The 57,671-nt window shown below is 34.0% G+C and carries 53 protein-coding genes, 1 tRNA gene, 1 other RNA gene and 7 pseudogenes (2 of these 62 running past the window's edge); 47 read left to right on the forward strand and 15 right to left on the reverse strand.

Annotated features, from left to right (window positions below):
- The 7 genes and pseudogenes from NSS86_RS00615 to NSS86_RS00645 form a co-directional block, all read left to right on the forward strand.
- Positions 1 to 726, forward strand: partial view of a tandem-type lipoprotein gene (locus NSS86_RS00615; RefSeq protein ID WP_001557594.1) — the 3' portion only. It extends 60 nt beyond the left edge of the window; the window shows 726 of its 786 coding nt (coding positions 61–786); its start codon lies beyond the left edge, outside the window; its stop codon occupies positions 724 to 726.
- An 18-nt stretch (positions 727 to 744) separates the two neighbouring features.
- Positions 745 to 1,527 (forward strand): tandem-type lipoprotein, encoded by a 783-nt coding sequence (locus tag NSS86_RS00620; RefSeq protein ID WP_001557596.1) that lies wholly within the window; start codon positions 745 to 747, stop codon positions 1,525 to 1,527.
- Positions 1,528 to 1,586: 59 nt separating this feature from the next.
- Positions 1,587 to 2,378, forward strand: coding sequence for a tandem-type lipoprotein (locus NSS86_RS00625; RefSeq protein ID WP_001802015.1), 792 nt, complete (start codon positions 1,587 to 1,589; stop codon positions 2,376 to 2,378).
- Positions 2,379 to 2,429: 51 nt separating this feature from the next.
- Entirely contained in the window at positions 2,430 to 3,230 is an 801-nt protein-coding gene (locus tag NSS86_RS00630) for a tandem-type lipoprotein (protein WP_000540323.1), read from the forward strand.
- A gap of 18 nt (positions 3,231 to 3,248) precedes the next feature.
- Positions 3,249 to 4,032: pseudogene (locus NSS86_RS00635) on the forward strand (tandem-type lipoprotein).
- Between the two features lie 178 nt (positions 4,033 to 4,210).
- Positions 4,211 to 5,026, forward strand: coding sequence for a tandem-type lipoprotein (locus tag NSS86_RS00640; RefSeq protein WP_001557597.1), 816 nt, complete (start codon positions 4,211 to 4,213; stop codon positions 5,024 to 5,026).
- Positions 5,016 to 5,408: pseudogene (locus NSS86_RS00645) on the forward strand (hypothetical protein); the annotation flags it as partial. The gene NSS86_RS00640 and the pseudogene NSS86_RS00645, both read left to right, overlap by 11 nt.
- Positions 5,409 to 5,466: 58 nt before the next feature.
- On the opposite strand, the gene NSS86_RS00650 reads toward NSS86_RS00645, so the two are convergent.
- Positions 5,467 to 6,141, reverse strand: a complete 675-nt coding sequence (locus tag NSS86_RS00650; protein WP_001105987.1) for an IS6-like element IS257 family transposase — start codon at positions 6,139 to 6,141, stop codon at positions 5,467 to 5,469.
- Positions 6,142 to 6,206: 65 nt separating this feature from the next.
- Between NSS86_RS00650 and NSS86_RS00655 the strand changes: the two genes are divergently transcribed.
- Both NSS86_RS00655 and NSS86_RS00660 read left to right on the forward strand, forming a co-directional pair.
- On the forward strand, positions 6,207 to 6,803 hold the full coding sequence (locus NSS86_RS00655; protein ID WP_000275959.1) for a gamma-glutamyltransferase: 597 nt from the start codon (positions 6,207 to 6,209) through the stop codon (positions 6,801 to 6,803).
- 259 nt (positions 6,804 to 7,062) lie between these two features.
- Positions 7,063 to 7,908, forward strand: a complete 846-nt coding sequence (locus tag NSS86_RS00660; protein ID WP_001818589.1) for a YitT family protein — start codon at positions 7,063 to 7,065, stop codon at positions 7,906 to 7,908.
- 149 nt (positions 7,909 to 8,057) lie between these two features.
- Here NSS86_RS00660 and NSS86_RS00665 read toward each other — a convergent pair whose 3' ends face one another.
- From NSS86_RS00665 to msr(A), 3 genes are all read right to left on the reverse strand, one after another.
- The gene (locus NSS86_RS00665) at positions 8,058 to 8,669 is read right to left on the reverse strand and encodes a recombinase family protein (RefSeq protein WP_000635275.1); all 612 of its coding nucleotides are present in this window, start codon (positions 8,667 to 8,669) and stop codon (positions 8,058 to 8,060) included.
- Positions 8,670 to 9,154: 485 nt separating this feature from the next.
- Positions 9,155 to 10,054: an Mph(C) family macrolide 2'-phosphotransferase gene (locus tag NSS86_RS00670; RefSeq protein WP_000196697.1), complete on the reverse strand. Its 900-nt coding sequence runs from the start codon at positions 10,052 to 10,054 to the stop codon at positions 9,155 to 9,157.
- A gap of 98 nt (positions 10,055 to 10,152) precedes the next feature.
- Complete coding sequence (gene msr(A), locus NSS86_RS00675; RefSeq protein WP_000438874.1) at positions 10,153 to 11,619, reverse strand: ABC-F type ribosomal protection protein Msr(A); 1,467 nt, start codon at positions 11,617 to 11,619, stop codon at positions 10,153 to 10,155.
- Between the two features lie 473 nt (positions 11,620 to 12,092).
- On the opposite strand from msr(A), the gene NSS86_RS00680 reads away from it, so the two are divergent.
- From NSS86_RS00680 to aph(3')-IIIa, 10 genes and pseudogenes are all read left to right on the forward strand, one after another.
- Positions 12,093 to 12,767, forward strand: a complete 675-nt coding sequence (locus tag NSS86_RS00680) for an IS6 family transposase (protein WP_001105960.1) — start codon at positions 12,093 to 12,095, stop codon at positions 12,765 to 12,767.
- Between the two features lie 139 nt (positions 12,768 to 12,906).
- Positions 12,907 to 13,581 (forward strand): response regulator transcription factor, encoded by a 675-nt coding sequence (locus tag NSS86_RS00685; RefSeq protein ID WP_000866106.1) that lies wholly within the window; start codon positions 12,907 to 12,909, stop codon positions 13,579 to 13,581.
- Positions 13,578 to 14,459 (forward strand): annotated as a pseudogene (locus tag NSS86_RS00690) (sensor histidine kinase). Before NSS86_RS00685 ends, NSS86_RS00690 begins: the two are co-directional and overlap by 4 nt.
- Positions 14,460 to 14,574: 115 nt before the next feature.
- Complete coding sequence (locus tag NSS86_RS00695; protein ID WP_000793446.1) at positions 14,575 to 15,504, forward strand: ABC transporter ATP-binding protein; 930 nt, start codon at positions 14,575 to 14,577, stop codon at positions 15,502 to 15,504.
- Positions 15,497 to 16,234 carry an ABC transporter permease gene (locus tag NSS86_RS00700; RefSeq protein ID WP_000369394.1) on the forward strand — a complete coding sequence of 246 codons (738 nt, stop codon included), beginning with the start codon at positions 15,497 to 15,499 and terminating at the stop codon, positions 16,232 to 16,234. The genes NSS86_RS00695 and NSS86_RS00700 overlap by 8 nt, the downstream gene beginning before the upstream one ends.
- A 13-nt stretch (positions 16,235 to 16,247) precedes the next feature.
- Positions 16,248 to 16,424 (forward strand): annotated as a pseudogene (locus tag NSS86_RS00705) (undecaprenyl-diphosphate phosphatase); the annotation flags it as partial.
- Positions 16,425 to 16,480: 56 nt separating this feature from the next.
- Positions 16,481 to 17,155 carry an IS6 family transposase gene (locus NSS86_RS00710; RefSeq protein WP_001105960.1) on the forward strand — a complete coding sequence of 225 codons (675 nt, stop codon included), beginning with the start codon at positions 16,481 to 16,483 and terminating at the stop codon, positions 17,153 to 17,155.
- 140 nt (positions 17,156 to 17,295) lie between these two features.
- Positions 17,296 to 17,931 (forward strand): annotated as a pseudogene (locus NSS86_RS00715) (aminoglycoside 6-adenylyltransferase); the annotation flags it as partial.
- Positions 17,928 to 18,463 (forward strand): annotated as a pseudogene (gene sat4, locus NSS86_RS00720) (streptothricin N-acetyltransferase Sat4). The pseudogenes NSS86_RS00715 and sat4, both read left to right, overlap by 4 nt.
- A 92-nt stretch (positions 18,464 to 18,555) precedes the next feature.
- On the forward strand, positions 18,556 to 19,350 hold the full coding sequence (gene aph(3')-IIIa / locus NSS86_RS00725; RefSeq protein ID WP_001096887.1) for an aminoglycoside O-phosphotransferase APH(3')-IIIa: 795 nt from the start codon (positions 18,556 to 18,558) through the stop codon (positions 19,348 to 19,350).
- 304 nt (positions 19,351 to 19,654) lie between these two features.
- On the opposite strand, the gene NSS86_RS00730 is transcribed toward aph(3')-IIIa, so the two are convergent.
- Positions 19,655 to 20,329 carry an IS6-like element IS257 family transposase gene (locus NSS86_RS00730; RefSeq protein WP_001105987.1) on the reverse strand — a complete coding sequence of 225 codons (675 nt, stop codon included), beginning with the start codon at positions 20,327 to 20,329 and terminating at the stop codon, positions 19,655 to 19,657.
- A gap of 56 nt (positions 20,330 to 20,385) precedes the next feature.
- Here NSS86_RS00730 and NSS86_RS00735 point away from each other — a divergent pair.
- The 3 genes and pseudogenes from NSS86_RS00735 to NSS86_RS00745 form a co-directional block, all read left to right on the forward strand.
- Positions 20,386 to 21,327: pseudogene (locus NSS86_RS00735) on the forward strand (hypothetical protein); the annotation flags it as partial.
- On the forward strand, positions 21,324 to 21,647 hold the full coding sequence (locus tag NSS86_RS00740; RefSeq protein ID WP_000971497.1) for a hypothetical protein: 324 nt from the start codon (positions 21,324 to 21,326) through the stop codon (positions 21,645 to 21,647). The pseudogene NSS86_RS00735 and the gene NSS86_RS00740, both read left to right, overlap by 4 nt.
- Positions 21,648 to 21,665: 18 nt before the next feature.
- On the forward strand, positions 21,666 to 21,980 hold the full coding sequence (locus tag NSS86_RS00745) for a hypothetical protein (RefSeq protein WP_000172535.1): 315 nt from the start codon (positions 21,666 to 21,668) through the stop codon (positions 21,978 to 21,980).
- Between the two features lie 288 nt (positions 21,981 to 22,268).
- On the opposite strand, the gene NSS86_RS00750 is transcribed toward NSS86_RS00745, so the two are convergent.
- Positions 22,269 to 22,469 (reverse strand): hypothetical protein, encoded by a 201-nt coding sequence (locus tag NSS86_RS00750; RefSeq protein ID WP_001797248.1) that lies wholly within the window; start codon positions 22,467 to 22,469, stop codon positions 22,269 to 22,271.
- A gap of 178 nt (positions 22,470 to 22,647) precedes the next feature.
- Here NSS86_RS00750 and NSS86_RS00755 point away from each other — a divergent pair, with 178 nt between their 5' ends.
- The gene (locus NSS86_RS00755) at positions 22,648 to 23,850 is read left to right on the forward strand and encodes a GTP-binding protein (RefSeq protein ID WP_001062984.1); all 1,203 of its coding nucleotides are present in this window, start codon (positions 22,648 to 22,650) and stop codon (positions 23,848 to 23,850) included.
- A gap of 658 nt (positions 23,851 to 24,508) precedes the next feature.
- Here the strand turns inward: NSS86_RS00755 and NSS86_RS00760 are convergent.
- The 4 genes from NSS86_RS00760 to NSS86_RS00775 form a co-directional block, all read right to left on the reverse strand.
- The gene (locus NSS86_RS00760; protein ID WP_014532416.1) at positions 24,509 to 24,571 is read right to left on the reverse strand and encodes a phenol-soluble modulin PSM-alpha-4; all 63 of its coding nucleotides are present in this window, start codon (positions 24,569 to 24,571) and stop codon (positions 24,509 to 24,511) included.
- A 63-nt stretch (positions 24,572 to 24,634) separates the two neighbouring features.
- Positions 24,635 to 24,703 (reverse strand): phenol-soluble modulin PSM-alpha-3, encoded by a 69-nt coding sequence (locus NSS86_RS00765; protein WP_014373779.1) that lies wholly within the window; start codon positions 24,701 to 24,703, stop codon positions 24,635 to 24,637.
- 51 nt (positions 24,704 to 24,754) lie between these two features.
- Positions 24,755 to 24,820 carry a phenol-soluble modulin PSM-alpha-2 gene (locus tag NSS86_RS00770; RefSeq protein WP_014373780.1) on the reverse strand — a complete coding sequence of 22 codons (66 nt, stop codon included), beginning with the start codon at positions 24,818 to 24,820 and terminating at the stop codon, positions 24,755 to 24,757.
- A 31-nt stretch (positions 24,821 to 24,851) separates the two neighbouring features.
- On the reverse strand, positions 24,852 to 24,917 hold the full coding sequence (locus NSS86_RS00775; protein WP_014373781.1) for a phenol-soluble modulin PSM-alpha-1: 66 nt from the start codon (positions 24,915 to 24,917) through the stop codon (positions 24,852 to 24,854).
- Between the two features lie 520 nt (positions 24,918 to 25,437).
- Here NSS86_RS00775 and NSS86_RS00780 point away from each other — a divergent pair.
- From NSS86_RS00780 to NSS86_RS00790, 3 genes are all read left to right on the forward strand, one after another.
- Positions 25,438 to 26,922, forward strand: a complete 1,485-nt coding sequence (locus NSS86_RS00780) for an NADH dehydrogenase subunit 5 (protein ID WP_000948295.1) — start codon at positions 25,438 to 25,440, stop codon at positions 26,920 to 26,922.
- A gap of 12 nt (positions 26,923 to 26,934) precedes the next feature.
- Positions 26,935 to 29,640, forward strand: a complete 2,706-nt coding sequence (locus tag NSS86_RS00785; RefSeq protein ID WP_000211545.1) for a YbcC family protein — start codon at positions 26,935 to 26,937, stop codon at positions 29,638 to 29,640.
- A 161-nt stretch (positions 29,641 to 29,801) separates the two neighbouring features.
- Positions 29,802 to 30,164, forward strand: a complete 363-nt coding sequence (locus tag NSS86_RS00790; RefSeq protein ID WP_000831496.1) for a DUF2294 domain-containing protein — start codon at positions 29,802 to 29,804, stop codon at positions 30,162 to 30,164.
- Positions 30,165 to 30,392: 228 nt separating this feature from the next.
- Here the strand turns inward: NSS86_RS00790 and NSS86_RS00795 are convergent, their stop codons facing one another.
- A complete protein-coding gene (locus tag NSS86_RS00795; protein WP_001789536.1) occupies positions 30,393 to 30,809 on the reverse strand; it encodes a hypothetical protein in 417 nt (138 codons plus the stop codon).
- A gap of 37 nt (positions 30,810 to 30,846) precedes the next feature.
- Here NSS86_RS00795 and NSS86_RS00800 point away from each other — a divergent pair, with 37 nt between their 5' ends.
- The 9 genes from NSS86_RS00800 (at position 30,847) to aaa (ending at position 40,456) form a co-directional block, all read left to right on the forward strand.
- Positions 30,847 to 31,521, forward strand: coding sequence for a phosphatase PAP2 family protein (locus NSS86_RS00800; protein WP_000565813.1), 675 nt, complete (start codon positions 30,847 to 30,849; stop codon positions 31,519 to 31,521).
- 36 nt (positions 31,522 to 31,557) lie between these two features.
- Positions 31,558 to 32,292 carry a carboxylesterase gene (locus NSS86_RS00805; protein WP_001220818.1) on the forward strand — a complete coding sequence of 245 codons (735 nt, stop codon included), beginning with the start codon at positions 31,558 to 31,560 and terminating at the stop codon, positions 32,290 to 32,292.
- Between the two features lie 371 nt (positions 32,293 to 32,663).
- Positions 32,664 to 34,001, forward strand: coding sequence for a sodium-dependent transporter (locus NSS86_RS00810; protein WP_000828719.1), 1,338 nt, complete (start codon positions 32,664 to 32,666; stop codon positions 33,999 to 34,001).
- A gap of 216 nt (positions 34,002 to 34,217) precedes the next feature.
- Positions 34,218 to 35,123 carry a cysteine synthase family protein gene (locus NSS86_RS00815; protein WP_000634098.1) on the forward strand — a complete coding sequence of 302 codons (906 nt, stop codon included), beginning with the start codon at positions 34,218 to 34,220 and terminating at the stop codon, positions 35,121 to 35,123.
- Positions 35,116 to 36,258, forward strand: coding sequence for a bifunctional cystathionine gamma-lyase/homocysteine desulfhydrase (locus tag NSS86_RS00820; protein WP_001036648.1), 1,143 nt, complete (start codon positions 35,116 to 35,118; stop codon positions 36,256 to 36,258). Before NSS86_RS00815 ends, NSS86_RS00820 begins: the two co-directional genes overlap by 8 nt.
- Before the next feature lie 294 nt (positions 36,259 to 36,552).
- Positions 36,553 to 37,578 (forward strand): methionine ABC transporter ATP-binding protein, encoded by a 1,026-nt coding sequence (locus NSS86_RS00825; protein ID WP_000569281.1) that lies wholly within the window; start codon positions 36,553 to 36,555, stop codon positions 37,576 to 37,578.
- 3 nt (positions 37,579 to 37,581) lie between these two features.
- Complete coding sequence (locus NSS86_RS00830) at positions 37,582 to 38,241, forward strand: methionine ABC transporter permease (RefSeq protein WP_000467994.1); 660 nt, start codon at positions 37,582 to 37,584, stop codon at positions 38,239 to 38,241.
- A gap of 36 nt (positions 38,242 to 38,277) precedes the next feature.
- Positions 38,278 to 39,120 (forward strand): dipeptide ABC transporter glycylmethionine-binding lipoprotein, encoded by an 843-nt coding sequence (gmpC, locus tag NSS86_RS00835; protein ID WP_000825530.1) that lies wholly within the window; start codon positions 38,278 to 38,280, stop codon positions 39,118 to 39,120.
- Positions 39,121 to 39,451: 331 nt separating this feature from the next.
- A complete protein-coding gene (gene aaa / locus NSS86_RS00840) occupies positions 39,452 to 40,456 on the forward strand; it encodes an autolysin/adhesin Aaa (protein WP_001170264.1) in 1,005 nt (334 codons plus the stop codon).
- Between the two features lie 184 nt (positions 40,457 to 40,640).
- Here the strand turns inward: aaa and NSS86_RS00845 are convergent, their stop codons facing one another.
- Positions 40,641 to 40,910, reverse strand: a complete 270-nt coding sequence (locus NSS86_RS00845; RefSeq protein ID WP_001129473.1) for a hypothetical protein — start codon at positions 40,908 to 40,910, stop codon at positions 40,641 to 40,643.
- 148 nt (positions 40,911 to 41,058) lie between these two features.
- On the opposite strand from NSS86_RS00845, the gene NSS86_RS00850 reads away from it, so the two are divergent.
- Both NSS86_RS00850 and NSS86_RS00855 read left to right on the forward strand, forming a co-directional pair.
- Positions 41,059 to 41,454, forward strand: coding sequence for an NUDIX domain-containing protein (locus NSS86_RS00850; protein ID WP_000588522.1), 396 nt, complete (start codon positions 41,059 to 41,061; stop codon positions 41,452 to 41,454).
- Positions 41,444 to 41,929: a GNAT family N-acetyltransferase gene (locus tag NSS86_RS00855; protein ID WP_000183672.1), complete on the forward strand. Its 486-nt coding sequence runs from the start codon at positions 41,444 to 41,446 to the stop codon at positions 41,927 to 41,929. Before NSS86_RS00850 ends, NSS86_RS00855 begins: the two co-directional genes overlap by 11 nt.
- Before the next feature lie 168 nt (positions 41,930 to 42,097).
- On the opposite strand, the gene NSS86_RS00860 is transcribed toward NSS86_RS00855, so the two are convergent.
- The 3 genes from NSS86_RS00860 to NSS86_RS00870 form a co-directional block, all read right to left on the reverse strand.
- Positions 42,098 to 42,880: a YibE/F family protein gene (locus NSS86_RS00860; RefSeq protein ID WP_000994678.1), complete on the reverse strand. Its 783-nt coding sequence runs from the start codon at positions 42,878 to 42,880 to the stop codon at positions 42,098 to 42,100.
- A complete protein-coding gene (locus tag NSS86_RS00865) occupies positions 42,877 to 43,995 on the reverse strand; it encodes a YibE/F family protein (RefSeq protein ID WP_001794550.1) in 1,119 nt (372 codons plus the stop codon). The genes NSS86_RS00860 and NSS86_RS00865 overlap by 4 nt, the downstream gene beginning before the upstream one ends.
- Before the next feature lie 114 nt (positions 43,996 to 44,109).
- Positions 44,110 to 44,994, reverse strand: coding sequence for a LysR family transcriptional regulator (locus NSS86_RS00870; protein WP_000403915.1), 885 nt, complete (start codon positions 44,992 to 44,994; stop codon positions 44,110 to 44,112).
- Positions 44,995 to 45,174: 180 nt separating this feature from the next.
- Here NSS86_RS00870 and gltB point away from each other — a divergent pair, with 180 nt between their 5' ends.
- From gltB to dnaX, 10 genes are all read left to right on the forward strand, one after another.
- Entirely contained in the window at positions 45,175 to 49,674 is a 4,500-nt protein-coding gene (gene gltB, locus NSS86_RS00875; RefSeq protein ID WP_000551341.1) for a glutamate synthase large subunit, read from the forward strand.
- 17 nt (positions 49,675 to 49,691) lie between these two features.
- On the forward strand, positions 49,692 to 51,155 hold the full coding sequence (locus tag NSS86_RS00880; protein WP_000503590.1) for a glutamate synthase subunit beta: 1,464 nt from the start codon (positions 49,692 to 49,694) through the stop codon (positions 51,153 to 51,155).
- A 268-nt stretch (positions 51,156 to 51,423) separates the two neighbouring features.
- Positions 51,424 to 51,516 (forward strand) — tRNA-Ser (locus tag NSS86_RS00885).
- A gap of 468 nt (positions 51,517 to 51,984) precedes the next feature.
- A complete protein-coding gene (treP, locus tag NSS86_RS00890) occupies positions 51,985 to 53,412 on the forward strand; it encodes a PTS system trehalose-specific EIIBC component (RefSeq protein WP_000279363.1) in 1,428 nt (475 codons plus the stop codon).
- A gap of 63 nt (positions 53,413 to 53,475) precedes the next feature.
- Positions 53,476 to 55,116, forward strand: coding sequence for an alpha,alpha-phosphotrehalase (gene treC / locus NSS86_RS00895; RefSeq protein WP_000031490.1), 1,641 nt, complete (start codon positions 53,476 to 53,478; stop codon positions 55,114 to 55,116).
- Positions 55,117 to 55,140: 24 nt separating this feature from the next.
- Positions 55,141 to 55,869, forward strand: coding sequence for a trehalose operon repressor (gene treR / locus NSS86_RS00900; protein WP_001118675.1), 729 nt, complete (start codon positions 55,141 to 55,143; stop codon positions 55,867 to 55,869).
- Positions 55,870 to 55,930: 61 nt separating this feature from the next.
- Positions 55,931 to 56,200, forward strand: an RNA gene (gene ffs / locus NSS86_RS00905) — signal recognition particle sRNA large type.
- Between the two features lie 72 nt (positions 56,201 to 56,272).
- Positions 56,273 to 56,374 carry a hypothetical protein gene (locus NSS86_RS00910; protein ID WP_001790661.1) on the forward strand — a complete coding sequence of 34 codons (102 nt, stop codon included), beginning with the start codon at positions 56,273 to 56,275 and terminating at the stop codon, positions 56,372 to 56,374.
- 137 nt (positions 56,375 to 56,511) lie between these two features.
- The gene (locus tag NSS86_RS00915; protein ID WP_001167828.1) at positions 56,512 to 57,036 is read left to right on the forward strand and encodes an N-acetyltransferase; all 525 of its coding nucleotides are present in this window, start codon (positions 56,512 to 56,514) and stop codon (positions 57,034 to 57,036) included.
- 68 nt (positions 57,037 to 57,104) lie between these two features.
- On the forward strand, positions 57,105 to 57,671 hold the start of the coding sequence (dnaX, locus tag NSS86_RS00920; RefSeq protein WP_001109040.1) for a DNA polymerase III subunit gamma/tau. 1,131 nt of this gene lie beyond the right edge of the window; only the first 567 of its 1,698 coding nucleotides appear in the window; its start codon is at positions 57,105 to 57,107; its stop codon lies off the right edge, out of view.

A 57,671-nucleotide genomic window follows, 5' to 3' on the forward strand; every position in this document is an offset into this window, starting at 1 on the left:
ATTGGTTGTGGCAAAGGTAATGAAATAAAAGAAGACGCAAAGGAAGAACAAATCAAAAAGAGCTTTGCGAAAACGTTAGATATGTATCCAATCAAAAATCTCGAGGACCTATATGATAAAGAAGGATATCGAGATGGCGAATTTAAAAAAGGTGACAAAGGGATGTGGACGATTTACACAGATTTCGCCAAAAGTAATAGACCAGGTGTATTAGATAATGAAGGTATGGTTTTAAATTTGGATAGAAATACACGAACGGCCAAGGGATATTATTTTGTAGATACTATATATGACAATCATGAAAACTCTTATAGTAAAAATTATAGAGTTGAGATGAAAAACAATAAAATTATTTTATTAGACAAGGTGGAAGATCAAAAACTTAAAGAAAGAATAGAAAACTTTAAATTTTTCGGACAATATGCCGATTTCAAGAGTTTGAAAAGTTACAACCATGGCGACGTTTCAATTAATAGTAATGTTCCAAGTTATGACGCGAAATTTAAAATGAGTAATAAAGATGAAAATGTTAAGCAATTAAGAAGCCGTTATAACATTCCTACTGATAAAGCTCCAATATTAAAAATGCATATTGATGGGGACTTAAAAGGCAGTTCCGTTGGATATAAAAAGTTAGAAATAGACTTTTCAAAAGAAGAAAATAGCGAATTATCAATAGTCGATTCATTAAATTTTCAACCTGCCAAAAATAAAGATGATGAATGATAGGGAGGATGTGAAGCGATGGGATATTCAAAAAGGTTTGCATTGTACATAAGTATCTTGATTTTAATAGTTATGGTAGCAGGTTGTGGTAAAAGTGATGAAACAAAAGAAGATTCCAAAGAAGAACAAATTAAAAAGAGCTTTGCGAAAACGTTAGATATGTACCCTATTAAGAATCTCGAGGATTTATACGATAAAGAAGGATACCGTGATGGCGAATTTAAAAAGGGTGATAAGGGGACGTGGGTTCTGTATTCAGCTATAGTATCACAACCAAAAGGCGAGAGTTTAAAATCACGAGGAATGATATTAAAGTTAGATAGAAATAAGAGAACTGCTAAAGGAAGTTATATTATTAGAGAATTGAAAGAAGATAAAAATCATGATGTTCAAAAAAATGAAAAGAAATATCCAGTGAAATTGGTGAATAATAGGATAGTTTTGGTAAAAGATGTTAAAGACAAAAAGTTAAAAAATGAAATAGAGTCGTTTGAATTATTTTCACAATATGGAAACTTTAATCATTTTGATCGGAATGAGATTACTAATATTTCATATAATCCTAATGCTCCCAATTACTCTGCAGAATATAAAATGAAGAAAAATGACAGAAACATTCAACAGTTGAAAAAGAGATTTAATCTAAAAACTAGCAAGACACCAAAATTATTGTTTAAGGGATCTGGAGATATAAAGGGGTCTTCTGTAGGATATAAGGAAATAGAAATCATATTTAGTAGAAGTAAAGAAGAAGCATTTATTATGTTGACAGCGTTGAGTTCGTTCCAAGTAACAAAATGACAAAAAGTTGATATTAGTCAACAAAAGCAAATATTGAGAATAAAGAGAGTTATGAAATGATGGGTTATTTAAAAAGACTTGTATTGTACATAGTTATTATGGTTATGAGTGTTTTTATAATAGGTTGTGATAAATCAAGCGATACTGCAGAAAATCCAAAAGAAGGTTCAAAAGAAGCACAAATTAAAAAGAGTTTTTCGAAAACGTTAGATATGTATCCAATTAAGAATCTCGAGAATCTATATGACAAAGAAGGATATCGTGATGGCGAATTTAAAAAAGGTGATAAAGGGACTTGGACAATATCAACAGATTTTGCTAAAAGCAACAAGCAAGGTGAAATGAATAGCGAAGGTATGGTACTACATTTTAATAGAAATACGAGGACAGCAACAGGATATTATACTGTAAGAACAACTTATGATGAAGTGGATAAGTTGGCACGCGAAAAAAAATATCGTGTTGAATTTAAAAACAATAAGATAGTTCTATTGGACAAAGTAGAAGATGAAAATCTTAAACAAAAAATAGAAAATTTTAAATTTTTCGGGCAATATGCCGATTTTAAAGACTTGAAAAATTATAAAAATGGAAGAATATCTAGCAATGAAAATGTTCCTTATTATGAAGCAGAGTACAAAAGGAATAATAGTGATGGAAATGTAAAAAAACTTAGAGAAAAGTACCCAATTACAACCAAGCAGTCTCCAATATTAAAACTGCATATAGACGGCGATATTAAAGGTAGCTCAGTTGGATATAAACAGATAGAATACACATTTTCTAAGGAGAAAGATGATGAGACTTTTATGAGTGATTTTTTGAACTTCGGTCCATCACACAGTAAATAGTAAATAAAACCAAGGGCATAAACTAATTTAAAACAAGAGAGAAGTGAAAAGATGGGATATTTTAAAAGAGTTGTACTTTACATAATTGTTATGGTTGTGAGTGTTTTTATAATAGGTTGCAATAAATCAAGCGATACTTCAGAAAAGCCAAAAGAAGATTCAAAAGAAACACAAATCAAAAAGAGCTTTGCGAAAACGTTAGATATGTATCCAATTAAGAATCTCGAGGACTTATATGATAAAGAAGGATACCGTGATGGCGAATTTAAAAAGGGTGACAAAGGAATGTGGACTATATATACAGATTTTGCTAAAAGTAATAAACAAGGTGGATTGAGTAATGAAGGTATGGTCTTATACTTAGATAGAAATACACGGACTGCAAAGGGACATTATTTTGTTAAGACATTCTATAATAAGGGCAAATTCCCAGATAGAAAAAATTATAAAGTTGAAATGAAAAATAATAAAATTATCTTATTAGATAAAGTAGAAGATATAAATCTAAAAAAGAGAATAGAAAACTTTAAATTTTTTGGACAATATGCAAATCTTAAAGAATTGAAAAATTACAGCAATGGTGATGTCTCAATTAATGAGAATGTTCCAAGTTATGACGCAAAATTTAAAATGAGCAATAAAGATGAAAATGTTAAGCAATTAAGAAGTCGTTATAATATTCCTACTGATAAAGCACCGGTATTAAAAATGCATATTGATGGTGATTTGAAAGGAAGTTCTGTGGGTTATAAAAAGTTGGAAATTGACTTTTCAAAAGGTGAAAAAAGCGATTTGTCAGTAATAGATTCTTTAAATTTCCAGCCGGCGAAGGTGGATGAAGATGATGAATGATGAGGATGGTGTGTAACAATGAAGTCTATAAAAAGGATTGGATTGTGCATAAGTCTGTTGATTTTAATCATTTTTGCAACATCTTGTGGTAGTAATAAGATTACTGGAGACTCAAAAGAAGAACAAATCAAAAAGAGTTTTGCGAAATCTTTAGACAAGTATCCTACTGAAAATCTAGAAGAGTTTTATGATAAAGAAGGATATAGAGATGGAGAATTTGAAAAAGATGATAAAGGGACTTGGCTAATTAGATCTGAAATGAAAATCCAATTAAAAGGAGAAAATCTGGAATCTAGGGGAGCAGTTATAGAAATTAACAGAAATACTAGAACGGCTAAAGGGAATTATATTGTTAGAGAAGTTGTTGAAGATAGCGATGGAATGACACACAATCATACAAAAAGGTACTCCTGTGAAAATGGAAAATAATAAAATGATTCCATTAAAATCAATTGATGATGAAAAAGTAAAAAAAGAAATTGAAGAATTTAAATTCTTTGTACAATACGGGAATTTCAAAGAATTGGAAAACTATAAAGAGGACGAAGTGTCATATAACCCAGAAGTACCAATATACTCTGCACAATATCAATTGAAAAACAGTGATTATAATGTAGAGCAATTACGTAAGCGATATAATATCCCGACGCAAAAAGCGCCCAAATTATTATTGAAAGGCTCAGGTAATTTAAAAGGTTCATCAGTCGGATATAAAAATATTGAATTTACCTTTGTTGAAAATAAGGAAGAAAATATTTACTTCACAGATAGTGTCTACTTTAATCCAAGCGAGGATAAATAAGTATAATTATTATTATAAAAAATGACGTTAGAACATTTAATAATAAAGTTAAATGAATTACATGTATTAAATTGAATAAGTTAGTTTTGTTTGATAACATAAAAGTTGAATAATCACTATTTTAATAAGTTATATGAAATATTCAAATGTTTATAAAATTAAAGCAGAGAGATGTGAAATGATGGAGTATATAAAAAAAATTGCTTTGTACATGAGTGTATTACTTTTAATCATTTTTATTGGGGGATGTGGAAATATGAAAGAAGAACAGAAAAAAGAAGCAAATACAAATAAAACAGATTCAAAAGAAGAAAAAATCAAAAAGAGTTTTGCGAAAACGTTAGATATGTATCCAATTAAGAATCTCGAGGAACTATATGACAAAGAAGGCTATCGAGATGGCGAATTTGAAAAAGGTGACAAAGGGATGTGGACGATATATACAGATTTCGCCAAAAGTAATAAACCGGGTGAACTAAGTAATGAAGGCATGGTCTTGTACTTAGATAGAAACACACGCACAGCTAAGGGGTACTACTTTGTCAGGACGTTTTATCGCAAGGATAAATTACCTGATAGAAAAAATTATAAAGTTGAAATGAAAAATAATAAAATTATCTTATTAGACAAGGTAGAAGATCCAAATCTAAAAAAGAGAATAGAAAACTTTAAATTTTTCGGACAATATGCAAATCTTAAAGAATTGAAAAACTACAGCAATGGTGATGTCTCAATTAATGAGAATGTTCCAAGTTATGACGTGAAATATAAAATGAGTAATAAAGATGAAAATGTTAAGCAATTAAGAAGTCGTTATAATATTCCTACTGATAAATCACCGGTATTAAAAATGCATATTGATGGTAATTTGAAAGGAAGTTCCGTTGGAGATAGGAAGTTAGAAATTGATTTTTCGAAACGTGAAAATAGCCATTTATCAGTAATAGATTCTTTGGATTACCAGCCAGCGAAGGTGGATGAAGATGAAAGATAAATACAAAATAGATCCAGGGATTATTAAAAATAATACAGAGGAAACTACAGCTATTTCTAAAATCAGCTACGAAGTTGAAAATGCGAATTTATATGGAGCTGATAGTGAAGATATAACAAGACAAATAGAATATTTGAAAGCCAAAAAAAAATTCCCTTCTAATCTTGAATATGTTGATAGTTACACTGATTCTCTTAATGGAGTAACAACTTCTGCTTTTTTAAATAAAGATACAGGCAAAGTAACTCTTGGGATGACTGGGACTAATATACAAGGCGAAGCCTTTAAAAAGTTAAAAGAAGGTGAATTTTCAAGACAAAATGTTACCAATGCTTTGGAAACAGTTAAAGATGGATATGCAGATCTTAAAATATTATATTCGGTTCTGTTGCAAAGTAAAAAAATATAGCTAACCACTAATTTATCATGTCAGTGTTCGCTTAACTTGCTAGCATGATGCTAATTTCGTGGCATGGCGAAAATCCGTAGATCTGAAGAGACCTGCGGTTCTTTTTATATAGAGCGTAAATACATTCAATACCTTTTAAAGTATTCTTTGCTGTATTGATACTTTGATACCTTGTCTTTCTTACTTTAATATGACGGTGATCTTGCTCAATGAGGTTATTCAGATATTTCGATGTACAATGACAGTCAGGTTTAAGTTTAAAAGCTTTAATTACTTTAGCCATTGCTACCTTCGTTGAAGGTGCCTGATCTGTAATTACCTTTTGAGGTTTACCAAATTGTTTAATGAGACGTTTGATAAACGCATATGCTGAATGATTATCTCGTTGCTTACGCAACCAAATATCTAATGTATGTCCCTCTGCATCAATGGCACGATATAAATAGCTCCATTTTCCTTTTATTTTGATGTACGTCTCATCAATACGCCATTTGTAATAAGCTTTTTTATGCTTTTTCTTCCAAATTTGATACAAAATTGGGGCATATTCTTGAACCCAACGGTAGACCGTTGAATGATGAACGTTTACACCACGTTCCCTTAATATTTCAGATATATCACGATAACTCAATGCATATCTTAGATAGTAGCCAACGGCTACAGTGATAACATCCTTGTTAAATTGTTTATATCTGAAATAGTTCATACAGAAGACTCCTTTTTGTTAAAATTATACTATAAATTCAACTTTGCAACAGAACCCTTTCAAATATGTATATAAGTAATAAATATAACAATCAAAATACATCTGACTCTATTAGCGATAATAGTGTTAAGAAAACGAGTACTTTACACTTTGTAGTCGTTAACAAACAAGGTCAAATGACGAGTACGACAAATACACTATCAGGATACTTTGGGTCTGGTAAATATATGGATGAAGGATTCTATATGAATAATTCCATGACGAACTTCTCTGATAATAAAGATAGTAACAATTATCATGCTAAAAATACTGTGCCAAGGTCATATATATCTCCAACAATTATAGTTGGACCAGACTACTATATGGGAATTGGTAGCCCTGGTGGAAATAAAATACCAACTATTCTTAATGAAGTAATTATTGATTACCTTAGAGGTAATGGATCGTTGCAAGATAGTATATATAAACCTAGATTTTATAATGATGGTAATACAGTACATTTTGAAAAAGGGATGAATAAAAAGTATTTAGATATACTTCAAAATCAAGGTTACAATATTAAAGAAGAAAAAGATAATCCTAATTTTGGAAGTGTTCAAGCAGGTATTTATCATATTAAAAATAAAAAAACTGAAATTGCAAATGATGTAGGAACCAGATAAACTGATTTAAAATACACCAATCTTCAAAATTTTAGAGATTGGTGTATTTTAATATATTTGTAAATGCCTTGGGAAATTTTTCATTTATTTACTTTGAGTATTAGACGCTGATTAAACATTAAATTATCTTTTTTAGAATTTTGTTTAAAAAAATATGATATCAATCATTAACACCAATTTCATTAAATTGATAAAACAAGTTATAATATAGGTGAAGACTTTTTAATAATAAAAATAGGAGTTCAAAAATGACAAAAAAATGGTGATTATATCATTCGGCAGGATTTTACTTATTATAATTGGGGCACTTATTACAGCATATGGTTTGGAATCTATATTAATCCCAAATAACGTTTCTGACGGAGGAGTCACAGGGATTAGTATTGTAGGTTCCACTTTGTTTGGTTTACCTTTAGGAATATTAATAGGAATAATCAATTTACCATTTATATGGTTAGGTTATAAACAAATCGGACGTAAGTTTGCTATATTTTCAATAATAGGTATCTTATCATTATCTATATTCACTTCGATTATGCATCATGTACCAACAATTATTGAAGGTGATTCACTACTTATTACTGTAGTTGGTGGAGTTGTTATTGGATTAGGCATGGGTCTTGCCCTTAGAAATGGTGGGGCATTAGATGGTATAGATATGTTAGCCGTTTTATTATCTAGAAAGTTACCTTTCGGAACAAGTGATTTAATTTTATTTCTCAATACATTCGTATTTATACTTGTTTCTACTGTTTTTGGCTTTAAAGGTGCCATTTTATCAGCGCTCGCATATTTTATTGCTTCAAAAGTTATACATATTATTGAAGAAGGACTAAGTGGTTCGAAAACGTTTAAAATTATTACAAAAGATTATGACATTATGAATAAAGAAATTAAAGAAAGACTGGGAAGGTATTGCACATTTACAAAAGTGACTATTGATGAAGAAAATAATTCATTTGTAGAAATTTCTTGTGTTATTAATAAACTCGAAGAACAAAAACTTAAAGAAATTATAAATGATGTAGACCCAGACGCATTTATCGCAATATATGATACAGCAGAAGTTAAGGCTGGAAATATGAAAAAATCAGATATATATTAAAATTACGATAAATAAAAAGCTACCAGTTATTAGGTAGCTTTTTATTGGTTCTCTCTTTTCTTGTTTTAATATTAAAATCTCAGAATAATTGATCACCATAAGTTTTCAGACGCTGTGAGAAGCTCTCATTTGCATTGAAAAACCGTTTATTAAAACAAATCATCGTTATCGTGTTTAATTCTATAAACAGTTTGTCTTGTAATATTCACTTCTTTCGCAATTTTACTAATCGCTTTGCCTTCCTCTAACATTTCTACAACACGATGATAGATAACACGTTTTTGAGGATCTTTCGCATTGGGAGAATATAATAAAGGTCGTCCTTTATATACGCCTTTCTCTTTCGCAACTTGAATCCCTTGAGCTTGTCGACGTTTACTTTCATTTCTTTCTTGTTCTGAAACCATTGCTAATATCTGTATAATTAAATCTTTCATAAATTTATCTAATAATGGATTACCAATGACTTCATTCATCATTGGTAGACTGGTAATCATCAATTGTACTTCTTTCTCTTTAAGATAATTAACGGTATTAATGACTTCATCATAATTACGACCTAAACGATCAATTGATTCCACGACAAAACGATCTCCCATTCTCACAAAGTTCAATGCTTCTTGAAAGACGGGTCTGTTTTCTATAGATTGACCTGATTGTTTTTCTGTAAAAATTTTTTCAGCACCAAATGTTTTTAAATTTTCAAGTTGTCTTTCTAAATTTTGATCTACTGATGATACCCGCGCATAGCCCACAATCATTTAGTTTCACCTCATAATTAATATACACCCTAATCATACATTTTAATTGCTGTAATTTCAACAATTCATTTTGTATGATTAGGGTGTACTCAAAGTGTACATATCTATAATTAAAACTTACTAAAAATAAATATAGATTTTTTCTTTGTAACAGAACCGTTCATTTGAAGGTCATCTCTATCATAAATATTTAAATTAACTAAAAATTTTAATCATCTGTTTAATACTTATGAAATGTATTTACGGTAGGTATTAAAATTGATGAAATTTATATAAGTGCTTTCAATGAAAATGACCGTTTATTTATCCTCCTGATTTAAGGAGTTAGAAATTTCGAAAACGATTCTTTCCATTTGTTGCATTTGTTCCATGTCCAGATATTTAATACATTATAGAAAACCAAAGACCATCACTAATTAAACGCAGTTTTAAAATTTCATCAGGATTGCCTTCGTCTTTAAAATGGGCCTCTTTTAATATAAGTTCTACTCTTTCATACCTAACTCTTTCAATGCCATCGTTTCATACGCCGATTCTCCTGATTCCATAGCAAACTCAGCGATAAACATTGGGAATACTGCATTGAGTTCTATTATATGCTCTTTCATTCGTGGCCATATTTCACCTCCAGCTTTACCGTATGCTGTTATAAGTTGCTCTAATCCTTCGTCGTCGAATACACGATGGTGTCCTATAAAGTCCATTGATGGGTCGGAGTGGGTTGCTTCAGTCCAGTCTATGAGACCTGTGACGTTTGCTTGGTTATCTACCATTATATGTCCTGGATGTAAGTCCCCATGTATCATGGTCGCATGTCGAGGCCATAGTTCGTCGTTTTCTAACCATTGTTTCCATCTGTTCCATAATTCATCTGATACGCCATAAGTTTCTTTAACTTTATTCATTCTTCTTTGAAAGTCATTTTTTATTTCTTGTATGGTTTTGATATTTATATGCTGAACGTTAATGTTTTCTTCTGGTATGTTGTGTAAATCTACGAGTGTTTCAGCTAATGTGTTAATAAAGTTTTCTGGTAATGGTTTGTGTTCAATTTCCCATACATAATTTTGTATTTCTGGATCTATTGTGGCTGCGGGTTTACCTGTAAGTTTTGGGTAAGCAATAAGGTCTTTTGCATGTACTTTCCACTTCGGTATTTCAAATGAAACATTCTTCTGTAAGAAGTCTACCGTTTGTTTTTCGGGTTTTGTTCGTTTATAAACGTCAGGTCTTCTTGGTAGTCTCAAAACCCATTCTACTCCATGTTTATCTTTTCCAAATGCAACTTGAAAATCAAGTCCCGATTCATTCAATGAGATTGTTTGAGGTTGGATGTGTAATTGATATTTTTCTGCACATTTAATAATTTCATTATGTCGAGTCATTTTATTGGATCCTTATTTCTATTATATTTTTCTTGTGAACGTATTTTTTATATTGATATAAATGAACCTAATATTCAATATAAATTAGTGTATAGTTTTTAAGTTATATCATGAAGAGATTGTCCTGTTAATTCCCATTTTTTATCTGATACATGTTTAACAAACCTTGTATCATGTGATGTAAACAAAATGATTCCAGGATATTTATTCATAAACATTTCTAATGCTTCTAATGTTTTAATATCTAAAAAATTAGTTGGTTCATCCAAAATTAACATATTCGCTTTCGTTGAAAATAATACTGCTAACGATAATTTCGTTCTTTCCCCACCACTCAAAACATTACAAGAACGATCAAGTGCTTCATTTAAACCCAAGTTATTTAAAATAGCTCTACTGAATGATTCTGATGAATCCGTTTCATCCATTAAATATTGCAATAATGAAACGTCACGCATGTCTTCATAAGCAAGTTGACGATAGTATGCCATTTGCACTTTAGGAGAACAATCAATTCCCTCTATTTGGTGGTAAATAGCTTCAAGTAAAGTTGTCTTACCTACACCATTTGCACCTACGAGCGCTATATTTTTGCCATATGGTATTTGGAATCGTACTTGTGTTAGCAGTTTTTGACTTCCTTTAACCAATGTTAGATTTTGTGCAATGATTGGATAATTATTATGGATATCATAAATTTTATTTTGTGGGAAATTGAATTCATGATAACTTTGTGGTTTTTCAACTTCTTCCAAATGTTCCATTCTTTTTTCAATATGCTTAGCTTGTTTTTGAGCAGCCTTCTCAACCGTGCCTTTTTGTTTTGATGCACTTAAACGATCTGGTGCTATACTTTTGTTTTTTTGTTTTGATGATGCTTGTGCCATTTGTTGCGCTTGATTTCGTTTAGCTTTACTGGCTTGGGACAATCTTTGTTTTTCACTTATATACTGTTCATATTGACGTTGTTGTTCTAACTGTTCTTGTTCATATTGATTTTGATACTGTGTGTAATTACCTTTAAACACTCTTATTGTGCCATCTTCTTGTATATCCCAAATTGTGTCAGCAATTTGGTCTATAAGTGCTCTATCATGACTTACTATAATTAAAGTACCATAGTAATATTTTAAAATATTTTTCAGATAATCTTTACCAATTTTATCCAAGTGATTTGTAGGTTCATCTAAAAGTAATATCGGACTATAATTTGATATGACATTAGCTAATTTATATTTTGCTTTTTCACCACCACTCATACTGTCGGTTGTATGCATAGGTATATGGAGTTCACTCATTAAACTACCGTCTAACGTGTTAAAATCATTTTCCACATCCATGTTAAGCTGTTCAAAATATTGAATTTCGCCAACCGTTTCAACTGTTCCAGATTCTGGTTTTGTTTTTTGAGCAATCATATTTAGTAATGTGGTTTTGCCAGTACCATTACCCCCAATAAGTGCTATTTTTTCAAATTGGTAAGCGTAAAGATGACCGATGTTAAGTGATCGTAAATCTGTCAATTTATGATTGATTTGGTTAAATTTAATTGTATATTGTTCCATATTTATACACTCCTTGTATATTTAAAGGACGTGTACGCAAAAAAATGAGACAGGCTACTCCCGTCTCATTCACATTACACTTTCAAACACTTAAAAATTTATTATGATGTTTTAGTATTTGAAAGCGTTTATTATTCCTATCGAAGGATAAAAAATGACATAAGTCATCCTATGAGTGTGTATTGCGGACAAGCCTTTTTGAATTAATTTAGTTTTGTATTCAAAAAGGTTTATTTGAGTCTCATAGAAGCTGTCATTTTAATCCTCCTTCATCGATAAAATAGTAATGTTAATATAACATTTTGTTGGTTTTTTTACAATATATCTCTAAGTAGAAAGATTATATAACAAAAGTATAAAAATACAATTTTAGATTGATTATACATCTCCTTAATTTAGAGTGTACTCATAAAATACGGTTCTGTTGCAAAGTTGAATTTATAATATAATTTTAACAAAAAGGAGTCTTCTGTATGAACTATTTCAGATATAAACAATTTAACAAGGATGTTATCACTGTAGCCGTTGGCTACTATCTAAGATATGCATTGAGCTATCGTGATATATCTGAAATATTAAGAGAACGTGGTGTAAACGTTCATCATTCAACGATCTACCGTTGGGTTCAAGAATATGCCCCAATTTTATATCAAATTTGGAAGAAAAAGCATAAAAAAGCTTATTACAAATGGCGTATTGATGAGACGTATATCAAAATAAAAGGAAAATGGAGCTATTTATATCGTGCCATTGATACAGAGGGACATACATTAGATATTTGGTTGCGTAAGCAACGAGATAATCATTCAGCATATGCGTTTATCAAACGTCTCATTAAACAATTTGGTAAGCCTCAAAAGGTAGTTACAGATCAGGCACCTTCAACGAAGGCAGCAATGGCTAAAATAATTAAAGCTTTTAAACTTAAACCTGACTGTCATTGTACATCGAAATATCTGAATAACCTCATTGAGCAAGATCACCGTCATATTAAAGTAAGAAAGACAAGATATCAAAGTATCAATACGGCAAAGAATACTTTAAAAGGTATTGAATGTATTTACGCTCTATATAAAAAGAACCGTAGGTCTCTTCAGATCTACGGATTTTCCCCATGCCACGAAATTAGCATCATGCTAGCAAGTTAAACGAACACTGACATGATATATTAGTGATTAGCTATATTTTTTACTTTGCAACAGAACCAACAAAAACCGTGCCAGAATTATTTCTTATCTTCCCCTCATTTATGTCATAATAATAAAAAACGACTGTGGTGGTGAGATGATGAAAGTATTAATCGTAGAGGATGACTTAGTTATCGGGAAGATGCTTGCTGAAGAGCTCAAGAAGTGGCAGCTAGAACCGATCTTAATAGAAGGTTTCAATCATGTAATGGATGCCTTCAACACGAATGCACCGGAACTTGTGTTACTCGATATTAATTTACCTGCCTTCAATGGTTATCACTGGTGTCAGGAGATTCGTAAAGTTTCTACTGTACCGATTATATTTATTAGTTCGCGTAACGACAGTATGGATCAAGTAATGGCGATGCAGATGGGTGCGGATGATTTCATTGAGAAGCCATTTAATATGACTGTTACAATTACTAAGATTCAAGCACTATTACGCCGCACGTATGATTTCACCACTCAAGTTAATAATTTAACAGTAGATGATTGCGAGTTACTACTTGATGCAGCAAAGCTTAAATTTAATGAAGAAACCATAGACCTGACACACACTGAATTGCAAATCATGCATAGCTTATTCCAGAACAAGGGCAAATTCGTCAGTCGTAATGCGTTAATCGAAAAATGCTGGGAATCAGAACACTTCATTGATGACAATACGCTTGCTGTCAACATTACACGTTTACGCAAAAAGCTACAAAAACTAGGACTTACAGATTTTATCGAAACGAAGAAAAATGTCGGATATCGTGTAGGTGACGTATGAATTTCTTGAAATCAATCCAACGTGAAATTTATATTGTCATCCTTACTTGTGCTTTATTCTACTTTATATTATTCATGTATAATGTGCCGATGCAAGCATATATGATTGGTCTAGGTATTGTATTGTTTGTTTCAATGATTTACTGGGGTATCCATTACATGAACTTTAAAAAAGAATAAACACTACAGGAACAGAACGAAGATTTAAGAATCGAAAACCATAAACTTCGTAATGACTTTATTAACTACCAAAGTGAGTTAGAGTCATATTTTTTAATGTGGGTGCATCAAATCAAGACACCGATTACAGCATCAAAGTTACTGCTTGAAGATCCTGATGAACACGTGATTTCTAACGTGCGTAATGAAGTCTTACAAATTGATAATTACACGAATCTTGCACTGAACTATTTGAAACTCATGAACCAAAAGACATACATGGTCTTTATGGAAGTGAGTGTAGATGAATTAATTCGACCACTGATTAAACGTTATGCGATACAGTTTATTCATCATCAAACAAAGTTGCATTATGAGAAAAGTGAAGCGGTTATATTAACAGATGCCAAATGGGCATCAATTATGATTGAGCAAATATTAAACAATGCATTAAAATATGCACGTGGCAAAGATGTGTGGATTACGTTTGACGAAAATACAAAGAAATTATCAATCCGAGATAACGGTATCGGCATTAATGCGAGTGATTTACCGAAAATCTTTGATAAAGGTTTCTCGGGCTATAACGGTAGAATAAGTGAGAAATCAAGCGGTATTGGTTTATATATTGTCAGCACAATCTCAAAGCGCTTAGGCCATAAAGTAAGTGCTACATCTACATTAAACGATGGTTCAATATTCACCATTCAATTTAAATAACTCCAATCTTTCATTTTTGTAAGATTAGCGGCTGTTTTTGTAAGAATAGATAAAGGCAGCCTTTTCTAATCGCGCGTAAGATAAAGGTAACAACAAACTAAGAAAGGTGCCAGAGGTGAAAAATTTGAATAATATAATTGAAATAAATAACTTAACAAAGCAATATGGAAGTCAGATAGCAGTTAATAATTTGAGTATAACTGTTGAAAGTGGACAAATTTATGGTTTTTTAGGAAGAAATGGTGCAGGCAAAACAACTACTATAAGAATGCTTTTAGGCTTAATTAAACCTACGAAAGGTAATATTAAAATATTTGAAAAAGAGTTCGAAAGTAATAAAACTGAAATTTTAAAAAATATTGGTGCTATGGTTGAAACGCCAGGTTTTTATAGTAATTTGACAGCTAAAGAGAACTTAACTATAAATGCTAAAATATTAGGTATACAAAAAGAAAATGCAATTGAAGAAGTGTTAGAAATAGTAGGACTAGCTTCTGAAAAAGTAAAATTGTTTAAAAATTATTCTTTAGGTATGAAGCAACGTTTAGGGATTGCGAGAGCTTTATTGCACAATCCCGAATTATTGATACTTGATGAGCCGACGAATGGATTAGATCCTATTGGCATAAAAGAAATTAGAAAGTTGATTAAGGATCTGGCTCAATCTAGAAATATAACCATTTTAATTTCAAGTCATATATTGTCAGAAATAGAGCAGTTAGTAGACAAGGTGGGTATTATTCATAACGGAGTTTTGTTAGAAGAAATTATGTATGAAGATTTAAAAAAAAAGAACAGACAATTTATAAGTATATCAGTATCAGATGAAGAAAAAGTTGCATGTTTGTTGGAAACTAACTTCGGAATTTATGACTATAAAATTAAAGAAAATGGCGAATTTAAAATTTATTCACATATTGATAGACAACAAGAAATTAATAGATTATTAGTATTAAACAATATTGATGTTTTCCAGATGAGAGTGATAGAAGATAATCTAGAAACTTATTTCGAAGACTTAGTAGGAGGTGGCACAATTGGATAATCTACTCCGTACAGAATTTATTAAGTTAAAAAGATCATATATGTTTCTAATAAGTATTTTAGGTACATGCGTAGCACCTTTTATGGTGGTTGTAGCTTCTTTTATTAGTATGCGGACGAAAGTACCGACTCCTAATATTGTATTTAAACAGTTATTTGAAGAAGTCAGTTTATATCATATGCTAATTATTGGACCTCCTCTATATGGGGTTATAATAGCCTATTTGTTTGGAAGAGAATATATAGAAGATACTTTAAAAAACTTATTAATTATACCTATATCTAGAGAAAGTTTTTTAGTAAGTAAAATAATATTATTATTCTTGTGGATTCAAACACTATCTGTTATTGCATGGTTGCTAACTTTAATGCTAGGTATGCTATTGCATTTTCAAGGGTTAAGCCAGAGTTTAATAATTGATTCATTCTTTACATTTGTTATTGGCGGAGTGTTATTATGGATATTATCTCCACCAATAATTATTTTGTCGATATATTTTAAAAATTATGTTCCCACAATTGTTTTAACCATAATAATTACTTTGATAAATTTAATGACTGCTAATTCTGAACATAGAGGATTATTTCCTTGGGCTGCAGTTGGAGACATATCTAGAGGAACATTACCTAATACTTATCCATTTCTATTATCTTTAATTATCATAATTGTTACATCTATATTCAGTGTAATTATATTATTCTCATACTTTAAAAAAACTGATATAAGTTAAAAGGAGGAGAAAAATGGGTTTTATAGAGCAGATTAAAGCATTTATTTTAGGTGTAGTTGAAGGGTTGACAGAATTTGCTCCAGTATCATCAACAGGTCATATGATTATTGTTGATGATATGTGGTTAAACACTGCTGACGATTTAGGAAGTGCGTCTGCAACTACTTTTAAGGTGGTAATACAGTTAGGAGGTTCTGTTGCAAAGTTGAATTTATAATATAATTTTAACAAAAAGGAGTCTTCTGTATGAACTATTTCAGATATAAACAATTTAACAAGGATGTTATCACTGTAGCCGTTGGCTACTATCTAAGATATGCATTGAGCTATCGTGATATATCTGAAATATTAAGAGAACGTGGTGTAAACGTTCATCATTCAACGATCTACCGTTGGGTTCAAGAATATGCCCCAATTTTATATCAAATTTGGAAGAAAAAGCATAAAAAAGCTTATTACAAATGGCGTATTGATGAGACGTATATCAAAATAAAAGGAAAATGGAGCTATTTATATCGTGCCATTGATACAGAGGGACATACATTAGATATTTGGTTGCGTAAGCAACGAGATAATCATTCAGCATATGCGTTTATCAAACGTCTCATTAAACAATTTGGTAAGCCTCAAAAGGTAGTTACAGATCAGGCACCTTCAACGAAGGCAGCAATGGCTAAAATAATTAAAGCTTTTAAACTTAAACCTGACTGTCATTGTACATCGAAATATCTGAATAACCTCATTGAGCAAGATCACCGTCATATTAAAGTAAGAAAGACAAGATATCAAAGTATCAATACGGCAAAGAATACTTTAAAAGGTATTGAATGTATTTACGCTCTATATAAAAAGAACCGTAGGTCTCTTCAGATCTACGGATTTTCCCCATGCCACGAAATTAGCATCATGCTAGCAAGTTAAACGAACACTGACATGATATATTAGTGATTAGCTATATTTTTTACTTTGCAACAGAACCATCATTTTTATTAAAATACTCTTTTGTAAAATCTTTCTGCTCTTCAATGTATTTAATTTCTTTACCTCTAAATCTATTATAGCTATTTGATGATTACAATAAAATTGATCTTACCTTATTGCCCTTGGAAGAGTTAGATAATTACCTAAAGGGCGATAAATTAATAAAGGTTCTAATTGATAAAGATTGTAGAATTAAAAGGGACATAGTTCCGACTGATATAGATTATCATGTAAGAAAGCCAAGCGCAAGGGAGTATGATGATTGCTGCAATGAATTTTGGAATGTAACACCTTATGTTATTAAAGGATTGTGCCGTAAGGAAATTTTATTTGCTATTGATCATTTTAATCAGATTGTTCGCCATGAGCTGCTGAGAATGATATCATGGAAGGTCGGCATCGAAACAGGCTTTAAATTAAGTGTAGGCAAGAACTATAAGTTTATTGAAAGGTATATATCCGAGGATTTGTGGGAGAAACTTTTGTCCACCTACCGGATGGATTCCTATGAAAACATATGGGAAGCATTATTTCTATGCCATCAATTGTTCAGGGCGGTATCCGGTGAGGTGGCGGAAAGGCTTCATTATGCCTATCCGGAGTATGATAGGAATATAACAAAATATACCAGGGACATGTATAAAAAATACACTGGTAAAACCGGCTGCCTGGATAGCACATATGCCGCTGATATAGAAGAGAGGCGGGAACAGTGATTACAGAAATGAAAGCAGGGCACCTGAAAGATATCGATAAACCCAGCGAACCATTTGAGGTGATAGGTAAGATTATACCGAGGTATGAAAACGAGAATTGGACCTTTACAGAATTACTCTATGAAGCGCCATATTTAAAAAGCTACCAAGACGAAGAGGATGAAGAGGATGAGGAGGCAGATTGCCTTGAATATATTGACAATACTGATAAGATAATATAATATATCTTTACTACCAAGACGATAAATGCGTCGGAAAAGTTAAACTGCGAAAAAATTGGAACCGGTACGCTTATATAGAAGATATCGCCGTATGTAAGGATTTCAGGGGGCAAGGCATAGGCAGCGCGCTTATCAATATATCTATAGAATGGGCAAAGCATAAAAACTTGCATGGACTAATGCTTGAAACCCAGGACAATAACCTTATAGCTTGTAAATTCTATCATAATTGTGGTTTCAAAATCGGCTCCGTCGATACTATGTTATACGCCAACTTTGAAAAAGCTGTTTTCTGGTATTTAAGGTTTTAGAATGCAAGGAACAGTGAATTGGAGTTCGTCTTGTTATAATTAGCTTCTTGGGGTATCTTTAAATACTGTAGAAAAGAGGAAGGAAATAATAAATGGCTAAAATGAGAATATCACCGGAATTGAAAAAACTGATCGAAAAATACCGCTGCGTAAAAGATACGGAAGGAATGTCTCCTGCTAAGGTATATAAGCTGGTGGGAGAAAATGAAAACCTATATTTAAAAATGACGGACAGCCGGTATAAAGGGACCACCTATGATGTGGAACGGGAAAAGGACATGATGCTATGGCTGGAAGGAAAGCTGCCTGTTCCAAAGGTCCTGCACTTTGAACGGCATGATGGCTGGAGCAATCTGCTCATGAGTGAGGCCGATGGCGTCCTTTGCTCGGAAGAGTATGAAGATGAACAAAGCCCTGAAAAGATTATCGAGCTGTATGCGGAGTGCATCAGGCTCTTTCACTCCATCGACATATCGGATTGTCCCTATACGAATAGCTTAGACAGCCGCTTAGCCGAATTGGATTACTTACTGAATAACGATCTGGCCGATGTGGATTGCGAAAACTGGGAAGAAGACACTCCATTTAAAGATCCGCGCGAGCTGTATGATTTTTTAAAGACGGAAAAGCCCGAAGAGGAACTTGTCTTTTCCCACGGCGACCTGGGAGACAGCAACATCTTTGTGAAAGATGGCAAAGTAAGTGGCTTTATTGATCTTGGGAGAAGCGGCAGGGCGGACAAGTGGTATGACATTGCCTTCTGCGTCCGGTCGATCAGGGAGGATATCGGGGAAGAACAGTATGTCGAGCTATTTTTTGACTTACTGGGGATCAAGCCTGATTGGGAGAAAATAAAATATTATATTTTACTGGATGAATTGTTTTAGTACCTAGATTTAGATGTCTAAAAAGCTTTAACTACAAGCTTTTTAGACATCTAATCTTTTCTGAAGTACATCCGCAACTGTCCATACTCTGATGTTTTATATCTTTTCTAAAAGTTCGCTAGATAGAGTTCTATATTAGAGATGTAAAGAGTTTTGGTGAAGAGGTTTGTGAGTATGGCTTTTATAACCAGGGTGCAATGAGAAGCACTAACAGCAGCTAGCTTAAGAACGCATAGGATATACTTGGTTCTGTTGCAAAGTAAAAAAATATAGCTAACCACTAATTTATCATGTCAGTGTTCGCTTAACTTGCTAGCATGATGCTAATTTCGTGGCATGGCGAAAATCCGTAGATCTGAAGAGACCTGCGGTTCTTTTTATATAGAGCGTAAATACATTCAATACCTTTTAAAGTATTCTTTGCTGTATTGATACTTTGATACCTTGTCTTTCTTACTTTAATATGACGGTGATCTTGCTCAATGAGGTTATTCAGATATTTCGATGTACAATGACAGTCAGGTTTAAGTTTAAAAGCTTTAATTACTTTAGCCATTGCTACCTTCGTTGAAGGTGCCTGATCTGTAATTACCTTTTGAGGTTTACCAAATTGTTTAATGAGACGTTTGATAAACGCATATGCTGAATGATTATCTCGTTGCTTACGCAACCAAATATCTAATGTATGTCCCTCTGCATCAATGGCACGATATAAATAGCTCCATTTTCCTTTTATTTTGATGTACGTCTCATCAATACGCCATTTGTAATAAGCTTTTTTATGCTTTTTCTTCCAAATTTGATACAAAATTGGGGCATATTCTTGAACCCAACGGTAGACCGTTGAATGATGAACGTTTACACCACGTTCCCTTAATATTTCAGATATATCACGATAACTCAATGCATATCTTAGATAGTAGCCAACGGCTACAGTGATAACATCCTTGTTAAATTGTTTATATCTGAAATAGTTCATACAGAAGACTCCTTTTTGTTAAAATTATACTATAAATTCAACTTTGCAACAGAACCTTATATTCTCCTGCATCTGATCAAAACTATAGATATGCGAATACACAAGAATTTATAAATAAAATAAAAAGTAAGTATGACATTGATTTTATTACTGGTCATTCACTAGGTGGAAGAGATGCGGTAGTTCTTGGAATGAGTAATGGTATTCCGAACATTGTGGTTTATAATCCAGCTCCTATTTCTATAAATAGTTTGAATCCTAATTCCCCAGATGGAAAACGATTGTTAGAGTTATATAAAAATTATAAAGGTAATATTACTAGGTTTGTTGCAGAAAATGATGCATTGACAGAAAATCTGAAGAAATATAAGCATTATGTTTTTTTCGGTAATGATAAAGTCTTTAAAAATGGTAAAGGTCATGAAATGGAAGGCTTTCTGACCGAAGAAGAACAAAAAGCTATAAAAAAAGAACTTAAAAAACTACAAGGTTATGCAGAAGAAAATAATAAGTCATTTGTAAAGAATTCAAATAATGCTATCTCTAAATTAGCTAGTATAGAATTACTTAGAGCAAATATGATGACTACAAATGGAGGAGGATTATCTTCTTCGCAGCAAAAAGTTTTAGAAAGTTTAACAGCTTTAACAATTGCGCAGTCATTCAGTCAACTGATAGACGATGAAATTAATCAAATCAAAAAAATGTATAATGAAAAGAAAAAGGAATTTGGAAAAAATTGGGAAGACGCTCAAAAAGCTGGAAAAGCTGTAGGTGAAGATTTGAGTGTAAATGGAGTTCTCAATGCTTTAGATGAAGGTCAAGTGAATGAAAGTAGTATGGTAAGAGAACCTGAACAAATGATATCTGCAAAAGAAAGACAACTTTCAACGATAGGGTCTTCTGTATCAAATTATATTATGAGAGTTAGACTCAGTATTAATGAAATCGTTGATAAAGATCAAGTGCTTGCATCACAAATAGGTGGATTACTATGATGTTTAATCAAATTAATAATAAAAATGAATTAGAAGAATCATATGAATCTGAGAAAAAACGTATAGAGAATGAACTGCATAATTTAAATGAACTTAGGCATAGAACTCGAAAAGAAAATGAACGTAGTTATGATGTTTTTCAATATTTGAAGCACGAAATGAATTATAGTGAAGATGCCCAAAGGAAAATGACGAGAAATATAGAAGCGTATGAGCAAGAAATCAATGAGATAATTAGAAAGCAAGAATGGAAATTAGAAGAATATAAAGAAGACTTAAAAAAGTCTTATGAAAAGCAGTTAGATAAACTAAGTGACTGATAATTTGGAGGAGATTAAATGACTCTAATAGAACCAGATATGAACTTAAGAATGCCAGATATAAGTACTACAGTAGAAACACTTAATCTCATATCTAAAATGGAAGCGCAAAAAGAAAACATTCGTTCAGTTATTGCACCTGAACATAAGCATAAATATAAAGATATTGAAAACGGATTAAAAGGTGAAGAAAAAGTATTGATTGAACAAATGGCGCAGCATTGCGAAGCTTTTAAAGCTAATTTTAAAGGTGCAGCTCAAGGAGACTGGGTTAAAAGTGCAATGTCTGAGATAGACAGTATTAAAGATGATTTGAAAAAAATTAATAGCTAAACTACATATCATACTACTAAATAAAGCGACCAATGTTCAGTATATTCACAACTGACACTAGGCCGCTTCTTTTTAATTTATTTTATTTCCATGTAAAGTAACGCTCTCTTAATCGAAATACCACACTCACAATTGTAAAAACACAACTTAAATTACTGTCCCGCATTAAACATATCTACATTCCAAACAGCAACAACAAAATCCTCAAGTACCAAAAGCTATGACCACTTTATCAAAATCAACGCAAGTTAACCTCTCCCGAACTACCCGCTATAGATCATCATCACCTTACAAACCATAAAGCGCTGCAGTTAAGTATTGAATAGCATAGCCAATTGAAATGAAAATAGCAATCGTTATAATGGCACTACCAATTGTATATAAAGTATGTTTCGTAGATAAACCTTCCGTCTTAGAACCAAAAACACTTAGTAGAATAAATGCAATGCCAATGACATATAAAACTAAAATGACAAATAACATGTTTATACACCTCGATTCTCTTTAGTGAGATATATCTTTGTCTCCATTATAAAGTAAAGTGCTCAATAATTTAATTAAGTATACTATTTTTTTATTATCGAAGATTGCGAAAGAGGAAACGCTCCTATATAATGTAAAACGGAATTATTCCTATTTACAAATAAATTGAAGTGAGGGTATATATATGGCTAAAATTCCAGTTACGGTATTAAGTGGTTATTTAGGCTCGGGGAAAACAACATTGTTAAATCATATTTTACAAAATCGTGAAGGTCGACGTATCGCGGTAATTGTAAATGATATGAGTGAAGTTAATATCGATAAAGATCTTGTCGCAGATGGTGGGGGACTATCGCGTACAGATGAAAAATTAGTCGAACTCTCTAATGGTTGTATCTGTTGTACACTTAGAGATGATTTATTAAAAGAAGTTGAGCGTTTAGTGAAAAAAGGTGGCATCGATCAAATTGTTATTGAGTCAACAGGGATTTCAGAGCCAGTACCTGTTGCACAAACTTTCTCATATATTGATGATGAACTTGGCATTGATCTTACAGCGATTTGCCGTTTAGATACAATGGTTACAGTTGTTGATGCTAACCGCTTCGTACATGACATCAACTCAGAAGATTTATTGATGGATCGTGATCAAAGCGTTGATGAAACAGATGAACGTTCGATTGCTGATTTATTAATTGACCAAGTTGAATTTTGTGATGTATTGATTATTAATAAAATTGATTTAATTAGTGAAGAAGAACTTGCAAAGTTAGAAAAAGTGTTAAGCGCATTGCAACCTATTGCTAAAATTATTAAGACAACAAATTCTGAAGTAGATTTAAAAGAAGTCTTAAATACGCAGCGTTTTGATTTTGAAAAAGCGAGCGAGTCAGCAGGATGGATCAAAGAACTTGAGTCGGGTGGTCATGCATCGCATACGCCTGAAACAGAAGAATATGGCATATCATCATTTGTATATAAACGTCGTCTACCTTTCCATGCTAAAAGGTTCAATGATTGGTTAGAAAGCATGTCAAATAATGTCGTTCGATCAAAAGGTATCGTATGGTTAGCACAATACAATCATGTAGCATGTTTATTATCTCAAGCAGGGTCATCTTGCAATATTCACCCAGTTACATATTGGGTGGCTAGTATGTCTGAAGCGCAACAAACACAAATATTAGCAGAACGTCAAGATGTCGCAGCTGAATGGGATCCAGAATATGGCGATCGTCATACACAATTTGTCATTATTGGTACAGAATTAGATGAAGAAAAATTAACAAAAGAACTCGATGCATGCTTAGTCAATGCGCAAGAAATTGATGCAGATTGGCAACAATTTGAAGATCCATATCAATGGCAAATTAGACCAGCACGATAAGTTGAATGAAGTATAATCATTTTTGAATTGTGGCTTAATTGTTTGCAATTTATGACAATTAATAAAAAGTTAAGATGTTCTTAGGAACTTTTTGTTTTCAATCTATCTAAAGTGTGATAGTTTTGATAAAGCAGAAATTTGCATTTTATCCATAGGGCTAGGACATGTATGTGTCTTAGTCCTTTTTATATTTGCGTTGATGAAAAATGATAAAACCATCGTACCAACTGTTAATTGAAAGTACAATTATTGTTTAACGGTCATAAAAATGAGTGAAGTAATTGCAGCTATCAATGTACTATTACTGCTTACAGTCACACGAGTGTTTCAGACTAAACGTGCAACGAAATTCTGCACGCGGCCAATATATCTTGCGCCAGATCAAGAAGATCATTAAGATTTCGCACGCCAAATCATGAATGTCTTAGACTTCGAGTATCAAACATAAAACACGCCACAAAAATATAACGCGTCAGACTACAAAGATCACGAATATTCCTTACGTACCACCAAGAACATCCTATACAAAAAATACCAAGACCATTTATTTGCAACAAACAAACAAGACTCACCTCACATCAATAAATCAACACAAAGCAAAGCCACCATCCCTATTGGTATAGTGGCCTGAGAATTTTAAGTATTCAATTCGCTTAAATTATTTTGCGAAAATGTCGATAATTGCTTTGATGATTTTAATGATAGTACCTACAATAGCCATCGTTTTGTCCTCCTGTATGTTGATTTAACATAGTGATGAGTTGTTGATTGTTAATGTTTGAGATTAGTTGTTACCTAAAAATTTACCAAGTAAATCTTTAAAGAATTTGAATAATTTTGCTACGAATTCCATGTGAATGGCCCCCTTCAAATAAGATGTTCATATCTATGAGATTTTTATAACTTACTTACCAGTGAATTTCTCAATTAATCCTTTAATGAATTTAATGATTCCTGCAATGATACCCATGTGAAAGACCTCCTTTGTTTGTTATGAAATCTTATTTACCAGTGAATTGTTCGATTAAGCTTTTGATAACTTTAATGATGCCAGCGATGATACCCATTAAGATTACCTCCTTTGCTTATGAGTTAACTTCATTGTACATAGTTATCTTGTGCGTAATTGATTTTTTTCCTAACTTGAATTGTTATGATCATAACTGCGAATTTTTTATTTTAAAAGGACGGGAAATACTGCCTAACTGTACAGGTGCGTTTACAAAATCTTTACAATCATTGGTTTAATAGAGGTTAAGCTCATGAATTTGACATGAAGCAGAAATTTAATTATATTTTATGTTATAAGTTTAAAACGAATAACACGTTAGGTCTCGTCTAGGCAAAGCATATTTATGAAGATGAATTGAACAGACAGAAGTAACATTTTATATACATATGTGCATGGGAGCACGCTTAAAGAGAACACTGCAACAAGGTATATCAACGTACCGTGATGCAGTGTCTAGTTAAACTGAAACCTGCAATAGTAAATTTTCTGCCATTATGTACAGAATCTACTATTGTAGGTTTTTATTTTTATACATAAGCAATTATGCGAGAGATTAGAAATAAGGAGGTTATGCAGTGTTAAGTTTTCAATTGCTATTTTCACTGTTTGTTATTGCGCTTATCATTGCATTGATAAGTGGCTTGTTGTTTTTAGCACCAGTTATGCCAATGAGATATATTAAATTACATTTATACATACTAGTCATGCCAGTATTATTTGCAGTCATTGGCTTTTTCGGTATTCATGGTCAACATGTCTTAGGTCCATTTAAAATAGATCGTTTATCTTGGTTATTAGCTGGCTTTGTAATGGCGCTTGGTTTTATTATTCAAAAGTTTTCAATGCGATATTTACTAGGTGATCATCATTATAGACATTACTTTCCATTGTTCACTGCGATTACGTCGTTTGCATCTTTAGCATGGATGTCTGAAGACTTAAGACTGATGGCACTCTGCTGGGGTATGACATTATTATGTTTAACACTGCTGATGAACGTTAATCGTTTTTGGAAAGTGCCACGTGAGTCTGCGAAATTATCAAGCATGACATTTTTATGTGGTTGGCTTGCATTCGTTGGAGCAATTGTAACTATTTATATTGCGACTGGTGAGTGGCGGGTACCACAACATATAGTACATCCGACATGGTCATTGTTGACGAATGTACTACTTGTATTAGCTGTCATGATACCGGCAGCACAATTTCCTTTTCATCGATGGTTGATTGAATCTGTAACGGCACCAACGCCAGTATCGGCAATTATGCATGCAGGAATTGTGAATGCAGGTGGTGTTATTCTAACTCGTTTTGCGCCGATATTTGATAATGGATTTGCGTTATCATTATTACTTATCCTTTCTAGTATTTCTGTATTGTTAGGATCGGGTATTAGCTTGGTTCAAGTTGACTACAAAAGACAGTTAGTGGGCTCTACGATGAGTCAAATGGGCTTTATGTTAGTTCAATGTGCATTGGGTGTATATTCAGCAGCGATTATTCATTTAATATTGCACGGTATTTTTAAAGCAACATTATTTTTACAATCAGGTTCTATCGTGAAGCGATTCAATATTCCAAAACAAGCATCTGCTAAAGACGCTTATGGCTGGATTGTCATGGGACGTGTATTAGCTATTATCGTGGCATTTCTATTTTGGATGAGTAGTGACAGAAGTGCATATGAAGTGTTAAGTGCACTCATTCTAGCATGGTCATTACTTGTATCTTGGAATCAGATGGTAGCCTTTAGTAAAGGGCGCATGGCACGTCTGGTTGGCATGATTTTGATTGCAATTGTGACATTTATCTACGTCATCACACACAATTATTTTTACGATGTATTACAAAATATAACAACACATGCGACAACACCGCCTACAGTGAGTGTCATCATTAGTGTTGTCATTTTAATCTTTGGCAGTTTATTAAGTATTTGGGTGGCGCGTCATCGATACTCTAAGGGTTTTGCGGTATTGTACGTGTGGTTAGTTAATCTAGGTGAAGCACGCTCGAAAGCGATAGAAAGTCATCCGAATTATTTGAAGAAGTATTTATAGGAGGTGAAAGGTATGACAACACAGTTAAATATCAATTCAGTCATTGAAAATGCGAAACGTGTTATTACACCATTATCACCGATTTCGATTTTTGCAGCACGTAACCCCTGGGAAGGATTAGAAGCGGATACGTTTGAAGATGTCGCAAAATGGTTACGTGACGTTCGCGATGTGGATATTTTCCCAAATAAAGCATTAATAGAAAGCGCTGTGGCACGTGGTGAATTAGATGAAAGTGTCTTTAATCAACTTGTTACTGATATGTTACTTGAACATCACTACAATATCCCGCAACACTACATCAATCTTTATATTGATAACATTAAAACATTAAAAGACGTACCTGCATCATATATGAATCATTCAAATGTTGATGTTGTTGCTGATCTACTATTAGAAAAATCAAAACGTGATATGGCTGAATCATATCATCACTATGATGTACGTCCGATGAGTGATGCAATAATAGATGAACAAGGTGAGCCACTTAGCGAACAAGTGAATCGTCAAATGATTAAATGGACGAAACTTTATATCGATCAATTTCTATCGAGTTGGACAATGCCGAAGCGTGAGCAAAGTTTTTACCATGCATGGTTGCATTTAGCGCAACATGACCATAGTTTTACTAAAGCACAGCGCCAAGTGATTAAAGGCTTACCCAATGATCCTGAAATGACGATAGAGTCAGTATTAACTTATTTTTCAATAGATCAGGAAGACTACCAAGCTTATGTTGAAGGACATCTTTTGGCGTTACCGGGTTGGGCAGGTATGTTGTATTACCGTTCACAACAGCATCACTTTGAACAACATTTGTTAACGGATTATTTGGCAATTCGGTTAGTTGTCGAACAATTGCTAGTTGGTGATGAGTTTAAGTCAGTCACTAAAGATTGTGAAAGTAGATCGGAAAATTGGTTTAAGCAAACTGTTGCATCATTGTGTTACTACAGTGATATGCCTAGCGATGTATTACTACAACATGACGTCAATGAAATTCAAACGTTTATTCATTTTGCAGCAACTATGAATAAAAATGTATTTAAAAATTTATGGCTAATTGCCTGGGAAATGACATACGAATCTCAGTTAAAACAAAAAATTAAAGCAGGTCATGAAAGTGTGGCGGGCGCATTAGATGTAAACCAAGTAAATGTCTCAGAAAATGATAACGCTAATCAGCCACATTCAGTATTGTTAAATGACACACAAGCAGTTGATGAAAATAATAGCGAGCTAAATCAGGTGGGCACATCAACGAAAGCGCAAATTGCATTTTGTATAGATGTTCGTTCAGAACCATTTCGTAGACATATCGAAGCAGCAGGGCCCTTTGAAACGATTGGTATTGCAGGTTTCTTTGGATTACCTATTCAAAAAGATGCCGTAGACGAACAATTCAAACATGATTCATTACCTGTCATGGTACCGCCGGCATATCGCATTAAAGAATTTGCAGACCGCTACGATATGAATGTTTATCGACAACAGCAACAGACAATGTCATCGATGTTTTACACATTTAAATTGATGAAAAATAATGTTATGCCTAGTCTGTTATTGCCTGAATTAAGTGGGCCATTTTTAAGCTTGAGTACCATTGTCAATTCGATTATGCCTAGAAAAAGTCGCGCGTCTTTACAAAAAATAAAACAAAAATGGTTGAAAAAGCCTGAAACAAAGTTAACGATTGATCGTGAGTTTGACCGAACATCAGACTTACCTGTTGGATTTACTGAGCAAGAGCAAATTGATTTCGCGTTACAAGCGTTGAAATTGATGGATTTAACCGAAGCATTTGCGCCGTTCGTTGTGTTAGCAGGTCATGCTAGTCATTCTCACAATAATCCACATCATGCATCACTTGAATGTGGGGCTTGTGGTGGCGCATCAAGCGGTTTTAATGCTAAGTTATTAGCGATGATATGTAATCGTCCAAATGTCAGACAAGGATTAAAACAATCAGGTGTGTATATTCCAGAGACAACTGTTTTTGCGGCAGCAGAACATCATACGTCTACTGATACGTTGGCATGGGTATATGTGCCAGACACATTATCAGCTTTAGCTCTAGATGCATATGAATCATTGAATGACGCGATGCCGATGATTTCTGAACAAGCGAATCGCGAACGTTTGGACAAACTGCCAACGATTGGTCGTGTGAATCATCCAGTGGAAGAAGCACAGCGGTTTGCAAGTGATTGGAGTGAGGTACGTCCAGAATGGGGCTTGGCTAAAAATGCATCATTTATAATTGGACGACGCCAATTAACAAAAGGCATTGATTTAGAAGGGCGGACATTTTTACACAATTATGATTGGCGTAAAGATAAAGATGGCAAATTGTTAAATACCATCATTTCTGGTCCGGCGCTTGTGGCACAATGGATTAATTTACAATATTATGCGTCGACAGTTGCGCCGCATTTTTACGGAAGTGGGAATAAAGCGACACAAACCGTCACGTCAGGTGTTGGTGTCATGCAAGGTAATGCGAGTGATCTGATGTATGGCTTATCATGGCAATCTGTTATGGCTGCTGATCGGACGATGTATCATTCGCCAATTCGTTTACTTGTCGTTATTCAGGCACCCGACTATGTTGTAGCTAGACTATTCGCGAATAATGAGCATTTCGCTAGGAAGGTGTCTAATCATTGGCTGCGTTTAATGAGCGTTAATGAGGAAGGGCGTTTTAAAAGTTGGATTTAACGATGATATGTTGCGATGCTAAGTAATTAATATATCATCATATCTACAATGTTCTAGCTTCTTAAAATATACTAAAAATGATAAACTTAATGTAATAGTTGATGTCGTGATAACGATACAAAGATGAAGTAATCAATTTTAATATTATTGGAGTTAGTGATATGAAAAGAACGAAAGGTGAAATCGAAGCTGAAATCAGTAAAGCCATTACGCAATGGGAAAAAGATTTCCTTGGCAGAGGTTCCTTGTCAGTTAAATCAGACATTTTAAGAGATATGGTGATTATTAGTTTACAAGGTATCTTAACGCCAGCAGAATATCGTGTGTGTAGTACGAATGAAGGATTACTAAATATTAAACGAACACGTTCTGAATTAGTTGAATCCGGTGAGCAAGATTTGAATGATATCATTCTTAAAATTACAGGTATCAAAGTGATGAGCTTCCACAGTGATTTAAGTACAGTTACAGGTGAACGTATTATCGTATTCAAACTTGAGGATAATTTGGAAAAGCATATTTAAGAAGGTTAGGTATGCTTCTGCTGGCTTATTAAAGCTATAGAAGTATGCTTGGTTAAACAGCGCAACGCCATATATTTGGGTGTGCTGTTTTTCTATTACATGATGTGTTTATTACGTGGATGAATGCGTGGGTCTGAATATAGCCCGTGAAAGGCGTATGTCATAAAATTTGCGAATGGTGACAAGTCAACGCAAGCATATTTGTTGCGAGACATGCCCACTATCCTTTTACATAAAGAGTATATGTGTGACGTAGGCATATAATCGATAAAGTATACCTAAAAAATTAGGTATAATGACCATTGTTGCAATAAGTTTTTCGGCCTTGAAACCGATAACGCATAGTATAATAGGAATAAAATATAATACAAATATCCAGTAAATCAAATTTGAAAACGATGGATGAATAGGGGTAAAGAATCTAACTAATGTAATGATTAACGCTATATAGACAAAAATAACTCTATTGATACGCCTTACCCCCTCTGTATAATAAATATAGATCGTACTAAATTGAAAATAGCAAAATATTGTTATTTCAATTATACAATGTTTTATTTGCAATATACATAACAATATGAACTTTATAATTTTGATATTGTCGGTAAAGTGAAATTTGTGGCACATTGATATTATGGATAACATTTGTAAAATGAAAATGATGATACGAGGAGATTGTAAGATGATAGATAAAAAATTAACATCACCGAAAATGACAGTGCCTTTATTTTTAATCGCGCTGATTGTATTTATAGGTATGTTTTACGGTGTAGTGACAAATCAAGAATGGCTTAAAAATATAGATATGGGATCATTAACATGGTTTACAGATTATTTCGGTGAGCCACAACGTCAGTATGTTAACAATTTGTTTAATTATTATATGACGTTTAGTGCGGAAATTGGAGATGTCAAAGGTGTCGTGTTGATTTCAATTATCGTCACAATCATACTGTTTATTAAACAGAGGCATTTAGCGGTTTGGTTTGTGACATATTTGGTTTCAGGTGTCATCATGAACAAATTAATTAAAGATACTGTTTTACGTCCAAGACCATATAATCATTTAGCCGTTGATACAGGCTTTTCATTTCCAAGTGGACATTCCAACGCCAGCACATTATTATATTTCGCCTTAATGATCATTATTATTTCAGTTGCTGCTAAGACAATAACAAAAGTGTTGAGTGCGCTAGTTATGGGAATATTATGGCTTAGCATATTATTTTGTCGCCTTTATTTTCATGCACATTACTTTTCAGATGTCATTGGCGGCACGTCACTAGCAATCATTTGGGTAGCGTTATTCTTAATGGTATACCCATACTTTATTAATCATCGACGACAACGCGTTTAGCAAACATCTTTAGACATAGTGGAGGTATATAGAAAAATGAGAATTAAAACACCGAGTCCATCTTATTTAAAAGGCACAAATGGACATGCGATATTATTATTACATTCATTTACAAGTACAAATCGGGATGTGAAGCATCTTGCAGCTGAGTTAAATGACCAAGGATTTAGTTGTTATGCACCGAATTATCCAGGTCATGGTTTACTGTTGAAAGATTTCATGACATATAATGTAGATGATTGGTGGGAAGAAGTTGAGAAAGCTTACCAATTTTTAGTCAATGAAGGTTATGAATCTATCAGTGCAACGGGTGTGTCTTTAGGTGGATTAATGACATTAAAATTGGCGCAGCACTACCCGTTGAAACGTATCGCTGTCATGTCAGCACCAAAGGAAAAAAGTGATGATGGCTTAATAGAACATTTAGTTTATTATAGTCAACGCATGTCGAATATTTTAAATTTAGATCAGCAAGCATCGAGTGCGCAATTAGCAGCAATTGATGATTATGAAGGTGAAATTACGAAGTTTCAGCATTTTATTGATGATATCATGACAAATTTAAATGTTATTAAAATTCCAGCTAATATATTATTTGGTGGTAAAGATGAGCCATCCTATGAAACAAGTGCACATTTTATTTATGAACATTTAGGATCAGTAGACAAAGAATTAAATGGTCTGAAGGATTCGCATCATTTAATGACACATGGAGAAGGCAGAGATATTTTAGAAGAAAATGTTATTCGCTTTTTCAATGCTTTAACATAATTGAAGATTTTAAATATTAACACTTGAGTGACGATGTTATTATATTTGTCATTTGAGTGTTTTTTGTGGCGTGATAGTATAGGGAACTTAGACAAAGTTAATTTGTAGTGTGATGTCGTGGAAATATTATGGGCATTGTACCTGAAGTTGTTATGTGGCGAGATATTGGCGCACGTATACAGCGTTGAACCAGAAATTTTAATGTAGCGTAATGACAACACATTACAAGAGTTGACTATATTATGATAAATACAGGCGCTACCGTATTAATGAAACAATTTTGATGCAGGTGTATTGCATGTTATTTACATACATGTTAGAGTGTTACTTAAACACGTAGACGCTTTAACGCTTTAAAGGAGATGTGAATGATGAAAAGACAACAATCACAATGGAAGTCATCAACTGGATTTATTTTAGCTAGTGCGGGTTCTGCAATCGGTCTTGGTGCCATGTGGAAATTCCCATATATGGCAGGGATTTATGGCGGCGGTGCCTTTCTAGCTATGTTCTTAATATTCACCATTTTTGTTGGGTTGCCATTACTCATTATGGAATTCACTGTTGGGAAAATGGGACGGACATATACAACACAAATATATAGTAAATTAACTGGTAAAAAATGGCTCAATATCATTGGCTGGAACGGTAATTTGGCCGTGTTTATTTTATTTGGCTTCTATAGTGTTATCGGTGGTTGGATTGTCATTTACATCGGACAAGTATTATGGCAATTAGTTATATTTCAACGCATCAATCATCTCCAAGAAATGAATTTTGAAGCGGTAATATCAAATCCTTGGTTAACTGTTCTAGGGCAAGGTATATTCATATTCGCTACGATGATTATTGTCATGTTAGGTGTTGAAAAAGGATTAGAAAAGGCATCGAAAGTTATGATGCCATTGCTGTTTGTCTTTTTAATCATCATTGTGATTAAGTCTTTAACATTAGATGGTGCCTTAGAAGGTGTGAAATTTATTTTACAACCAAGAGTATCAGAGATTACTGCTGATGGCATCTTGTTTGCGCTAGGTCAATCATTCTTTACGTTATCATTAGGAACTACAGGTATGATTACTTATGCGAGTTATGCCTCTAAAGACATGACGATTAAGTCATCAGCTATTTCTATCGTTGTTATGAATATCTTTGTATCTGTATTGGCAGGCCTAGCTATATTTCCGGCGTTACATAGTTTTGGCTATGAACCACAAGAAGGGCCTGGATTATTATTTAAAGTACTGCCAATGGTCTTTAGTCAAATGCATCTAGGCACATTATTCTATTTGGGATTCTTAGTGCTGTTCTTATTTGCGGCTTTAACGTCATCTATTTCTTTATTAGAATTAAATGTTTCTAACTTCACGAAGAATGACAATACAAAACGTAAAAAAGTCGCAGTGATCGGTAGTATTTTAGTATTTATCATTAGTATTCCAGCAACCTTATCTTTTGGTATCTTAAAAGATGTAAGATTCGGTGCGGGAACGATTTTTGATAATATGGATTTCATCGTTTCGAATGTATTGATGCCATTAGGCGCATTAGGTACTACGCTTGTCATAGGACAATTATTAGATAAAAAATTATTACAACAATATTTTGGTAAAGATCGATTTAGATTATTCAATGGTTGGTATTACTTAATTAAGTATGCGATGCCTGTCGTTATTATTTTAGTCTTTATCGTGCAATTATTTAGTTAATATATAGAAGCATCTGACACACAAGTATTTGTGTTGCTCAGGTGTTTTTTTGTTTGGAATTGAAAAGTTAGTACTGGTTCTGAATTAATCGAAACTTAGATAATTGCAAAATAACAAAATGTCGTTTATAATTCTTATCTGAAAAGTAAGAATTAAAATTGAGACATGAAGAAAGGTTTCATTCATTTGATCGGCATGTCAGATGAGGGTGCATCTATGATTACTTATGATTTAATTGGCAATACACCATTAGTACTGTTAGAACATTATAGTGATGATAAAGTTAAAATTTATGCCAAGCTTGAACAATGGAATCCTGGAGGCAGTGTTAAAGACAGACTCGGGAAATATTTAGTAGAGAAGGCAATTCAAGAAGGGCGTGTGCGTGCAGGTCAAACTATTGTTGAAGCGACTGCTGGTAATACAGGCATAGGGTTAGCTATTGCAGCGAATAGACATCATTTGAAATGTAAGATCTTTGCGCCGTATGGTTTTTCAGAAGAAAAGATTAATATTATGATAGCGCTTGGTGCAGATGTTTCAAGGACGAGTCAGTCTGAAGGTATGCATGGGGCACAATTAGCTGCACGTTCCTATGCTGAAAAATATGGTGCCGTTTATATGAATCAATTTGAATCCGAACATAATCCGGATACATATTTTCATACATTGGGACCCGAATTGACTTCAGCATTACAGCAAATTGATTATTTTGTGGCTGGTATTGGCTCTGGCGGTACATTTACAGGTACCGCACGTTATTTAAAGCAACATCACGTGCAATGTTATGCCGTTGAGCCAGAAGGGTCCGTGTTAAATGGAGGGCCAGCTCATGCACATGACACTGAAGGTATCGGTTCTGAGAAATGGCCGATATTTTTAGAGAGACGTCTTGTAGATGGGATATTTACGATTAAAGATCAAGATGCCTTTCGAAATGTCAAAAGTTTGGCTATAAATGAAGGGTTGTTAGTAGGCAGTTCTTCAGGTGCAGCATTACAAGGTGCATTGAATTTAAAAGCGCAATTATCTGAAGGTACGATTGTTGTCGTATTTCCAGATGGTAGCGATCGATATATGTCTAAGCAAATATTTAATTATGAGGAGAATGATTATGAATAAGAAAACTAAATTAATTCACGGTGGACACACAACGGACGACTATACAGGTGCAGTTACTACACCAATTTATCAAACAAGTACATATTTACAAGATGATATTGGTGATTTACGTCAAGGATATGAATATTCTCGTACTGCGAATCCAACAAGAAGTTCTGTAGAAAGCGTTATTGCGGCATTAGAAAATGGCAAACATGGCTTTGCGTTTAGTTCAGGTGTTGCAGCTATCAGTGCAGTTGTTATGCTGTTGGACAAAGGTGATCATATTATTTTAAATTCAGATGTATACGGCGGTACTTATCGCGCATTGACAAAAGTATTTACACGATTTGGCATTGAAGTGGATTTTGTAGATACAACGCATACAGATTCAATTGTACAAGCGATACGCCCAACAACAAAGATGTTGTTTATTGAAACACCTTCTAATCCATTATTACGTGTTACTGACATTAAAAAGTCTGCTGAAATTGCGAAAGAACACGGTTTGATTTCAGTCGTTGATAACACATTTATGACACCTTATTATCAGAATCCATTAGATTTAGGCATCGATATTGTCTTGCATTCTGCAACGAAATATTTAGGTGGACATAGTGATGTCGTTGCTGGTTTAGTTGCAACATCGGATGACAAGCTTGCAGAACGTTTAGCATTTATTTCAAATTCAACAGGTGGCATTTTAGGACCTCAAGATAGCTATTTACTTGTGAGGGGTATTAAAACATTAGGTTTACGTATGGAACAAATTAATCGCAGTGTTATTGAAATTATTAAAATGTTACAAGCACATCCAGCTGTGCAACAAGTGTTCCATCCAAGTATTGAAAGTCATTTAAATCATGATGTCCATATGGCTCAAGCGGATGGCCATACAGGTGTGATTGCATTTGAAGTGAAAAATACAGAAAGTGCCAAACAATTGATTAAAGCAACATCGTATTACACATTAGCTGAAAGTTTAGGTGCAGTGGAAAGTTTAATTTCAGTACCTGCATTGATGACACATGCATCCATTCCAGCAGATATTCGAGCTAAAGAAGGTATTACAGACGGACTTGTAAGAATTTCTGTAGGTATTGAAGATACTGAAGATTTAGTCGATGATTTAAAACAAGCACTAGATACGCTATAAATAATAGCAGCACTAGCATATATTTTAAGATCAACTTAAATTGATTTTGAAAATGCTAGTGCTTTTTTGTGCGATGTTAATCATTCGTGATTGAGTTATGGAGGTTTGGTGGACATTTGTATGGATTTAATTTGATAAATGTCATAGTAGTCTCACAATTCATCATTGTCACATGAATTAATTATTTTTTTAATTTTTTAGAAAATTCGGCAAATTGTATTGACGATATATGCAATTTTACATATAATGCTCTTATTCCTAGTGGATTAATAAGAATTTGTAGGAGGGGCGATGATGATTGAGTTTCGACAAGTTAGTAAATCATTTCATAAGAAAAAGCAAACAATAGATGCTTTGAAGGACGTATCATTTACGGTCAATCGCAATGATATTTTTGGTGTGATTGGATATAGTGGTGCAGGAAAAAGTACGTTGGTAAGACTCGTGAATCATCTTGAAGCTGCCTCGAATGGACAAGTGATTGTAGATGGACATGATATTACGAATTATAGCGAAAAAGGCATGCGAGAAATTAAGAAAGATATCGGTATGATATTTCAGCATTTCAATTTATTAAATTCAGCTACGGTATTTAAAAATGTAGCAATGCCACTCATTTTAAGTAAGAAAAGCAAAACAGAAATTAAGCAACGAGTAACGGAAATGCTTGAATTTGTAGGATTGAGTGATAAAAAAGACCAATTTCCTGATGAATTATCTGGTGGGCAGAAGCAAAGGGTGGCTATTGCAAGAGCGCTTGTTACTAATCCGAAAATACTCCTATGCGATGAAGCAACAAGCGCATTGGATCCAGCAACGACTGCTTCGATATTGACGTTATTAAAGAATGTCAATCAAACCTTTGGCATTACAATTATGATGATTACACATGAAATGCGCGTTATTAAAGACATTTGTAATCGTGTTGCTGTAATGGAAAAGGGGCAAGTGGTTGAAACAGGAACTGTTAAAGAGGTGTTTAGTCATCCTAAAACGACGATTGCTCAAAATTTTGTGTCTACAGTTATACAGACTGAGCCAAGTACATCATTGATTCGTCGATTGAATGACGAACAAGTTGGCGGTTTTAAAGATTATAAAATCTTCGTCGAGGAAACTCAGGTGACACAACCGATTATAAATGACTTGATTCAAATTTGTGGCAGAGAGGTTAAAATTTTATTTTCATCTATGTCAGAAATACAAGGTAACACCGTATGTTATATGTGGCTTCGATTTAATATAGATCAACAATTTGATGACACGGCAATAAATCAATATTTCAAAGAGAAAAATATTCAATTTGAGGAGGTGCATTAACATATGTTTGGTTCTGATTTAGACAGTGCACAGTTATTACAAGCATTGTACGAAACGTTATATATGGTATCTATTGCTTTATTTTTAGGAGCAGTGATTGGTATTCCATTAGGTGTCTTATTGGTAATTACTCGAAAACAAGGCATATGGCCCAATATAGTGATACATCAAGTTTTAAATCCTTTAATCAATATTTTAAGGTCACTACCATTTATTATTTTGTTAATTGCGATTGTGCCATTCACAAAATTAGTAGTAGGTACTTCAATTGGTACGACTGCTGCCATCGTGCCTTTAACTGTATATGTGGCACCTTACATTGCAAGACTTGTTGAAAACTCATTATTGGAAGTAGACGAGGGGATTATTGAAGCGGCGAAAGCGATGGGCGCTTCACCACTACAAATCATTAGATATTTTTTAATTCCTGAAGCGTTAGGTTCATTAGTATTAGCAATTACCACTGCGATTATTGGACTTATTGGAAGTACGGCGATGGCAGGAGCTGTTGGCGGTGGTGGTATAGGAGACTTAGCTTTAGTGTATGGTTATCAAAGATTTGATACGACGGTCATTATTATTACCGTTATTGTATTAGTCATTATTGTCCAAGTGATTCAAACGCTAGGGAATGTCCTAGCTAGATTCATACGTAGACATTAATGATATATAGTGAAGATTTTGAAAGGAATTGATAGAATGAAAAGATTGATTGGGTTAGTTATCGTAGCACTTGTATTATTAGCAGCGTGTGGTAGTAACAATGATAAAAAAGTAACAATTGGTGTCGCATCAAATGACACTAAGGCTTGGGAGAAGGTTAAAGAATTAGCTAAAAAAGATGATATTGATGTGGAGATTAAGCACTTCTCCGATTACAATTTACCGAATAAAGCATTAAACGATGGTGATATTGATATGAATGCATTCCAACATTTTGCATTTTTAGATCAGTATAAGAAGGCACATAAAGGAACAAAGATTTCAGCATTGAGTACAACAGTTTTAGCACCGTTGGGCATTTACTCAGATAAAATTAAAGATGTCAAAAAGGTTAAAGATGGTGCTAAAGTTGTCATTCCAAATGATGTATCAAACCAAGCACGTGCACTTAAACTATTAGAAGCAGCTGGTTTAATAAAACTGAAAAAAGATTTCGGATTAGCAGGTACAGTGAAAGATATAACGTCAAATCCAAAACATTTAAAAATTACTGCAGTAGATGCACAACAAACTGCGCGTGCTTTATCTGATGTCGATATTGCAGTTATTAATAATGGTGTAGCAACTAAAGCGGGTAAAGATCCTAAAAATGATCCGATATTTTTAGAAAAATCAAATTCAGATGCTGTAAAGCCATATATTAATATTGTTGCAGTTAATGACAAAGACTTGGATAACAAAACATATGCTAAAATCGTAGAATTGTATCATTCAAAAGAAGCTCAAAAAGCGTTGCAGGAAGATGTCAAAGATGGAGAGAAACCTGTTAATTTATCTAAAGATGAGATTAAGGCAATAGAAACGTCATTAGCAAAATAAATTATATTGCGTCCTACAAGCAAAGTTCATGCTTACGTTTGTAGGGCGTTATTGTTTGACAATAAAATTATTTCCAATAGAGAAAGGGAATGTAATCATTTTATAGTGAAATATTATGAAATTGTAATAATTTAGATATTGTAAAATCTAATAAGTTGTAATAATTTTAAGGGGTAATTATAAAATTTGATGATACAGTATATGATTTTTTTGTAATCATAATGTCATCAAACATCAACCTATTATACATAATAAAATCGTATAATGATGTAGTATTCATAAATTCGGATAAAAGAATGTTAGGAAAGTTAAGCAAGAGGAGGATTTTAAAGTGCAAAAAAAAGTAATTGCAGCTATTATTGGGACAAGCGCGATTAGCGCTGTTGCGGCAACTCAAGCAAATGCGGCTACAACTCACACAGTAAAACCGGGTGAATCAGTGTGGGCAATTTCAAATAAGTATGGGATTTCGATTGCTAAATTAAAGTCATTAAACAATTTAACATCTAATCTAATTTTCCCAAACCAAGTACTAAAAGTATCTGGCTCAAGTAATTCTACGAGTAATAGTAGCCGTCCATCAACGAACTCAGGTGGCGGATCATACTACACAGTACAAGCAGGCGACTCATTATCATTAATCGCATCAAAATATGGTACAACTTACCAAAACATTATGCGACTTAATGGTTTAAATAATTTCTTTATTTATCCAGGTCAAAAATTAAAAGTATCAGGTACTGCTAGCTCAAGTAACGCTGCGAGCAATAGTAGCCGTCCATCAACGAACTCAGGCGGTGGATCATACTACACAGTACAAGCAGGTGACTCATTGTCATTAATCGCATCAAAATATGGTACAACTTATCAAAAAATTATGAGCTTAAATGGCTTAAATAATTTCTTTATTTATCCGGGTCAAAAATTGAAAGTAACTGGTAATGCATCTACGAACTCAGGATCTGCAACAACTACGAATAGAGGTTACAATACACCAGTATTCAGTCACCAAAACTTATATACATGGGGTCAATGTACATATCATGTATTTAATCGTCGTGCTGAAATTGGTAAAGGTATTAGTACTTATTGGTGGAATGCTAATAACTGGGATAACGCAGCGGCAGCAGATGGTTACACTATCGACAATAGACCTACTGTAGGTTCTATCGCTCAAACAGATGTAGGTTATTATGGTCATGTTATGTTTGTAGAACGTGTAAATAACGATGGTAGTATTTTAGTTTCAGAAATGAACTATTCAGCTGCACCAGGTATTTTAACTTACAGAACGGTACCAGCTTACCAAGTAAATAATTATAGATATATTCACTAAAGTCTTACGTATATAAATATATAATGAATTCCTATTACATTTCACAAGCTGAAAAGTTGGATTGAATCCTAAACTTTATGGCGGGGCTATCAAAGTCGTGATTGTTGTAATAGGAATTTTTGTATAAGAAAAAGGATTGGTCGAATGAACTTCATGTTCTATGTTCGACCAATCCTTTTCTGAATTAGTATTCATGCTTTACTTTGCGAATGCTTGTAAATAATCTAGCACCGTTTGTTATTAAAGTAACAACTGCCACTGCTTTTTTGAACTTACGTGGTGACTTAATTGAAATGTAAAAGTCTAACACGGTTCCTACAGTGCTTAAACCTAATGAAAGATATACTAATTTTTTATTTTTAGCATGATATTTATAGCCATTGTAGCCGTCGACTATGAAACCTGCGACATTTAGTAAACTTGATAAACGTTGTGATTTGGAACGTTTTGCCATAATAATAATTCCCCCTAGTATCTTCTGTTTATATGAAAAGTTGGGTGCGCTGAATTGCTAACGTTTTGCGCTATAACTACTCATATATGATAACATAATTGTACAGTATAATTTGAAAAATTGATTTCACAAAGTTGGGGTGTCAAAGATGATTAAATGTGTCTGTTTAGTTGAAGAAACAGCTGATAAAATATTGCTTGTTCAAGTAAGGAATCGCGAAAAGTATTATTTCCCAGGTGGTAAAATAGAAGAAGGAGAATCACAAGTACACGCGCTGTTAAGAGAAGTAAAAGAAGAATTAAATTTAACATTAACAATGGATGAAATTGAATATATCGGGACAATTGTAGGTCCTGCATATCCACAACAGGATATGTTAACTGAGTTAAATGGATTTCGCGCATTAACCAAAATCGATTGGGAAAACGTAACTATCAATAATGAAATTACGGATATACGCTGGATTGATAAAGATAATGATGCGTTGATTGCGCCTGCTGTCAAAGTTTGGATTGAAACGTATGGTGGTAAACATGACAAATAATGACACCATCATGTTACGACATTATGTCCCACAAGATTATTCGATGTTAGAAGCTTTTCAATTAAGTGAAAGTGATTTGAAGTTTGTTAAAACGCCAGAGGAAAATATTACAGCTGCAATGTCTGATAATGAAAGGTATCCCATCGTTGTAATGGATGGCAGGCAATGTGTGGCCTTTTTTACATTACATCGTGGAAAAGGGGTCGCACCATATAGCGATAACCAAGATGCAGTATTTTTCAGGTCATTTAGTGTTGATCAACGTTATCGTAATAGAGGAATAGGTAAAGTGGTAATGGAAAAATTGGCGTCATTTATCACTTCAACATTTCAGGATATTAATGAGATTGTGTTAACGGTTAATACTGACAATCCACATGCCATGGCACTTTATCGCCAACAAGGATATCAATATATGGGAGATAGTATGTTCATCGGAAGACCTGTTCATATTATGGCGTTAACTATAAAATAAATTAAATTTAAAAGCATCTTTACTCATCGTCGACCACAACAATTAATGATGAATAAAGGTGCTTTTTGTTATAGATCACCGGACAATTTAATATAGTAAAAAGCGACCTAGTGAACAATTGACATATATCCACAGGTCGCTTAACTTAAGTTATATTGCTAGTTGCGATTAATTGATAGACTCATCATTTTTGCGCTGTCGAGATGGTCTTTTTATTAAAAATGCCGTAATCCAAGCCGTAATCGGAATACTGATTGCAACGGCAATACCGCCTAAAATAATAGAAATAAATTCTTGGGCAAATATTTTCGAGTTTATAATATGACCAAATGAATATTTAAGTTTGAAAAACCAAATAAATAAAGCAAGTTGGCCACCAAAAAAGGCAAGGTAAATCGTGTTCGCAGATGTCGCTAAAATTTCTCTACCAACACGCATGCCAGATTGGAATAATTCGTATTGCGTAAGTGTTGGATTTACTTGATGCAATTCATAAATGGGTGAACTAATGGTAATCGTTAAATCTATCACAGCTGCAATAACAGCAAGAATAATAGTGAACACCATAAATTGAACCATATCAATGCCAATATTCATTGAATACACATATGTTTCATCTTGTTGTTCGGTTGAAAAGCCTTGTAGATGACCGAAGTAGACAGATAAATAAATGAGTGTAATCAACAATATTGTTGTAACGATAGTGCTGATAAATGCAGCTTGTGTTTTAACATTGTAACTATTGAGTACGAATAAATTACAAGCGCCAATAATAATGCAGAAAAAGAATGTGACGACATAAATCGGTACGCCAAAAATAATCAATACAATACTAATAATTAAAATAGCGAAATTTAAAAATAGGGTTAAATAAGAGATGAATCCCTTTTTACCTCCGAAAATTATCATCAGAAAGAGGAGCAATAACGCCAATATAAATACAGCATTCATTGTTTCGCCCTCCTTAATGTTTCAAATATTTCCATAAACAATATTGTGATAGGAATTGTAAGTACGATACCTATACCGCCTGTTAGTGCGCGCGCAATTTCTAACGACCAATTCATCGAAATAGTATAAGTCACAGTATTTGCATTTTTTAAAAAGATTAAAAACATAGGTAGTGCACCGGATAAATATGAGAATAATAAGATGTTAGTCATTGTTCCCATAATATCTTGGCCGATGTTTCGCCCAGCAAGCGCCCATCTCCTCATTGAAATGTGTGGCGTACGCTGTAAAATTTCATGCATACCACTAGCAATTGTAATTGCAACATCCATAATAGCGCCAAGTGAACCTATTAACACTGAGGCTAGGAAGATATCTTTCGGTGGTAATGATAAAAAGTTCATCGTTTCATATTTAATGCCTTTACCATCTGTCATATATATGATTAATTCTGTTAAACCTATACTCAAAAAAGTTCCGATAATTGTACTGGCTATGGTAATGAGTGTACGCATATGCCAGCCTGTAACGAGCAATAAAGTGAGTATTGTTGAACAGATCATGGCAATGGTCATGAGTAAGAATAAATTAATATTGCTATGTTGAATATGAATGTAAATTGCGATTAATATGGCAATAGAATTCAAGATTAACGATAAAATCGATTGCAGTCCGACTTTGCGACCAACCAATAATACAGTTAATAAGAACAAACCAGTGATGATAACCGTTAAGGTATCACGCTTCTTTTCTATAATATAAGCATCACTCGGCTTGTTAGAAATATGTAATAATACTTTTTCGTGTGTGCGAAATGCCTCAGAATCTGCTTGCGATTTGACGTACTGATGATTAATCGTCGTCGTTTCTCCAGCAAATTGACCATTTAATATTTTGACTTTTAATTGATTTTTATATTTAATATCACGATTATTTTGTGCATCTTTTGTAGGTGTCGAAGAAACATGTTTGACATCTATAATTTGACCAATTGGTTTGTTGTAAAAGTTCTCATTATTGAATGTAAATAAAATAGCACCAATGAATGCGATGCAGAACAAACCTAAAATTATATTAAATGGCTTTGTAAATAAATTTCTATATTTCAAAAACAAAACCCCAATTCTATGAATGAATTAATATGGTGATTATACGCCCTTAATTTTTTATTTTCAAAGATATTACTGCTAAGTGTAAAACGAAAATCATCATTGATAGCATCGAATTACTTAATGGAATGTAGACGTTTTAGTCATTAATTGCTGAATAAGTGTTAATAATATGCCAATATCACTCTTTGTATAAGGCTCCTTTGTAATAGCACATATCGTTCTTTTTAATTCAGTATGATCTAATTTTATATCTATCCATGATTTAGATTCTGGTAAATGTATATTTTGTGATGAAATGATGTAACCTTCTTTTTGACGAAGGAGATACTGCGCAAGTGGTTGGCTACTGATTGTGTATACATCTGATTTAGTAATCTTGCGCAATTGTTTTTTTACAGTTTCGGCAAATGGTGCCAAGCAATAAATATGACTATGCTCAAACTGAATTAATGGTGGGTGTGTCGCCATCGTAATTGGATCGTCTGAAGGCGCATATAAATGATAGTGCTCTTCGAATAAAGGTAGCATATGTAATTGTTTGTGTTTACGTATTTCTGGTGTAAGTTCCGTGAAACCAATGTCTATATTCCCATTTAATACGCTATTTATAATCGTGTCATGATCTAATAAGCTCGGTATGACATGTGTATCATTTTGTAAATGAAACGTTTGGATAAGTGGTAGTAACATGTGGGATACGTCACTCTCATCATAGCCAATGTAGATACTTTTATTTTTAGTTAATCCATGGCTTTGAAATTGTTCAATCGTGCTATCTAAATGTTCAATAATACGCAGAGCTTCATTAAATAATAATTTCCCTTCAGATGTGAGCGTAATATTGCGTCCTTGCTTTTTAAATAAAGACACATTAAGTTCTTGTTCTAATAATGTAATTTGACGGCTTATCGCTGATTGAGCAATGTTTAGTTCAAGTGCTGTTTCGGAGATATGTTCTCTTTTAGCGACCTCGATAAAATATCTTAATTGTTTAATTTCCATAGCGATATAGGCACCTCCGAAAATGAGTGTTTTGTAACTATTATAGCAATATTATTGATAAATGTTCTATTTTTTAGATGAATATCTTCTATTTTATATATTGAACAGATAAATTTTTTAGATTATAGTAATTATCATTAATAACTAATATCAGAATATTCTAAAAAAGGGGTGTGCATCATGCACAATGAGAAATTAATTAAAGGCTTATATGACTATCGTGAGGAACATGATGCGTGTGGTATTGGTTTTTATGCGAATATGGATAATAAAAGGTCTCACGACATCATTGATAAATCGCTTGAAATGTTGCGACGCTTAGATCACAGGGGCGGGGTCGGCGCAGATGGCATCACTGGTGATGGCGCAGGTATTATGACTGAAATACCTTTTGCATTTTTCAAACAACATGTAACGGACTTTGATATCCCAGGTGAAGGTGAATATGCCGTGGGGTTATTTTTTTCCAAAGAACGCATTTTAGGTTCTGAACATGAAGCAGTTTTTAAAAAATATTTTGAAGGCGAAGGGTTATCAATTCTTGGTTATCGTAATGTACCAGTTAATAAAGATGCCATTGCTAAACATGTAGCAGATACGATGCCAGTCATTCAACAAGTGTTTATTGATATTAGGGGCATTGAAGATGTTGAAAAGCGTTTGTTTTTAGCGAGAAAACAATTAGAGTTCTATTCGACTCAGTGCGATTTAGAATTGTATTTTACGAGCTTATCACGCAAAACAATTGTATATAAAGGTTGGTTACGATCAGACCAAATTAAAAAACTATATACAGATTTATCGGATGATTTATATCAATCAAAGCTAGGGTTAGTGCATTCGAGATTTAGTACGAATACATTCCCGAGTTGGAAAAGGGCACATCCTAACCGTATGTTAATGCATAATGGTGAGATTAACACGATTAAAGGTAATGTAAACTGGATGCGAGCACGCCAACATAAATTAATCGAAACATTATTTGGCGAGGATCAACATAAAGTGTTTCAAATTGTCGATGAGGATGGTAGTGACTCTGCTATTGTAGATAATGCGCTAGAGTTCTTATCGTTAGCCATGGAGCCAGAAAAGGCAGCGATGCTACTCATACCTGAACCTTGGTTATACAATGAAGCGAATGATGCAAATGTACGTGCGTTTTATGAATTTTATAGTTATTTAATGGAACCGTGGGATGGTCCTACAATGATTTCGTTCTGTAACGGTGACAAACTTGGCGCGCTTACAGATAGAAATGGATTACGTCCAGGTCGTTATACGATTACTAAAGATAACTTTATTGTCTTTTCATCTGAAGTGGGTGTTGTGGACGTACCTGAAAGTAATGTTGCTTTTAAAGGTCAATTGAATCCTGGAAAGTTATTGCTTGTTGATTTTAAACAGAATAAAGTCATTGAAAATAATGATTTAAAAGGTGCGATTGCTGGAGAATTACCATATAAAGCGTGGATTGATAACCATAAAGTTGACTTTGATTTTGAAAATATACAATATCAAGATTCGCAATGGAAAGATGAGACGTTATTTAAATTACAACGTCAGTTTGCATACACGAAAGAAGAGATTCATAAGTATATTCAGGAACTTGTAGAAGGTAAGAAGGATCCTATCGGTGCAATGGGATATGATGCGCCAATTGCAGTGTTGAACGAGCGACCAGAATCACTATTTAATTACTTTAAACAGCTGTTTGCACAAGTTACGAATCCACCAATTGATGCGTATCGTGAAAAAATCGTAACGAGTGAACTTTCTTATTTAGGTGGCGAAGGTAACTTACTAGCACCTGACGAAACGGTTTTAGATCGTATTCAATTGAAAAGGCCGGTATTGAATGAATCACACTTAGCAGCGATTGATCAGGAACATTTTAAATTAACTTATTTATCAACGGTATATGAAGGGGATTTGGAAGATGCGTTAGAAGCATTAGGCCGAGAAGCAGTGAATGCTGTAAAGCAAGGCGCTCAAATTCTAGTGTTAGATGACAGTGGATTAGTTGATAGCAATGGCTTTGCAATGCCGATGTTACTCGCAATAAGTCATGTGCATCAATTACTTATTAAAGCAGATTTACGTATGTCTACAAGTTTAGTCGCTAAATCTGGTGAGACACGAGAAGTGCATCATGTTGCTTGTTTACTCGCATATGGCGCGAATGCAATTGTGCCATACCTAGCGCAACGTACAGTTGAACAACTGACATTGACAGAAGGGTTACAAGGCACCGTTGTCGATAATGTTAAGACATATACGGATGTATTGTCAGAAGGTGTCATTAAAGTAATGGCTAAGATGGGAATTTCGACAGTGCAAAGTTATCAAGGTGCACAAATATTTGAAGCGATTGGCTTGTCTCATGATGTGATTGATCGTTATTTTACTGGGACACAGTCTAAGTTATCGGGTATTTCGATTGATCAAATTGATGCTGAAAATAAAGCACGTCAACAAAGTGATGATAATTATCTTGCATCAGGTAGTACATTTCAATGGAGACAACAAGGTCAACATCATGCTTTTAATCCGGAATCTATTTTCTTATTGCAGCACGCATGTAAAGAAAATGACTATGCGCAATTTAAAGCATACTCTGAAGCGGTGAACAAAAATAGAACAGATCACATTAGACATTTACTTGAATTTAAAGCATGTACACCGATTGACATCGACCAAGTTGAACCGGTAAGTGACATTGTCAAACGCTTTAATACAGGGGCGATGAGTTATGGATCGATTTCAGCGGAAGCACATGAAACGTTAGCACAAGCCATGAACCAATTAGGTGGAAAGAGTAATAGTGGTGAAGGTGGCGAAGATGCAAAACGTTATGAAGTACAAGTTGATGGAAGCAACAAAGTAAGTGCGATTAAACAAGTTGCTTCTGGGCGTTTTGGTGTAACTAGTGATTATTTACAACATGCCAAAGAAATTCAAATTAAAGTTGCGCAAGGTGCAAAGCCTGGTGAAGGTGGTCAATTACCTGGTACTAAGGTATATCCGTGGATTGCAAAGACAAGAGGGTCAACGCCAGGTATCGGTCTGATTTCACCACCGCCACATCATGATATTTATTCAATAGAAGATTTAGCGCAACTGATACATGATTTGAAAAATGCGAATAAAGATGCAGATATCGCGGTAAAATTAGTTTCGAAAACAGGTGTTGGTACCATTGCATCTGGGGTGGCAAAAGCATTTGCAGATAAAATTGTCATCAGTGGTTACGATGGTGGTACAGGGGCTTCACCTAAAACGAGTATTCAGCATGCCGGTGTTCCTTGGGAGATTGGTTTAGCAGAAACACATCAAACATTAAAACTAAATGACTTAAGAAGTCGTGTTAAGTTAGAAACAGACGGTAAGTTATTAACTGGTAAAGATGTAGCGTACGCATGTGCGCTTGGAGCGGAAGAATTTGGATTTGCAACTGCACCATTAGTGGTGTTGGGCTGTATTATGATGCGTGTATGCCATAAAGATACATGTCCAGTAGGAGTTGCAACTCAAAACAAAGATTTACGTGCTTTATATAGAGGTAAAGCACATCATGTTGTTAATTTTATGCATTTTATTGCACAAGAATTAAGAGAAATTTTAGCATCTTTAGGTTTGAAACGTGTAGAAGACTTAGTTGGAAGAACTGATTTATTACAACGATCATCAACATTAAAAGCGAATAGCAAAGCGGCTAGTATTGATGTTGAAAAACTGTTATGTCCTTTCGATGGGCCAAACACAAAAGAAATTCAACAAAATCATAATCTTGAGCATGGATTTGATTTAACAAATTTATATGAAGTAACGAAGCCATATATTGCTGAAGGACGTCGCTATACAGGTAGCTTTACAGTAAATAATGAACAACGTGATGTAGGAGTTATTACAGGTAGTGAGATTTCGAAACAATATGGAGAAGCAGGACTTCCTGAAAATACAATTAATGTTTATACGAATGGTCATGCTGGTCAAAGTCTTGCAGCATATGCACCGAAAGGCTTAATGATTCATCATACTGGAGATGCGAATGACTATGTTGGTAAAGGATTATCTGGTGGTACGGTCATTGTCAAAGCACCTTTTGAAGAACGACAAAATGAAATTATTGCTGGTAACGTCTCATTCTATGGTGCGACAGGTGGTAAGGCATTTATTAACGGTAGTGCAGGAGAAAGATTCTGTATTAGAAATAGTGGTGTAGATGTTGTCGTTGAAGGTATCGGTGACCATGGATTAGAGTACATGACTGGTGGACATGTCATTAATTTAGGTGATGTAGGTAAGAACTTCGGTCAAGGTATGAGTGGTGGTATTGCTTACGTTATCCCGTCTGATGTAGAAGCTTTTGTTGAAAATAATCAACTAGATACGCTTTCGTTTACAAAGATTAAACACCAAGAAGAAAAAGCATTCATTAAGCAAATGCTGGAAGAACATGTGTCACACACGAATAGTACGAGAGCGATTCATGTGTTAAAACATTTTGATCGCATTGAAGATGTCGTCGTTAAAGTTATTCCTAAAGATTATCAATTAATGATGCAAAAAATTCATTTGCACAAATCATTACATGACAATGAAGATGAAGCGATGTTAGCTGCATTTTACGATGACAGTAAAACAATCGACGCTAAACATAAACCAGCCGTTGTGTATTAAGGAAAGGGGGAGATACGATGGGTGAATTTAAAGGATTTATGAAGTATGACAAACAGTACTTAGGTGAATTATCACTGGTAGACCGTTTGAAGCATCATAAAGCATATCAACAACGATTTACTAAAGAAGATGCCTCTATCCAAGGTGCGCGATGTATGGATTGTGGAACGCCGTTTTGTCAAACCGGACAACAGTATGGTAGGGAAACAATAGGTTGTCCAATTGGAAACTACATTCCTGAATGGAACGACTTAGTGTATCATCAAGATTTTAAAACTGCTTATGAACGCTTAAGCGAAACAAATAACTTTCCTGACTTTACAGGGCGTGTATGTCCTGCACCATGCGAAAGTGCTTGTGTGATGAAGATTAATAGAGAATCGATTGCGATTAAAGGTATTGAACGCACAATTATTGATGAAGCTTTTGAAAATGGTTGGGTAGCGCCGAAAGTTCCGAGTCGCCGTAGAGATGAAAAAGTGGCAATCGTTGGAAGCGGTCCAGCAGGATTAACTGCTGCTGAAGAACTTAATCTACTAGGATATCAAGTGACTATTTATGAACGTGCTAGAGAATCAGGCGGTTTATTAATGTATGGTATTCCAAATATGAAGCTTGATAAAGATGTGGTTCGACGTCGTATTAAGTTAATGGAAGAAGCGGGCATTACTTTCATTAATGGTGTTGAAGTAGGCGTTGATATTGATAAAGCAACGTTAGAATCTGAGTATGATGCCATTATATTATGTACTGGTGCACAAAAAGGTAGAGATTTACCTTTAGAAGGACGCATGGGTGATGGTATACATTTCGCTATGGATTATTTAACTGAACAAACGCAGCTGTTAAATGGAGAAATTGATGATATTACAATAACTGCAAAAGATAAGAATGTCATTATCATTGGTGCTGGTGATACAGGGGCAGACTGTGTAGCGACAGCATTAAGAGAAAATTGTAAATCGATTGTTCAATTTAATAAATATACGAAATTGCCAGAAGCAATTACATTTACAGAAAATGCATCATGGCCTTTAGCAATGCCGGTGTTTAAAATGGACTATGCGCACCAAGAGTACGAAGCTAAGTTTGGTAAGGAACCACGTGCATATGGTGTTCAAACAATGCGTTACGATGTTGACGATAAAGGACACATACGTGGTTTGTATACTCAAATTTTAGAGCAAGGCGAAAATGGTATGGTCATGAAAGAAGGACCTGAAAGATTTTGGCCTGCTGACCTTGTATTATTATCAATCGGCTTCGAAGGTACAGAACCAACAGTACCGAATGCTTTTAACATTAAAACGGATAGAAATCGAATCGTGGCGGATGATACAAACTATCAAACTAATAATGAAAAGGTATTTGCTGCTGGAGATGCTAGACGTGGTCAAAGTTTAGTTGTATGGGCAATTAAAGAAGGTAGAGGCGTAGCGAAAGCAGTAGATCAGTATTTAGCGAGTAAAGTTTGTGTATAATCTTTGTATGGAAATGGTGGTTACGTTGACGTTGTGTCATGCTGAATCGAGTTTGAAATAATCTAGTATCTATCAACGTCACATGCCATCTTTGTAACCTAAAAACAAAGGTTTGTAAGACAACAAATCGATTAATTATAAGTAGTGATTTTTTACATTCGTTTATAGGTCAACTGTAGTGGAAGACAATGATTTGTGGTAATCATGTAATGCTTAAAAACAATATTGACTTTTACAGAACGTTCATATATGATAAATATTGTGTTTAGGAGGAATACCCAAGTCCGGCTGAAGGGATCGGTCTTGAAAACCGACAGGGGCTTAACGGCTCGCGGGGGTTCGAATCCCTCTTCCTCCGCCATCAATATTTATATTAAATACTATATATAATGAAGGTAAGTGCTCAAATTTTGAGTATTTGCCTTTTTTATTTGTCTTTGAATGGCTCGTTTTTTTAGCTATAGAAATGATAGGGCATTGAGATTGGAAGGGCATTTGGCTTGTGCAATATACATAGCTAAATGTCTTTTTTGTTTTGTGAAATATGATGGATGGCTTGTGTGGGCAAGTTTGCTATTTATAGATATGCATTTTTCAATTTAGGAGTTGGCCATGCATCTACACTTTATAATGGTGAGAGCGTGGTGAGGTATTGTTAATCACGCAATTGTAGCGAGGAGTTATTGCTACATATGTCGTTATGGCCTATTGATTTTCTAAAATAGCTGTATCAGATCATGTGACAAAATAAAAATAATTTGTTGAAAGCCTTTACATAACTTGTCTAGACAAGTTATACTCGTTTTAAGACATTAAGGGAGTGAAATATATGGCTGTAAAAAGAGAAGATGTAAAAGCCATCGTAAGCGCTATTGGGGGAAAAGAAAATCTTGAAGCTGCAACGCATTGTGTAACACGATTACGTTTAGTGCTTAAAGATGAAAGCAAAGTTGATAAAGACGCATTAAGTAATAACGCGTTGGTCAAGGGGCAGTTCAAAGCAGACCATCAATATCAAATTGTCATTGGTCCAGGAACAGTCGATGAAGTGTATAAGCAGTTTATTGATGAAACAGGTGCTCAAGAAGCTTCGAAAGATGAAGCGAAACAAGCAGCTGCGAAAAAAGGGAATCCAGTACAACGTTTGATCAAATTGTTAGGGGATATTTTTATACCAATATTACCTGCGATTGTGACAGCTGGTTTGTTAATGGGGATCAATAATTTACTTACAATGAAAGGTTTATTTGGTCCAAAAGCACTTATTGAGATGTATCCGCAAATTGCTGATATTTCAAACATCATTAATGTGATTGCGAGTACGGCATTTATTTTCTTACCAGCATTAATTGGTTGGAGTAGTATGCGTGTATTTGGTGGTAGTCCGATTCTAGGCATAGTCTTAGGTTTGATTTTAATGCATCCGCAATTAGTATCTCAGTATGATTTGGCAAAAGGGAATATTCCGACGTGGAACTTATTTGGCTTAGAGATTAAGCAGTTGAATTACCAAGGTCAAGTGTTGCCTGTTTTAATTGCAGCTTATGTTCTAGCTAAAATTGAAAAAGGATTAAATAAAGTCGTTCACGATTCGATAAAAATGTTGGTCGTTGGACCCGTAGCGCTTTTAGTTACTGGATTTTTAGCATTTATTATCATTGGACCAGTTGCATTATTGATTGGTACAGGTATTACATCTGGTGTTACATTTATATTCCAACATGCAGGATGGCTTGGCGGAGCAATATATGGATTGTTATATGCACCACTTGTAATTACAGGACTACACCATATGTTTTTAGCAGTAGATTTCCAATTGATGGGTAGCAGCTTAGGTGGTACGTATTTATGGCCAATTGTTGCGATTTCCAATATTTGTCAGGGCTCTGCAGCATTTGGAGCATGGTTTGTCTATAAACGTCGTAAAATGGTTAAAGAAGAAGGCTTGGCATTAACATCTTGTATTTCTGGTATGTTAGGTGTTACTGAACCAGCTATGTTTGGTGTGAACTTACCTTTGAAATATCCATTTATCGCTGCGATATCAACGTCTTGTGTATTGGGGGCAATCGTTGGTATGAATAACGTACTTGGAAAAGTTGGTGTTGGTGGCGTGCCAGCATTCATTTCAATTCAAAAAGAATTTTGGCCAGTATATCTTATTGTGACAGCTATTGCTATTGTTGTACCATGTATACTAACAATTGTGATGTCTCATTTTAGTAAACAAAAAGCGAAAGAAATTGTTGAAGATTAATAAAATAAAAAAGGGGCGTTCGTTATTTGGACGTCCTTTATTACGTTATAAGGTGGTAATTGTGTGTCGAAAGAAATAGATTGGAGAAAATCCGTTGTATATCAAATTTATCCTAAGTCGTTTAATGATACGACGGGGAATGGTATAGGAGATATCAACGGAATTATAGAAAAATTGGATTATATCAAGTTATTGGGTGTTGATTATATTTGGTTAACACCAGTGTATGAATCACCTATGAATGATAATGGCTATGATATCAGCAATTATTTAGAAATCAATGAAGCCTTTGGAACGATGGATGATTTTGAAAAGTTAATCAAAGTTGCTCATCAAAAAGACTTGAAAGTGATGTTAGATATTGTTATTAATCATACGTCGACGGAGCATGAATGGTTTAAAGAAGCCCGTAAATCTAAAGATAACCCTTATAGAGATTATTACTTTTTCAGATCATCTGAAGACGGGCCGCCAACAAATTGGCATTCTAAATTCGGTGGTAATGCATGGAAGTATGATTCTGAGACAGATGAATATTATTTACATTTATTTGATGTCAGTCAAGCTGATTTAAATTGGGATAATCCGGAAGTACGTCAATCGTTATATCGCATAGTCAATCATTGGATAGACTTCGGCGTTGATGGTTTTCGATTTGATGTCATTAACTTAATTTCTAAAGGTGAATTTAAGGACTCTGACAAAATAGGTAAAGAATTTTATACGGATGGTCCTAGAGTGCATGAGTTTCTGCATGAATTAAATCGTCAAACGTTTGGTAACACTGACATGATGACTGTAGGAGAAATGTCTTCGACGACGATTGAAAATTGTATTAAGTATACACAACCAGAACGCCAAGAATTGAATAGTGTTTTTAATTTTCATCATCTAAAGGTTGATTATGTTGATGGTGAAAAGTGGACAAATGCGAAGCTTGATTTTCATAAGTTAAAGGAAATTCTGATGCAATGGCAACGAGGTATTTATGACGGTGGCGGATGGAACGCGATTTTCTGGTGTAATCATGATCAGCCACGGGTAGTGTCTAGATTTGGTGATGATACGTCGGAAGAGATGAGGATACAAAGTGCTAAAATGTTAGCTATCGCACTGCATATGTTGCAAGGGACGCCATATATTTACCAAGGTGAAGAAATTGGTATGACGGACCCACATTTTACATCAATAGCACAATATCGTGATGTTGAATCGATTAATGCCTACCATCAGTTGCTAAGTGAAGGGCATGCTGAAGCGGATGTATTAGCGATTTTAGGACAGAAGTCACGAGACAATTCGAGAACGCCTATGCAATGGAGTGATGATGTTAATGCTGGATTTACAGCTGGTAAGCCTTGGATTGATATTTCGGAAAATTATCATCAGGTCAACGTTAGACAAGCACTTCAGAATAAAGAGTCTATTTTCTATACGTATCAAAAATTAATACAATTAAGACATACGCATGATATTATTACGTATGGAGACATTGTGCCACGTTTTATGGATCATGATCATTTATTTGTTTATGAACGTCATTATAAGAATCAACAATGGCTAGTAATTGCGAATTTCTCAGCATCGGCTGTTGATTTGCCAGAAGGATTGGCTAGAGAAGGTTGTGTTGTGATTCAAACAGGCACAGTGGAAAATAATACGATAAGCGGGTTTGGTGCAATTGTAATCGAAACAAACGCGTAAAATAAATTGAGTGGATGCGTTTATATGGCGAAACAAAAAAAGTTTATGAAGATTTATGAGGCGTTGAAAGAAGATATATTAAACGGGCAGATTCAATATGGTGAACAAATTCCGTCTGAACATGATTTGGTGCAATTGTACCAGTCATCTCGAGAGACCGTGCGTAAGGCATTAGATTTGTTGGCATTAGACGGCATGATTCAAAAGATTCATGGTAAAGGGTCACTTGTCATTTATCAGGAGGTTACAGAGTTTCCATTTTCTGAACTTGTTAGTTTTAAAGAAATGCAAGAAGAAATGGGCGTCGCATATTTAACTGAAGTTGTTGTGAATGAGGTTGTTGAAGCGCATGAAGTTCCAGAAGTTCAACATGCTTTAAACATCAATTCTAGTGAATCGCTCATTCATATTGTTAGAACTCGTCGGCTTAACCAACATGTGAAGATTGTTGATGAAGATTATTTTCTAAAGTCGATTGTTTCAGATATAGGTAATGATGTTGCGAGTGATTCTATTTATGATTATTTGGAAAAGGTATTAAATCTTAATATTAGTTATTCAAGTAAGTCTATTACTTTTGAACCGTTTGATGAACAAGCATATCAATTGTTTGGTGATGTATCGGTGGCTTATTCAGCAACAGTTCGAAGTATTGTGTATTTAGAAAATACAATGCCGTTTCAATATAATATTTCAAAACATCTTGCAAATGAATTTAAATTTAACGACTTCTCAAGACGTCGTATAAAGTAAACAATGATATAAATGATTTATACTTGCAATTAACTATTAAAATATAGTAATATATATCTTGCCGTGCTAGGTGGGGAGGTAGCGGTTCCCTGTACTCGAAATCCGCTTTATGCGAGGCTTAATTCCTTTGTTGAGGCCGTATTTTTGCGAAGTCTGCCCAAAGCACGTAGTGTTTGAAGATTTCGGTCCTATGCAATATGAACCCATGAACCATGTCAGGTCCTGACGGAAGCAGCATTAAGTGGATCATCATATGTGCCGTAGGGTAGCCGAGATTTAGCTAACGACTTTGGTTACGTTCGTGAATTACGTTCGATGCTTAGGTGCACGGTTTTTTATTTTTTAAATATTAAACCGATTATTAAGAGTTGAAAATATATATTTATTTATAGAAGCTACTTTCTTGAAGACAATTCAGCGTATTATACGTGGAACATGTTTGTGGGAAGTAGCTTTTTTATATGTGAAGTTTGATTCAAGTGAACTCGATGTGCAGTTTGAATGATTTTTGTGTCAATGAAAAGTAAGAAGTTATAATTTGATGATAAAGAAATGATGGTGAAATGAGGGGGAGTATCTTACAATAGAATTATTAATGAGATACGTTATGATTATTGACAATCAAATGCCTACGGAGGACATATGCAAATATATTTAAGTACTTTAACAGAGTTAGATTATGATAAATCTTTAAATAGTATTGAAGAAAGTTTTGATGATAATCCTGAAACGAGTTGGCAAGCACGTGCGAAAGTAAAACATTTAAGAAAATCTCCTTGCTATAATTTTGAATTAGAAGTAATAGCGAAAAATGAAAATAACGATGTCGTTGGACACGTTTTATTAATTGAAGTAGAAATTAATAGTGATGATAAGACGTATTATGGTTTGGCGATTGCCTCTTTATCAGTTCATCCTGAATTACGTGGACAAAAATTAGGTCGTGGCTTGGTTCAAGCAGTAGAAGAGCGTGCCAAAGCACAAGAGTATAGTACGGTTGTTGTAGACCATTGTTTTGACTACTTTGAAAAGTTGGGTTATCAAAATGCTGCTGAGCATGACATTAAATTAGAATCTGGTGATGCACCGTTACTTGTAAAATATTTATGGGATAATTTGACGGATGCACCACACGGAATCGTAAAATTTCCAGAACATTTTTATTAATTGTTCAATTAAGAAGTAAAGGTATTATCATGCTATAATGAGAGGTAATTGTTTATGGAGGTGCTAACTTGAATTATCAAGCCTTATATCGTATGTACAGACCCCAAAGTTTCGAGGATGTCGTCGGACAAGAACATGTCACGAAGACATTGCGCAATGCGATTTCGAAAGAAAAACAGTCGCATGCTTATATTTTTAGTGGTCCGAGAGGTACGGGGAAAACGAGTATTGCCAAAGTGTTTGCTAAAGCAATCAACTGTCTAAATAGCACTGATGGAGAACCTTGTAATGAATGTCATATTTGTAAAGGCATTACGCAGGGGACTAATTCAGATGTGATAGAAATTGATGCTGCTAGTAATAATGGCGTTGATGAAATAAGAAATATTAGAGACAAAGTTAAATATGCACCAAGTGAATCGAAATATAAAGTTTATATTATAGATGAGGTGCACATGCTAACAACAGGTGCTTTTAATGCCCTTTTAAAGACGTTAGAAGAACCTCCAGCACACGCTATTTTTATATTGGCAACGACAGAACCACATAAAATCCCTCCAACAATCATTTCTAGGGCACAACGTTTTGATTTTAAAGCAATTAGCCTAGATCAAATTGTTGAACGTTTAAAATTT

It is taken from the genome of Staphylococcus sp. FSL W8-0056 (genome assembly GCF_037963075.1).
GTDB lineage: Bacteria > Bacillota > Bacilli > Staphylococcales > Staphylococcaceae > Staphylococcus > Staphylococcus aureus.

What these genes read in the sequence shown, in the direction of transcription:
- NSS86_RS00620 (WP_001557596.1), top strand. Translation starts at nt 745, where the DNA reads ATGGGATATTCAAAAAGGTTTGCATTGTACATAAGTATCTTGATTTTA.
- NSS86_RS00625 (WP_001802015.1), top strand. Translation starts at nt 1,587, where the DNA reads ATGGGTTATTTAAAAAGACTTGTATTGTACATAGTTATTATGGTTATG.
- NSS86_RS00630 (WP_000540323.1), top strand. Translation starts at nt 2,430, where the DNA reads ATGGGATATTTTAAAAGAGTTGTACTTTACATAATTGTTATGGTTGTG.
- NSS86_RS00640 (WP_001557597.1), top strand. Translation starts at nt 4,211, where the DNA reads ATGATGGAGTATATAAAAAAAATTGCTTTGTACATGAGTGTATTACTT.
- NSS86_RS00650 (WP_001105987.1), bottom strand. Translation starts at nt 6,141, where the DNA reads ATGAACTATTTCAGATATAAACAATTTAACAAGGATGTTATCACTGTA.
- NSS86_RS00655 (WP_000275959.1), top strand. Translation starts at nt 6,207, where the DNA reads ATGTATATAAGTAATAAATATAACAATCAAAATACATCTGACTCTATT.
- NSS86_RS00660 (WP_001818589.1), top strand. Translation starts at nt 7,063, where the DNA reads ATGGTGATTATATCATTCGGCAGGATTTTACTTATTATAATTGGGGCA.
- NSS86_RS00665 (WP_000635275.1), bottom strand. Translation starts at nt 8,669, where the DNA reads ATGATTGTGGGCTATGCGCGGGTATCATCAGTAGATCAAAATTTAGAA.
- NSS86_RS00670 (WP_000196697.1), bottom strand. Translation starts at nt 10,054, where the DNA reads ATGACTCGACATAATGAAATTATTAAATGTGCAGAAAAATATCAATTA.
- NSS86_RS00680 (WP_001105960.1), top strand. Translation starts at nt 12,093, where the DNA reads ATGAACTATTTCAGATATAAACAATTTAACAAGGATGTTATCACTGTA.
- NSS86_RS00685 (WP_000866106.1), top strand. Translation starts at nt 12,907, where the DNA reads ATGAAAGTATTAATCGTAGAGGATGACTTAGTTATCGGGAAGATGCTT.
- NSS86_RS00710 (WP_001105960.1), top strand. Translation starts at nt 16,481, where the DNA reads ATGAACTATTTCAGATATAAACAATTTAACAAGGATGTTATCACTGTA.
- NSS86_RS00730 (WP_001105987.1), bottom strand. Translation starts at nt 20,329, where the DNA reads ATGAACTATTTCAGATATAAACAATTTAACAAGGATGTTATCACTGTA.
- NSS86_RS00740 (WP_000971497.1), top strand. Translation starts at nt 21,324, where the DNA reads ATGATGTTTAATCAAATTAATAATAAAAATGAATTAGAAGAATCATAT.
- NSS86_RS00745 (WP_000172535.1), top strand. Translation starts at nt 21,666, where the DNA reads ATGACTCTAATAGAACCAGATATGAACTTAAGAATGCCAGATATAAGT.
- NSS86_RS00755 (WP_001062984.1), top strand. Translation starts at nt 22,648, where the DNA reads ATGGCTAAAATTCCAGTTACGGTATTAAGTGGTTATTTAGGCTCGGGG.
- NSS86_RS00785 (WP_000211545.1), top strand. Translation starts at nt 26,935, where the DNA reads ATGACAACACAGTTAAATATCAATTCAGTCATTGAAAATGCGAAACGT.
- NSS86_RS00790 (WP_000831496.1), top strand. Translation starts at nt 29,802, where the DNA reads ATGAAAAGAACGAAAGGTGAAATCGAAGCTGAAATCAGTAAAGCCATT.
- NSS86_RS00795 (WP_001789536.1), bottom strand. Translation starts at nt 30,809, where the DNA reads ATGTTATCCATAATATCAATGTGCCACAAATTTCACTTTACCGACAAT.
- NSS86_RS00800 (WP_000565813.1), top strand. Translation starts at nt 30,847, where the DNA reads ATGATAGATAAAAAATTAACATCACCGAAAATGACAGTGCCTTTATTT.
- NSS86_RS00805 (WP_001220818.1), top strand. Translation starts at nt 31,558, where the DNA reads ATGAGAATTAAAACACCGAGTCCATCTTATTTAAAAGGCACAAATGGA.
- NSS86_RS00810 (WP_000828719.1), top strand. Translation starts at nt 32,664, where the DNA reads ATGAAAAGACAACAATCACAATGGAAGTCATCAACTGGATTTATTTTA.
- NSS86_RS00815 (WP_000634098.1), top strand. Translation starts at nt 34,218, where the DNA reads ATGATTACTTATGATTTAATTGGCAATACACCATTAGTACTGTTAGAA.
- NSS86_RS00820 (WP_001036648.1), top strand. Translation starts at nt 35,116, where the DNA reads ATGAATAAGAAAACTAAATTAATTCACGGTGGACACACAACGGACGAC.
- NSS86_RS00825 (WP_000569281.1), top strand. Translation starts at nt 36,553, where the DNA reads ATGATTGAGTTTCGACAAGTTAGTAAATCATTTCATAAGAAAAAGCAA.
- NSS86_RS00830 (WP_000467994.1), top strand. Translation starts at nt 37,582, where the DNA reads ATGTTTGGTTCTGATTTAGACAGTGCACAGTTATTACAAGCATTGTAC.
- gmpC (WP_000825530.1), top strand. Translation starts at nt 38,278, where the DNA reads ATGAAAAGATTGATTGGGTTAGTTATCGTAGCACTTGTATTATTAGCA.
- NSS86_RS00845 (WP_001129473.1), bottom strand. Translation starts at nt 40,910, where the DNA reads ATGGCAAAACGTTCCAAATCACAACGTTTATCAAGTTTACTAAATGTC.
- NSS86_RS00850 (WP_000588522.1), top strand. Translation starts at nt 41,059, where the DNA reads ATGATTAAATGTGTCTGTTTAGTTGAAGAAACAGCTGATAAAATATTG.
- NSS86_RS00855 (WP_000183672.1), top strand. Translation starts at nt 41,444, where the DNA reads ATGACAAATAATGACACCATCATGTTACGACATTATGTCCCACAAGAT.
- NSS86_RS00860 (WP_000994678.1), bottom strand. Translation starts at nt 42,880, where the DNA reads ATGAATGCTGTATTTATATTGGCGTTATTGCTCCTCTTTCTGATGATA.
- NSS86_RS00870 (WP_000403915.1), bottom strand. Translation starts at nt 44,994, where the DNA reads ATGGAAATTAAACAATTAAGATATTTTATCGAGGTCGCTAAAAGAGAA.
- gltB (WP_000551341.1), top strand. Translation starts at nt 45,175, where the DNA reads ATGCACAATGAGAAATTAATTAAAGGCTTATATGACTATCGTGAGGAA.
- NSS86_RS00880 (WP_000503590.1), top strand. Translation starts at nt 49,692, where the DNA reads ATGGGTGAATTTAAAGGATTTATGAAGTATGACAAACAGTACTTAGGT.
- treP (WP_000279363.1), top strand. Translation starts at nt 51,985, where the DNA reads ATGGCTGTAAAAAGAGAAGATGTAAAAGCCATCGTAAGCGCTATTGGG.
- treR (WP_001118675.1), top strand. Translation starts at nt 55,141, where the DNA reads ATGGCGAAACAAAAAAAGTTTATGAAGATTTATGAGGCGTTGAAAGAA.
- NSS86_RS00915 (WP_001167828.1), top strand. Translation starts at nt 56,512, where the DNA reads ATGCAAATATATTTAAGTACTTTAACAGAGTTAGATTATGATAAATCT.